The organism is Streptomyces sp. R-74717 (genome assembly GCF_047305335.1).
Lineage (GTDB): Bacteria > Actinomycetota > Actinomycetes > Streptomycetales > Streptomycetaceae > Streptomyces > Streptomyces atratus.
The window spans coordinates 1-57,671 of the sequence record NZ_CP102361.1 but is presented as its reverse complement, the minus strand read 5'-3'; the positions used below and the strand labels follow the sequence as shown (position 1 = coordinate 57,671).

26 protein-coding genes and 1 pseudogene are annotated in these 57,671 nt (G+C 70.2%); 17 read left to right on the top strand and 10 right to left on the bottom strand.

All coding sequences use genetic code 11. From position 1 onward, the window contains the following. Window positions 1-64: 64 nt before the first annotated feature. Both NRF20_RS00245 and NRF20_RS00240 read right to left on the bottom strand, forming a co-directional pair. Window positions 65-865 carry an ABC transporter permease gene (locus tag NRF20_RS00245; RefSeq protein WP_398633997.1) on the bottom strand — a complete coding sequence of 267 codons (801 nt, stop codon included), beginning with the start codon at window positions 863-865 and terminating at the stop codon, window positions 65-67. Beyond that, window positions 862-1,788 (bottom strand): ATP-binding cassette domain-containing protein, encoded by a 927-nt coding sequence (locus tag NRF20_RS00240; protein WP_413751739.1) that lies wholly within the window; start codon window positions 1,786-1,788, stop codon window positions 862-864. Before NRF20_RS00240 ends, NRF20_RS00245 begins: the two co-directional genes overlap by 4 nt. A gap of 328 nt (window positions 1,789-2,116) precedes the next feature. Here NRF20_RS00240 and NRF20_RS00235 point away from each other — a divergent pair, with 328 nt between their 5' ends. The 10 genes from NRF20_RS00235 (at window position 2,117) to NRF20_RS00190 (ending at window position 33,652) form a co-directional block, all read left to right on the top strand. After that, a complete protein-coding gene (locus NRF20_RS00235; protein ID WP_413754500.1) occupies window positions 2,117-3,829 on the top strand; it encodes a fatty acyl-AMP ligase in 1,713 nt (570 codons plus the stop codon). Then, window positions 3,826-5,466, top strand: a complete 1,641-nt coding sequence (locus NRF20_RS00230) for an acyl-CoA dehydrogenase family protein (protein ID WP_398633999.1) — start codon at window positions 3,826-3,828, stop codon at window positions 5,464-5,466. Before NRF20_RS00235 ends, NRF20_RS00230 begins: the two co-directional genes overlap by 4 nt. Then, window positions 5,463-7,163, top strand: coding sequence for an acyl-CoA dehydrogenase family protein (locus NRF20_RS00225; protein WP_398634000.1), 1,701 nt, complete (start codon window positions 5,463-5,465; stop codon window positions 7,161-7,163). The genes NRF20_RS00230 and NRF20_RS00225 overlap by 4 nt, the downstream gene beginning before the upstream one ends. Beyond that, complete coding sequence (locus tag NRF20_RS00220) at window positions 7,160-7,414, top strand: acyl carrier protein (protein WP_398634001.1); 255 nt, start codon at window positions 7,160-7,162, stop codon at window positions 7,412-7,414. Before NRF20_RS00225 ends, NRF20_RS00220 begins: the two co-directional genes overlap by 4 nt. Window positions 7,415-7,422: 8 nt before the next feature. After that, window positions 7,423-28,449, top strand: coding sequence for a non-ribosomal peptide synthase/polyketide synthase (locus tag NRF20_RS00215; protein ID WP_413754499.1), 21,027 nt, complete (start codon window positions 7,423-7,425; stop codon window positions 28,447-28,449). Beyond that, window positions 28,446-29,684: a cytochrome P450 gene (locus NRF20_RS00210; protein ID WP_413751738.1), complete on the top strand. Its 1,239-nt coding sequence runs from the start codon at window positions 28,446-28,448 to the stop codon at window positions 29,682-29,684. The genes NRF20_RS00215 and NRF20_RS00210 overlap by 4 nt, the downstream gene beginning before the upstream one ends. Before the next feature lie 82 nt (window positions 29,685-29,766). Beyond that, window positions 29,767-29,976, top strand: coding sequence for an MbtH family protein (locus NRF20_RS00205; protein WP_398634003.1), 210 nt, complete (start codon window positions 29,767-29,769; stop codon window positions 29,974-29,976). 31 nt (window positions 29,977-30,007) lie between these two features. Next, the gene (locus NRF20_RS00200) at window positions 30,008-30,976 is read left to right on the top strand and encodes a TauD/TfdA family dioxygenase (protein ID WP_398634004.1); all 969 of its coding nucleotides are present in this window, start codon (window positions 30,008-30,010) and stop codon (window positions 30,974-30,976) included. A 24-nt stretch (window positions 30,977-31,000) separates the two neighbouring features. Then, window positions 31,001-32,284, top strand: a complete 1,284-nt coding sequence (locus NRF20_RS00195) for a diaminobutyrate--2-oxoglutarate transaminase (RefSeq protein ID WP_398634005.1) — start codon at window positions 31,001-31,003, stop codon at window positions 32,282-32,284. 45 nt (window positions 32,285-32,329) lie between these two features. After that, the gene (locus NRF20_RS00190; protein ID WP_398634006.1) at window positions 32,330-33,652 is read left to right on the top strand and encodes a SidA/IucD/PvdA family monooxygenase; all 1,323 of its coding nucleotides are present in this window, start codon (window positions 32,330-32,332) and stop codon (window positions 33,650-33,652) included. 282 nt (window positions 33,653-33,934) lie between these two features. Here NRF20_RS00190 and NRF20_RS00185 read toward each other — a convergent pair whose 3' ends face one another. The 4 genes and pseudogenes from NRF20_RS00185 to NRF20_RS00170 form a co-directional block, all read right to left on the bottom strand. Next, entirely contained in the window at window positions 33,935-34,624 is a 690-nt protein-coding gene (locus tag NRF20_RS00185) for a LuxR C-terminal-related transcriptional regulator (RefSeq protein ID WP_398635084.1), read from the bottom strand. Window positions 34,625-34,855: 231 nt separating this feature from the next. Beyond that, window positions 34,856-35,059: pseudogene (locus NRF20_RS00180) on the bottom strand (transposase); the annotation flags it as partial. 42 nt (window positions 35,060-35,101) lie between these two features. Next, window positions 35,102-35,758 (bottom strand): helix-turn-helix domain-containing protein, encoded by a 657-nt coding sequence (locus NRF20_RS00175; protein WP_398635083.1) that lies wholly within the window; start codon window positions 35,756-35,758, stop codon window positions 35,102-35,104. 297 nt (window positions 35,759-36,055) lie between these two features. Next, window positions 36,056-36,610, bottom strand: coding sequence for a hypothetical protein (locus NRF20_RS00170; protein ID WP_398635081.1), 555 nt, complete (start codon window positions 36,608-36,610; stop codon window positions 36,056-36,058). A 339-nt stretch (window positions 36,611-36,949) separates the two neighbouring features. On the opposite strand from NRF20_RS00170, the gene NRF20_RS00165 reads away from it, so the two are divergent. The 3 genes from NRF20_RS00165 to NRF20_RS00155 all read left to right on the top strand — a co-directional run bounded on the left by NRF20_RS00165 (window position 36,950) and on the right by NRF20_RS00155 (window position 40,499). Continuing rightward, on the top strand, window positions 36,950-38,485 hold the full coding sequence (locus NRF20_RS00165; RefSeq protein ID WP_413754498.1) for a transposase: 1,536 nt from the start codon (window positions 36,950-36,952) through the stop codon (window positions 38,483-38,485). Next, entirely contained in the window at window positions 38,482-39,294 is an 813-nt protein-coding gene (locus tag NRF20_RS00160) for an AAA family ATPase (RefSeq protein WP_413751737.1), read from the top strand. The genes NRF20_RS00165 and NRF20_RS00160 overlap by 4 nt, the downstream gene beginning before the upstream one ends. Window positions 39,295-39,359: 65 nt before the next feature. Further along, window positions 39,360-40,499, top strand: coding sequence for a hypothetical protein (locus tag NRF20_RS00155; protein ID WP_413751736.1), 1,140 nt, complete (start codon window positions 39,360-39,362; stop codon window positions 40,497-40,499). A 127-nt stretch (window positions 40,500-40,626) separates the two neighbouring features. Here NRF20_RS00155 and NRF20_RS00150 read toward each other — a convergent pair whose 3' ends face one another. After that, the gene (locus tag NRF20_RS00150) at window positions 40,627-42,975 is read right to left on the bottom strand and encodes a Helicase associated domain protein (protein ID WP_413751735.1); all 2,349 of its coding nucleotides are present in this window, start codon (window positions 42,973-42,975) and stop codon (window positions 40,627-40,629) included. 68 nt (window positions 42,976-43,043) lie between these two features. Continuing rightward, window positions 43,044-44,942 (bottom strand): DNA methyltransferase, encoded by a 1,899-nt coding sequence (locus tag NRF20_RS00145; RefSeq protein WP_413751734.1) that lies wholly within the window; start codon window positions 44,940-44,942, stop codon window positions 43,044-43,046. 392 nt (window positions 44,943-45,334) lie between these two features. On the opposite strand from NRF20_RS00145, the gene NRF20_RS00140 reads away from it, so the two are divergent. Genes NRF20_RS00140 through NRF20_RS00125 form a run of 4 tightly spaced genes read left to right on the top strand, consistent with a single transcriptional unit; the run spans window position 45,335 to window position 54,165 of the window. After that, window positions 45,335-47,743 (top strand): hypothetical protein, encoded by a 2,409-nt coding sequence (locus NRF20_RS00140; protein WP_413751733.1) that lies wholly within the window; start codon window positions 45,335-45,337, stop codon window positions 47,741-47,743. After that, the gene (locus NRF20_RS00135) at window positions 47,740-51,303 is read left to right on the top strand and encodes a helicase-related protein (RefSeq protein ID WP_413751732.1); all 3,564 of its coding nucleotides are present in this window, start codon (window positions 47,740-47,742) and stop codon (window positions 51,301-51,303) included. Before NRF20_RS00140 ends, NRF20_RS00135 begins: the two co-directional genes overlap by 4 nt. After that, window positions 51,287-53,101: a hypothetical protein gene (locus NRF20_RS00130; RefSeq protein WP_413751731.1), complete on the top strand. Its 1,815-nt coding sequence runs from the start codon at window positions 51,287-51,289 to the stop codon at window positions 53,099-53,101. Before NRF20_RS00135 ends, NRF20_RS00130 begins: the two co-directional genes overlap by 17 nt. After that, the gene (locus NRF20_RS00125) at window positions 53,098-54,165 is read left to right on the top strand and encodes a phospholipase D-like domain-containing protein (RefSeq protein WP_413751730.1); all 1,068 of its coding nucleotides are present in this window, start codon (window positions 53,098-53,100) and stop codon (window positions 54,163-54,165) included. The genes NRF20_RS00130 and NRF20_RS00125 overlap by 4 nt, the downstream gene beginning before the upstream one ends. A gap of 177 nt (window positions 54,166-54,342) precedes the next feature. Here the strand turns inward: NRF20_RS00125 and NRF20_RS00120 are convergent, their stop codons facing one another. Both NRF20_RS00120 and NRF20_RS00115 read right to left on the bottom strand, forming a co-directional pair. Next, the gene (locus NRF20_RS00120; RefSeq protein ID WP_413751729.1) at window positions 54,343-54,504 is read right to left on the bottom strand and encodes a hypothetical protein; all 162 of its coding nucleotides are present in this window, start codon (window positions 54,502-54,504) and stop codon (window positions 54,343-54,345) included. Between the two features lie 160 nt (window positions 54,505-54,664). Then, a complete protein-coding gene (locus tag NRF20_RS00115; RefSeq protein WP_398634335.1) occupies window positions 54,665-57,115 on the bottom strand; it encodes a Helicase associated domain protein in 2,451 nt (816 codons plus the stop codon). Window positions 57,116-57,671: the final 556 nt, after the last annotated feature.

Genomic DNA, 57,671 nt, shown 5'->3' with positions numbered 1-57,671 from the left:
GGGAATCCTGGCGTTCGGCGGAATTTCTCGCGGATTTCATAGTCAAGCTGTCCGCACATCGCCGTTACGTTCTGGCCTTGCTGCGATAACGCGACGTCGCCAGGGTCATGAAGGCCGCGATCAGCCCCGCGGACCACAGCAGCAGATAGGGGACGGAGTGATCGACGGGCCAGCCGTGCGGCCGCGCGAAGCCCGGTGGAACGGGGGTGCCGAACTGTTCCCGCAGCGCGTTTGACAGCGCCGTGATGGGACTCCACGCGGCCACCGCGGCGAGCGGTCCCGGCAGGCTGGCGGTCGAGACATAGCCGGAGGAGACGAAGCTCGCGGGGAACATCCAGATGAGTCCGAGGCTCGCGGCCACCTGCACGTTGGGCGCGACGACTCCGATGAACGCGCCCACCCAGGACATGGCGAAGGCGAAGACGGTGACCAGTGTGTAGCCCGCCAGGATGTGCAGAACCCCGCTGTGCGGTCGCCAGCCCAGCGCCAGTCCGCACAGGGAGGTCACCAGCACGCTCGCGATACAGGTGGTGAGGTCGGAGGTGGTTCGGCCGAGCAGCAGAGCCACCCGGGAGATGGGCAGTGCTCGAAACCGGTCGACCGTGCCCTCCTGTAGGTCCTTGGCCAGGCCGAGGGCCGTCACGGCGGTACTGAAGGTGACGGTCTGGGCGAGCAGTCCGGCCACCATGTACTCGCGGTACACCGCTCCGCCCAGGCTGTTGCCGAAGACGTATCCGATGAGCAGCGCGAACATGACCGGTTCGACGAGGCTGCCCATCAGGGCGGTCGGGGTGCGGCGCAGATGGAGCAGATTGCGCCAGGCGAGGTCGGTGGCCTCCCGCCCCACGCGGAGCAGCGCGATCACCGTGTGACCGCCGGGCGAGGCCTGGCGGTGGTCAGGCCCAGGAACACATCGTCGAGCGTGGCTCGGCGCAGTCCCACCTCCAGCGCCTCCACACCCTCGTCTTCCAGTACGGAAAGCGCCCTCGTCAAGGCGGATCGACCGTCCGTCACGACCATCTCGACCCTGCGGTCCCGGTGGTCGACCACAGGGGAGTTCCCGCTGGCGCTGACCGCGGCACGTATGGCCGTCGGCATCTGGTGGTCCTCGGCGACCATGATGATCAGACGGCTCCCGGCGGCTGCCTTCAACTCGTCGCTGGTGCCGGCCGCCACGACCTTGCCGTGGTCGATCACCGTGATTCGGTCGGCGAGCCGGTCGGCCTCCTCCAGATACTGGGTGGTGAGCAGAATCGTGGTGCCGCCCGCCGCCAGTTCGCTCACCGCGTCCCAGGCGTCGAGCCTGCTCTTGGGATCCAGTCCGGTCGTCGGCTCGTCGAGGATGACCAGTGGGGGTGAGCCCACCAGTGAACCTGCGAGGTCCAGCCGTCGGCGCATTCCGCCCGAGTACGTGTTCGTCACCCGCCCACCGGCATCCGTGAGCCGGAATCTCTCGAGCAGTTCGCTGGCCGTCCGCCGGGCAGTGCGCCGGTCCATGCCGCGCAGCTTGGCGATGAGATAGAGGTTTTCGAACCCCGTCAGCATTCCGTCGACGGTCGAGTACTGCCCGGCCAGCCCGGTTGCGGCACGGACCCGCGCGGGGTTCGTCACGACGTCCCATCCGGCCACCCTCGCGTGCCCGGAATCAGGGCGCAGCAAGGTGGTGAGAATGCGGACCAGCGTCGTCTTCCCGGCGCCGTTGGGACCGAGAAGCGCAAAGATCTCACCGGCCGATATATGAAGGCTGACGTCCCGTAACGCCCGGATGTTTTTATGCTTTCTTTGCATTTTCTCGACGATGACTGTCGGTTCGGTTTTGTTGGGGTTCACCGGAGACCCACTCGTTTCATGGTCCTTGCATGTAGGAACGTGACGCGGCGAGAACATAGCAGATGACTTTCGTAAGGTGCAACATACATGTGATCTGGGGACTAGTGTTTTCACTAGTTGCTTTCTGCTTACTCTCCGGCCGCTGGTTCCGGCGTGTTGCGGAGTGCCGGCACAGTGGGTGAAATCTCCTAAAAATTCGGGTGGTGCTTTTCGCGTGAGTGGCGGTCTGGCGTCCAGTGCCGACCTTGTGTCGGTTCTCAGGGAACGCGTCGAGAACACCCCGGATATGGGTGCGGTCGCTTTTGTGCGGGATCCGCTTCAGGCTCGGGACAATGCGTCCCTGTCCTATGCGGATCTGGATGGACGGGCTCGCAGTACCGCGGTGTGGCTTGCCGAGCACACCGAGCCGGGCGACCGGGTCCTCCTGCTGTACCCGCCGGGCATCGAGTTCACCGTCGCGTTCTTCGCGTGCCTGTTCGCTGGGCTGATCGCGGTCCCTGGCCCCCTGCCCGGCCGCTTCCGGCACGAGCGCCGACGGCTCGCCGGGATGGCCCGGGACGCCCAGGCGACCGTCCTGCTGAGTGACCGGCGTGGCCTGCCGGAGGTCGAGAAGTGGGTCGCCGACGAGGGTCTCACTCAGGTGGTCTGCCACTCGACCGACGATGAGGACACCGCCCCCGACGCGTGGCGCCCCCGGACGAAGGCCGGCCCCGACCGCATCGCCCTACTCCAGTACACCTCCGGCTCGACAGGCAGCCCCAAGGGCGTCATGGTCCGGCACGGCAACCTGCTGACCAACGTCGACAGCGTGGTGCGCTCCCTCCGACTGGAAGCCACCCACCACACCGGCGGCTGGATCCCCCTCTACCACGACATGGGCCTGATCGGCCTGATGCTCCCCGGCGTCCTGCGGTGCGGCGGCTACGTCCAGATGGACCCGATGACCTTCCTGCGCCGCCCGCACCAGTGGCTGCGGATGATGGACGCCTTCGACGTCAACGCCACCGCCTCGCCCGACTTCGGCTACGAACTGTGCCTGCGCCGGGTCACCGACGAACAGCTCGCCGACCTCGACCTGAGCCGGGTGTACAGGGCGGTCAGCGGCTCCGAGCCGGTCCGCGCCCATACCGTCACCGGCTTCGCGGAACGCTTTGCCGCCGCCGGGTTCAGGCCCGACGCGCTCGTCCCCATGTACGGGCTGGCCGAGTCGACCCTGCTCGTCACCGGCCGCAGCGGCCGCACGCCGCACGTGGTCGGCGTGGACGTACCCGCGCTGGAGGAGAGTGCGCTGCGCCGCGCCGCGCCCGGCGTGCCCTCCCGGGACCTGGTCGGCTGCGGCTCCAGCGTCGATTTGCGGGTCCGCGTCGTGGATCCGGACAGCGGTGAGACACTGCCCGAAGGGCGGATCGGGGAGATCTGGCTCAGCGGGCCGAGCGTCACCGCGGGCTACTGGGCGAACCCCGAGGCCACGACGGCCACTTTCGGGGCCCTCACCTCGGACGGGCAGGGCCCTTTCCTGCGCACTGGCGACGTCGGCGGACTGCTCGACGGCGACCTGTTCGTCACTGGCCGCCGCAAGGATGTCCTGGTCCTGCACGGCCGCAACATCCATCCGCAGGACATCGAGGGTGAACTCCGCGCCCAGCACGAGGAACTGGCCGGTCTGCACGGTGCCGCCTTCGCCGTCAGCGGGGACGACGGCACCGCTCTCCAGGAGTCGGTCGTCGTCCTGCACGAGATCAGGGGCCACTGGGGCGCCGAGCGGATGGCCGAGATCGCCTCCGCCATGAAGCTGACCGTGGCCAGGGAGTTCGGCGTACCCGTGGGCGCGGTTCTGCTGCTCCGGCCCGGTGGCATCCGCCGGACGACCAGCGGCAAGGTGGAGCGTTCGGCGATGCGCTCGCTCTATCTGACCCGCGCGCTCGAACCCCTGCTGACCAGCGAAGACCCCCAACTGACCGTCGCTTTGGGCGGCTCCGGACGTCAGGAGGCGATGTGATCCGGTCCGAGGCACTGGAACGAGTCCTCGCCGGGCACGTGCCGGGCGTCTGGGCCCCGGAGGAACTGCACGCGCTCGACGCCCGCGAGGAGTTCCCCGCCGACGCGGTGGAGGTCCTCGACAACGCCGGGCTGGCCGCCTCGTACGTCCTCACCCCCGACAGCGACTTCCCGGCTCTGGTCGAACTGATCCGTACCGTCGCCCGGCGCGACCTGACCGTGGCCATCGCGCACGGCAAGACCTTCCTCGGCTCCATGCCCGTATGGGTCGCCGGCGCCCCCGAACAGGCCGATCGGCTCGCGAAGCGGGTCCGCGCGGGACATCCCGTCTGCTGGGGACTGACCGAGCGGGACCACGGCAGCGACCTCTTGGCGGGCGAACTCACCGCCGCCGAGGAGGACGGCGGTTGGCGGCTCGACGGTGAGAAGTGGCTGATCAACAATGCCGGCCGGGCCCGGTTCGGCTGCGTGCTCGCCCGCACCGACCCCGTCGGCGGCGGTCGCGGGTTCAGCCTCTTCCTCGTCGACCGCGAGCAACTGCCGCCATCCGCCTGGCAGGTGCTTCCCAAGGTCCGTACGCACGGCATCCAGGGCGCGGACATCAGCGGCTTTGTCCTGCACAGAGCCCTGGTGCCCGCCGACGCGCAGATCGGCGGAACCGGTGACGGCATCGGCATCGTCCTCAAGTCCCTCCAGCTCACCAGGACCGCCTGCGTCGGCCTCTCGCTGGGCGCGGTCGACCACGCTCTGCGGCTCGCCCGGGACTTCACCAAGGAACGCGAACTTTACGGGCGCCGCCTCAGCGCCCTCCCGCACGTCCGCCGTATCCTCGGCCGGGCCGCCGCCGCCGCGCTCACCGCGGAGGCCGTCAGTACCCTGGCCGCCCGCTCGGTGCACGCCCTGCCCGGTGAACTCTCCGTCACCTCGGCGATCGCCAAGGCGTATGTGCCCACCACCGTGCAGGACACACTCGGCCGACTCGCGGAACTCCTTGGCGTCCGCGGCTTCCTCACCTCCCCACCCGGCGGCGGCTTCGCCAAGCTGGAGCGCGACCACCGCATCTGTGCCATCTTCGACGGCAGCACGGTCGTCAACCGCACGGCGCTGCTGACCCAGATGAGCCGGCTGGGCCGACTGATGCGCCGAGGCACCGCCGATATCGACGCGGTGCGCGCCGTGGCCGACCTCACCACCCCGCCGGCCACGATCGACACGGCGCGGCTCACCCTCACCTCGGCCACCGGGTGCAGCCTCGTGCAGAGCCTGCCCGAAGCCTTCGAGGGCACCCGCGCGCACGGACACCCGGAACTGACCGCGCTCGCCGCGACCGTGCTGGAGCAGAGTCGCCAACTGGCCGCCGAACTGGCGGACTTCGTACCGGTCAGTGGCGGACTTCCGAGCGCTGCGTTCACCCTCGCCGAACGGTACGAGCGCCTGTACGCGGCGTCGGCCTGCCTCCGCCTCTTTTCACACAACCCCGACCGCCCGGCCGGAGCCCTGGCCAAGGACGCCCTCTGGCCGCGCGCCTGCCTCGCACACCTCCTCGACCTGCCTGACAATCCGGCCTACGACGAGCTGGCCCTGGCCGTACTCGACTGGACCGAACCCGGGTTCACTCTCCTGGATGGTGCCGTGTGACCACCCTTGTTCCTGAGCGCACCGGCGCCCTCGACCGCCTGCTCGGCGATCCCGCCGACCCCGCCAACCCCGTCGGGACCCGCGCTGTCGTCGACGCGGACGAGCGAGGGGAGATGCTGGAGGCCGGCGAGCGCGCCCTGCACACTTACGGCCTCAACGCGGAGTTCGTGCCGCCCGAGTACGGAGGCCGCCTCAGCCGCGCCGATCATCTCGTCGAGGTGATGCGTACCGTCTACCGCCGGGACCCGGTCCTTGGACTCGGCTACGGCGCCAGCTCCTTCATCGCCGGTGTCAACGTCTGGACCGCGGGCAGCCCCGAACAGGCCGCGCGGGTCGCGGACCTGCTGCTCGCTGGCCGCCGGGTCGCCGTGGCGTTCCACGAGCTGGCCCACGGAAACGACATGACAGGCACCGAGTTCACCGCGGCTGCCGATGGCGAGGACCTGCTGCTCAGCGGGCGCAAGGAGGTCGTCACCAACATCAGCCGGGCGCAGGCCCTGGTCGTGTTCGCCAGGACCGATCCCCGGCCCGGCCCCCGCAGCCACTCCCTGCTCCTGATCGACCGCGCGGCGGTCCCCGGCGACGGAATCCGCGACCTGCCCCGGTTCACCACCGTCGGCATGCGCGGAGTCCAGCTCGGCGGGCTGGAGTTCGACGCCGTCCCCGTACCCGGATCAGCAGTCCTCGGACCGGTGGGCACCGGACTGGAGTCCGCCCTGAAGGCTCTCCAGATCACCCGGACCACCCTGCCCGCCATGGCCTCCGGCGTGCTGGACACCGCTCTGCGCACGGCGATCGACCACCTGTCGTCCCGCACCCTGTACGGCGGCGCCGCCATCGACATCCCGCACGTCCGTTCCGTGCTGGTGGGCGTCTTCGCCGATCTGCTGCGGGCCGAGGCGGTCGGTGTGGTCGGCGCCCGCGCCCTGCACCTGGTGCCGGAGTCCGTGAGCGTCTACTCGGCGGCCGTCAAATACGCCGTGTCCAAGCTGCTGCTGGACGCCATGGACCGGCTCGCCGAACTGCTTGGCGCCCACTTCTACCTGCGCGAGGGTCCAAGTGCGATCTTCCAGAAACTGCTGCGTGACCTCGCGCCGGTCGGCTTCGGACACATTGCCCGGGCGGCCTGCCAGATGAGCCTGCTGCCCCAGCTCCCTCTGCTCGCACGGCGTTCGTGGACCGCCGGTGCCCCGGCACCGGCCGAACTGTTTGCCCTGGACACGGACCTGCCACCGCTGCGCTACGACCGGCTGACCCTGCACGCCGCGGGCCGCGACCCCATCGCCGCCTCGCTGGTGGCGGCGCTGGACGAACCCTGGGACAGTTCCTCCCGGGAGCTGAAGGCCGTTGCCGCGGCGGACCTGACCGAACTCATCGAGCTCGCCGGGTCCTGCACCGCGCTTCCCGTGACGGAATGGGGCGTCGACGCCTCCCCCGGCACCTACGACCTGGCCGACCGGTACATCACATTGCTCACCCGGATCTGCTGTCTCCAGGTCCAGCGGCACGCCACCGATCCGTTCCTGGCCGACCCCGCCTGGATGCTGGCGGTCCTGCACCGCTCCGACCGACGTTCCCCGCTTCCCGACCCGGTCGAGCACGCACTCCACGGTGAACTCCTCGACCGCCACCGAAGTCACCGCTCATTCGGGCTCGCCGCCCGCCCGCTGCACCACCGAGAAGAGAACACACGATGAGTTCTGGCACCCAAGACGTACGCGCCTGGCTGACCGAGCGGGTGGCGACCTACCTTCGCCGCACGCCCGAGGAGATCGACACCACCCTCCCGATGGCCGAGTACGGGCTGGACTCGCTCACCGCACTGGCCGTCTCCGCCGACATCGAGGACGAGTTCGAGCTCGTACTGCCGCCCGAGATGACCTGGGACCACCCCACCATCGACGAACTCAGCGTGGCGCTCACCGCCCTCATCGAGGAGAAGGCCTGACCGTGGAGATGGCAGCGACAGATACGGGCCGCGGCATCGCACTGACGGCGGCTCAGCACGGTGTCTGGGTGGCCCAGCAGCTCGAACCCGACAACCCCATGTTCGTCTGCGGTGTCTACGTCGACACCGCGGCCCCTCTCGACTTCGGCCTGCTGGAGCGGGCGGTCCGGCAGGCGGTGGCGGAGACCGAGGCCCTGCGGGTCCGCTTCACCGACGACGGACAGACGGTCCGCCAGCGTGTCGACCCGGCGGTCGAGGGCACGCTCACCGTGGTCGACCTGCGTGGCCAGCGGGACCCGGAAGCCATCGCACGCGTGTGGATCGAAGCCGGTCAAACGGAAACGCCACCCGCGCTCACCGACGGCCCGCTCTTCTCCCACACGCTCCTGCGGCTCGGCACGGACCGGGACCGATTGTACTTCCGCTACCACCACATCCTGCTCGACGCCTACGGCCAGGTGCTCTACGTCGGCCGGCTGCTGGACATCTACAACGCACTCGTCGCGGGCGAAAGCCCGAAGGCCGCCCCCTTCGCGCCGCTCGCCGACGTCGCCACCGAGGAGAGCGCGTACACCGGTTCCCCGCGGTACGAGCGGGACCGCGAGTACTGGCTCACCCGGTTCGCGGACCTGCCCGCCTCCACCGAGTGGGGCAGCGGTCCCTCGGCCCTGGCCCGCAGCCTGCCTCCGGTGACCGGGATGGTGCCCGCCGGCACCACAGGGCGGCTGCGCGCCTTCCCCGGCGCCCGCTGGTCCCTGCCGGTGGTCGCCGCCATGGCCGCGTACACGCACCGTCTGACCGGCGCCGACGACATCGTCATCCGGGTCTTCCTGGCGGCGCGTATGAGCCCGCAGGCCCTCGCCACCCCGGCGATGCTCGTCAACGACCTGCCGCTGCGGCTGACCGTCCGGCCGTCGACCACCTTCGCCGACCTTCTCGCCCAGGTGCGGGAACGGCTGGCCGAGGCGACTCGCCACCAGCGGTACCCCGGCGAACGGATCCGCCGAGAACTCGGCGCGCAGGGCCAGGGCAGCGCCTTGTCCGGGCCCACCGTCAACCTGCTCTCCTTCGCACCGGGCCGTCTCGTGGTCGGCGGCGCCGAGGCCACGGCGCACCAGGTGGCCTCCGGCCCGGTCCGCGACCTCGTGCTCAACGCCGTCGCCGACGACACCGCCGCCGACGGCGTCCAGCTCACTTTCAACGCCCACCCCGACCGGTTCGCCCCGGCCGACGTCGAGGCCCACCGGGACCGGTACACCCGGCTCCTGACGGCCGCCGCCGAAACGCCCGAGCTGCCCCTCGGCGCCCTCGACCTTCTCGACCCGGACGAGCACCGCCTCTTCGCCGACTGGAACGACACCGCCGTGCCCCTCGACACCCGCTCGCTGGTGGAGCGGATCGAGGCCCAGGACGCGGCCGCCGAGGCCGTGGTCTTCGAGGGCGAGAGCGTCAGCTACGGCGAACTCAACGCGCGGGCCAACCGCCTCGCGCACGCCCTGCGCCGGCGCGGCGTCGGCGTCGAGTCGCGGATCGCCGTCATGCTGCCGCGTTCCGTCGACCTCGTCGTCGCGGTGCTGGCCGTCCTCAAGGCTGGCGCCGCCTTCGTCCCCGTCGAGACGGGCTACCCCGCCGAGCGGGTCGCCTACGTACTCGCCGACTCCGGCGCCGACCTGGTGATCGCCGAACGAGATGTCCCCGGTTTCGAGCGGATCGCCGCCGACGCGGGGGCGGACGAGTCGGCCGAGAACCCCGGCATCCGGGTCCGTGGCGACAACGCTGCTTACGTGATGTACACCTCCGGCTCCACCGGCCGTCCCAAGGGCGTCGTCGTCCCGCACGAGGGCCTGCTCAACCGTCTGTGGTGGCTGCAGCGCGACCACCGGATGACTCCCGACGACCGCATCATGCAGAAGACGCCGATCGGCTTCGACATCTCGGTGTGGGAGTTCTTCTGGCCCCTCGTCCAGGGGGCCACCCTCGTCGTGGCACGCCCTGAGGGGCATCGCGATCCGGGCTACCTTGCCTCGCTGACACGCGAGCAGCGGGTCACGATCATCCACTTCGTGCCGTCGATGCTCGGCGCCTTCCTCACCGAGGCCGAGTTCGGCCCCTCCGTACGGCTCGTCGCCTGCACAGGCGAGGCGCTGCCGCCCGAGGTGGTCCGCCGCTTCCACCGGTCCGTCGACGCCGAGTTGTGGAACCTCTACGGTCCCACCGAGGCCGCTATCGAGGTGACCTCGTACGCCACCGGCCCGGACGACGACGTGGTGCCGATCGGACTGCCGGGCGCCAACACCCGCGCCTACGTCCTGGACTCGGGGCTCAACCCGGTGCCGCCCGGCGTGACCGGTGAGCTGTACCTCGCGGGCCTCCAGCTCGCCCGCGGCTACCTCGGCCGCCCCGCGCTGACCGCGGAACGCTTCACCGCCGACCCCCACGGTCCCGCGGGCTCCCGCATGTACCGCACCGGTGACCTCGCCCGGCGACGCCAGGACGGCAACCTGGAGTACGTCGGCCGGGTCGACGACCAGGTGAAGATCGCCGGCCAGCGCGCCGAGCCCGGTGAGGTCGAGGGCCTGCTCGACAGCGCGCCGGGGGTCCGGCAGAGCCTCGTCGTGGCCCGGCGGACCCGGAGCGGCGCCCAACAGCTCGTCGCGTACGTCACCGGCGAACCCGAGACCGATCTGCGCGAGTGGCTGGCCGCCCGGCTGCCCGCCTTCCTCGTACCTGCCGCGGTGCTGACCCTTCCGGAGATCCCGCTCACCCCCAACGGCAAGCTCGACCGGAGAGCGCTGCCCGAACCCGCGGCACCCGCGCCAGGCCGGGCGCCTCGCACCGAGACCGAGCGGACCCTGCGTGCCCTGGGCGCCGAACTGATCGAACGCCCCGAACTCGGCGTCGACGACAACCTGTTCTTCATGGGCATGGACAGCATCCACGCCCTGCGGCTGGCCAGCCGGGCCGGTGCGGCCGGTATCCGGTTCACACCGCAGGACGTGTTCGCCCACCCCACGGTCGAGGCCCTGGCGGCCCTCGCCGAGATCGTCCCGGCCACCGGCCCGGTCGAGGCGTCCGCCGCGTCGGCGGAGCCCGCCCCGGGCAGCGGCGCCAGGCTGACTCCGGCGGACGTCCCGCTCGTCACCATCGACCAGCGGGAACTCGACCGCTATCCCGGCGCCCAGGACGTGCTGCCCCTCTCCCCCCTCCAGGAAGGGCTGCTCTTCCTTTCCCTGTACGAGGACGACGACCCCTACGTCGGCCAGCTCGTCCTGGACATCGAGGGGGGATTCGACCCCGCGCGGATGCGCGCGGCCGCTACCGCCCTGCTGCGCCGCCACCCCCAGTTGCGCGCCGGATTCCGCAGTCGGTCCACCGGCGCACCCGTGCAGATCGTGCCCGCCGAGACCACCGTGCCGTGGGAGGAGCGGGACGACGACCTCACAGCCTTTCTCGCCCGTGACCGGGCCCGCGGCTTCAGCGTGCTGCGCCCACCGCTGCTGCGCTTCACCATGCTCGGCACCCGGCTCGTGGTGACCCACCACCACTTGCTGCTGGACGGCTGGTCGCTGCCCCTGCTGGTCCGGGAGCTGTTCGAGCTGTACGGCAGGGCCGAACTGCCGCTGTCCGCGCCCTACCGCACGTATCTCGCCTGGCTCGCCGGACGCGACCGCGCTGCGTCCACCGCCGCGTGGAAGGAGGAGCTGGCGGGGCTGTCCGGCCCGACCCTGCTCGCGCCGCGGCGGCGGCCCGGGGACGGCCACGCCGAACACGAACTGGTCCTCGACAAGTCCGTCACCGAGGCCCTGACCTTGGCGGCGCGCGGCCGCGGGCTCACCCTCAACACCGTCATGCAGGGGTTGTGGGCGCTGCTGCTGCGGGAGTTCACCGGCCGCGACGACGTGGTCTTCGGCGCGACGGTCTCCACCCGCCCGGCCGGGCTGCGCGGCGTCGAGTCGATGATCGGCCTGTTCATCAACACCCTGCCGGTCCGGGTACGGATAGACCCGGAGATTCCGCTCGCCGAGCTGCTGACCGCGGTGCAGACCCGGCAGATCGCCCTGGCCGAGCACGCGGACGCCGGCCTCGCCGATCTCACCCGTTCCGTGGGCGTTGACGAGTTGTTCGACACCGTGCTCGCTTTCGAGAACTACCCGATGGACAGCGGGACGGAGGCGGGCGGGCTGCGGCTCGTCGACGCCGACCTCGCCCTGCACTCCCACTACCCGCTGTCCATCTCCCTCTTCCCAGGCACCGCCCTGCGGCTGCGCTTGTCCTATCGCACCGGGGCGTTCTCCGCCGACGCCCTGGCGATCCTGACCGACCGGCTGTCACGGCTCGCCGCCCTCGCCGCCGAGGACCTCGACCGGCCGATCGGCGACCTCGCCGTGGTCACACCGCAGGACCGACTCGCGGTGACCGGCGGCGAGCGTGCCGCGGAGTTGCCCGTTCAGTGCCGCACCGCCCCCGCTCCCGCCCCGGGGACGGCCCCGGGCACCCTTGCGGAGGAGCGGCTGCGCACCGTCGTCGCCGAGGTCCTCGGCCTCGACGAACTCACCGTGGAGGACGAGTTCTTCGCCTTGGGCGGCACCTCGATCCTCATGATCCGACTGGTGCACCGGATCCGCGACGAGTTCGGCGTCGACCTGTCCCTGCGCGACGTCTTCGCCACCCCGACCGTGGCGGGCCTCGCCGCCTTGCTGACAGGCGGCACGTCGGTCTCCTTGCCCGTTGTGGCGCGGGAGCGGCCCGAGCGGGTACCGCTGTCCTTCGCGCAGGAGCGCATGTGGTTCCTCCAGCGTCTCCAGGGCGGCAGCGGCACGTACAACATCCCGCTCGACATCAGGCTGAGCGGAGCCCTCGACACCACGGCCCTGGGTGCCGCGGTCACCGACCTGATCGACCGTCACGAGGCCCTGCACACCATCTATCCCGAGGACGCCCAGGGCCCGCACCAGGTCGTCCTGGCGCCCGGCACTACGGGCTTCGCGCTCGAGGTGATCCGCGACCCCGACCCCGATCTCACCTCCAGGGCCGCTCGCCCGTTCGACCTCACCCGTGAGATCCCGTTGCGGGCCACCCTCTTCGACCTCGGTGGGGACGAGTACATCCTGCTGCTGGTGGTGCACCACATCGCCACCGACGGTTCCTCGATGCGGCCGCTGGCCGAGTACCTGTCTGCTGCGTACAGCGCTCGCCTCGACGGCATGGCCCCCTTGTACACGCCGCCGGCCATGGAGTACTCCGACTTCGCCCTCTGGCAGCGCGAAACGCTCGCCGCCGATCTGCCGGGTCAGATCGCCTACTGGGCCGAGGCACTCGCCGGACTTCCCAAGGAGGTCACCTTCCCGGCCGACCGGCCGCGTCCTGCCGTCGCCAGCCACCAGGGCGACCACGTCGAGTTCCACGTCGACCAGCAGTTGTACGGCCGGATGCTGGAACTTGCCCGCCGCACCCGAACCACGCCGTTCATGGTGCTGCAGGCCGCCGTCGCGCTGCTGCTGACCGCCCACGGGGCCGGCGAGGACATCCCCATCGGCGGAGCGATCGCCGGCCGCCAGGACTCGGCACTGGACGGCATCGTCGGCGTCTTCATCAACACGCTCGTCTACCGGTTCGACACCTCCGGTGATCCCGCCTTCACCGATCTGCTCGCCCGGGTGCGTGACACCGGCCTCGCCGCCTACGCCCACCAGGACGTGCCCTTCGAGCGGCTGGTCGAGGACCTGGCCCCGGAGCGGTCCCGCTCCCGGCACCCCTTCTTCCAGGTCATGGTCGCCTGGCTGGACTTCTCCGAGGCCCACCTCGACCTGCCCGGGGTGAGTGTCCGCACGGCCCCGGTGCTGAGCGGCACCTCCAAGTTCGACGTGCACTTCGACTGCGTCGTCGACCCGGGCACCGGCGGTCTCGACTGCCGACTGGAGTACGCCACCGACCTGTACCACCGTGAGAGCGCAGAGGCCTTCGCCACCCGCTTCCTGCGCGTGCTCGACGCCGTCACGGCCGACCCCGCGCGCCGGATCTCCGAAGTCGACCTGCTGGGTGACGAAGAGCGCACGCTCATCCTGGAGAGCTGGAACGACACCGCGAGCACGATGGACTCGACTTCCGTCGTGGAGCTGATGGAGGCACAGGACCCCGAGCTGGAGGCCGTCGTCTTCGAGGGGGAGCGGGTCACCTACGGCGCCTTCAACGCGCGGGTGAACCGCCTCGCCCGGGTGCTGCGCAAGCGCGGCGTCGGCCCGGAGACCCGGGTCGCGGTCATGCTGCCCTACTCGGTGGACCTCATCGTGGCGCTGTGGGCCGTCATCAAGGCCGGCGCCTCCTACGTCCCGGTCGACACCGGCTATCCGGCCGACCGGATCGCCTACATCCTCAGGGACTCCGGCGCCTTGCTGATCCTGGCCGAACACGACGTGGAGGGCTTCGAGCGGATCCCGGTCGAAGCCGAGCACGAGAGTGACGAGAACCTCGGTGTCATCGGGCACGGCGGCAACGCCTCGTACATCATCTACACCTCCGGCTCCACCGGCCGCCCCAAGGGCACCGTCAACACCTACGAGGGCATGACCAACCGGTTCTGGTGGATGCAGCAGGACCTGGATCTCGGGCCCGGGGACCAGGTGCTCCAGGCGACCCCGACCGGATTCGACGTCTCGGTGTGGGAGGTGTTCTGGACGCTGTCCCGCGGGGCCACGCTCGTGGTGCCCCGGCCCGGCGGCCACCGCGACCCGGTCTACCTCTCCAAGCTCATGCACGACGAGTCCGTCACCGTGCTGCACCTGGGCGCGTCACGGCTCGCCGCGTTCCTCGCCGAGGCCGGCCTGCCCGCTTCCGTACGGGCGATCGAGTCCGGTGACGAGATCATGCCGGCCGAGCTGATCCGCCGCTTCCACGAGGAGTCCCCCCACCCGGACCCGATCCTCACCAACGCCTACGGCCCGACCGAGGCCGCGGTGGACGTCACCCGGTGGCCCACCCCGAAGGACCCCGAGGTCGTGCTCATCGGCGGCCCGGTGCTCAACACGCAGGCATACGTGCTCGACCGGACCCTTCGCCCCGTTCCCCCGGGGGTGACAGGAGAGCTCTACATCGGCGGCATCCAGCTCGCCCGCGGCTATCTGGACCGGCCGGCGCTGACCGCCGAACGGTTCGTGGCGAACCCCTACGGCGTGCCAGGCAGCCGGATGTACCGGACGGGCGACCTGGTGCGCTGGAACCGAAGCGGCGCACTTCAGTACTTCGGCCGCGCCGACGACCAGGTGAAGCTGCGTGGCCAGCGGATCGAACTGGGCGAGATCGAGTCCGCGATGCGGGCGCACCCCGGGGTCGCCCAGGCCGCTGCCGCCGTCCACGACCAGCGGCTGGTCGGTTACATCATCGCCTCGGCCCCGGTCGACCACGAGGAACTGCACGCCCGGCTCGCGGCCGAACTGCCCGAGTACATGGTTCCGCCCGTGGTCCTCGAAATGGACCGGTTCCCGCAGATGACCAGCGGCAAGCTCGACCGGCAGGCGCTGCCCGTACCCGACTTCGCACCGGTCACGGGCCGCGCGCCGCGCAACGCGCGTGAAGAGATCATCTGCGGGCTGTTCGCCGAGGTGACCGGTGTTCCCGAGGTCTTCCTCGACGACGACTTCTTCGCGCTCGGCGGCCACTCGCTGTCCGTGGCCCGGCTGGCCAACCGGATCCGTACCGTGCTCGACGCCGACGTGGAACTGGTCACCCTGTTCGAGGCCACCACGCCCGCGCGGATCGCCGCCCGCCTCGACAGCGCCGCCCCGCGCCGGGCCCCGCTGTCGGCCCAGCCGCGCGGCGAGCGCCTGCCGCTGTCCTACGCCCAGGAACGCCTGTGGTTCCTGCACCGCTTCGAAGGCCCGTCAGCCACGTACAACCTGCCCGTGGCCCTGCGGCTGAGCGGTGACCTCGACGTCGCCGCTCTCGACGCCGCCCTCGGCGATGTCGCCGCCCGGCACGAGGCGCTGCGCACCGTGTTCGCCGAGGACGAGCAGGGCCCGTACCAGGTCGTGCGGGACTCCGTCCCGCCACTGGTCACCGTCGCGACCGGCACCGCCGAACTCGACCGCCGACTCGCCGAAGTCGTCCAGGTCCCGTTCGGCCTGGCCGTCGAGCCGCCTCTGCGCTCCACCCTGTTCGACCTCGGCTCCGGCGAGTACGTTCTGCTCGTCCTGCTGCACCACATAGCCGGTGACGCCTTCTCGATGCCCCCGCTCGCGGAGGACCTCATCACCGCCTACACCGCGCGGTCCGAGGGCCACGCGCCGCGGTGGAAGCCGTTGGAGGTCCAGTACGCCGACTACGCCGCGTGGCAGCGCACGGCGCTGGGCTCGGCGGACGCCCCGGACAGCGAGATCTCCCGCCAGCTCGGCTTCTGGACGCGGGCCCTGGCGGAACTCCCGGAGCAGATGGAGCTGCCCACCGACCGGCCCCGGCCCGCCGTTTCCAGCCACCGTGGCGACACCGTCGGGTTCACCGTGCCCGCCGCGGTCCACTCGGGCCTGACCAGGCTCGCCCGCGAGCACCATGTGACGCCGTTCATGGTGGTCCAGGCCGCTCTGATCACCCTGCTTCACCGGCTCGGCGCCGGCGACGACATCGTGGTCGGCTCGCCGGTCGCCGGGCGCCCGGACGAGGCGCTGGGCGGCCTCGTCGGATTCTTCGTCAACAACCTCGTCCTGCGCACCGACCTGTCGGGCAACCCCGCCTTCACCGAGGTCCTCGCCCGGGTCCGGGCGGCCGACCTGGCTGCCTATGCCCACCAGGACGTCCCCTTCGAGCGGGTCGTCGAGGCGGTGAACCCGGCACGCTCCTCGGCGCGGCACCCGCTGTTCCAGATCAGCCTGAACTGGGTCGACGCCGAGCTCGAAGAGGTCCAGGACCTCGCCGGACACCTCCCCGGCCTCGACGGGGAGGTGCTCCCGCTCACCGCGCCGACCGCCAAGTTCGACCTCGCGTTCTTCCTGAACGAGCAGCGCGAGGGCGGGCTGTCGTGCTTCCTCGAGTTCGCCGCCGACCTGTTCGACCGCCCGACCGCCGAGCGGATCGCCGAGCGGTTCGTCGATCTGCTCGCAGCCGCCGTCGCCGAGCCCGAGGCGGCGATCGGTGAATTCGACGTCGTCGGCCCGGCCGAGCGCCGGCAGCTGCTCACCGACTGGAACACCACCGCCCACCAGGTGCCCGAGTCCACGCTCACCGCGCTCGTCGAGGCCCAGGCGGCCCGTACCCCGGACGCCCCCGCGGTCGCCTTCGGCGCCACCGAGCTGACGTACGCCGAACTCGACGCGCGCGCCAACCGGCTGGCCCGCCACCTCATCGCCCTCGGGGCCGGCCCCGAGCGGTTCGTCGGTGTCCTGCTGCCCACCTCCGAACACGTCCCGGTCACCCTGCTGGCCGTACTCAAGTCGGGGGCGGCCTATCTGCCGCTCGACCCGGGGCTGCCCGCGGAGCGGATCGAGTTCATGCTCGGCGACATCGCCCCCGTCGCCGTGGTCACCACGCCCGACCGGATCGACGGGCTCGACGGGATCCCCGCCGTGCTGCCGGACGACCCGGCCGTGGCCGCACAGCCGGCCACCGCGCCCACCGGGGTACCGGCGCTGCCCGGGCACGCCGCGTTCGTCATCTTCACCTCCGGCTCCACCGGTACGCCCAAGGCCGTCGTCGTCGAGCACCGCTCGCTGACCGCCTACCTGGCCTGGGCCACCGACACCTACCGAAGCCTCGGGCAGCGGGCCCTGGTGCACTCGCCGATCGCCTTCGACCTCACCGCCACCGGGCTCTGGGGTCCGCTCACCTCGGGTGGTTGCGTGGAACTCGTGCGCTGGACCGCGACCGGGCCCGAGACCGACCACGGCGTCACCCGGCCCGACTTCGTCAAGGCCACGCCGAGCCACCTCACCTTGCTCGACGCGGTCGCGGACAGCTACTCCCCGAGCGGACAGCTCGTCCTCGGCGGAGAAGCACTGCTCGGCGACGCCCTCGACACCTGGCGGACCGGCCACCCGGAAGTGACCGTGCTCAACGAGTACGGCCCCACCGAGACCACGGTCGGCTGCACGGTGTTCCGCATCGAACCGGGCGATCCCCTGCCCGCGGGTGTGATCACCATCGGCACTCCCGTGTGGAACACCCAGGTGTACGTGCTCGACAGCCGGCTGCGCCCCACGCCGGTCGGCACCGCCGGAGAGCTGTATGTCGCCGGCGACCTGGTCACCCGCGGCTACCACAACCGTCCCGGGCTCACCGCGGGCCGCTTCGTCGCGAATCCGTACGGACCCGCGGGTTCCCGGATGTACCGCACCGGCGACCTGGCCCGCTGGACCAGGGCGGGGCTGCTGGAATTCGTGAGCCGGGTCGACGACCAGGTCAAGATCCGCGGCTTCCGCATCGAACTCGGGGAGGTCGAGGCCACGCTCGCGGCCGCGCCGGAGATCGCCCAGGCAGCCGTGGTGGTCCGCGAGGAGCAGCCCGGTGACAAACGGCTCGTCGCCTACCTCGTGCCCGAGCCGGGCGCGCACGCCGACACGGAGGCGCTGCGTTCGAGCGTGGCCCGCGTCCTGCCCGACTACATGGTCCCCGCGGCGCTCATCGTCCTCGACGAGCTGCCGCTGACCGTCAACGGCAAACTCGACCGCAAGGCGCTGCCGGCTCCGGACTGGAGCGAACCGGATTCCGGCCGGGCCACGGTGGACGTGGTCGAGGGCCGGGTCGCGGAGATATTCGCGGAGGTACTCGGGGTTCCCGGGATCGGCGCGGACGACGACTTCTTCCGGCTCGGCGGTCACTCGCTGCTCATCGCCCGGCTCGTGAACCGGATCCGTACGGACTTCGGCGTCGAGCTGCCGCTCCGGGAGGTGTTCGAGAACGCCACCGCCGCGGGGATCGCCCGGCTGATCGGTGCGGCCCGGGCCGCGCGGCCGCCGCTCGTCGCCCAGGAACGTCCCGGGCGCGTGCCGCTGTCGATGGCTCAGCAGCGGATGTGGTTCCTCGACCGGCTGGAAGGCTCGTCCGCCACCTACACCATCCCGATCGTGCTGCGGCTCAGCGGCGACCTCGACGTCGACGCGCTGCGGGCGGCCTTCGCCGACGTGGTGGACCGGCACGAGTCGTTGCGTACCCTGATCGCCGAGGACGCCGAGGGCGCGCACCAGGTCGTCGTCGACGGCCCGGCCCCCTTCGACGTCGTCGCCTGTGCTGCGGCGCGGCTGGACGAGGAGATCGCCCGCGCGGCTGCGACCACCTTCGCTCTGGACAGCGAACTCCCGGTGCGTGCCACCCTGTTCGACACCGGCGGACAGGAGTACGTCCTGCTGGTCGTGCTCCACCACATCGCGGGCGACGGCAGCTCGATGGGGCCGCTGGCGGCCGACCTCGCGACGGCCTACGCCGGGCGGGCCGCCGGCACCGGCTCCGGACTGGCGCCGCTGCCCGTGCAGTACGCGGACTACGCCCTGTGGCAGCGCGCACTGCCGGACGACCGGATCCCGTTCTGGACCGCGGCGATCGCGGGCATCCCCGAGCAACTGGAACTGCCCACCGACCGGCCGCGGCCGACGGTGATGTCCTCCCGCGGTGACGCCGTCGTCTTCACCGTGCCCGCCGCACTGCGCGCCCGCGTGGAGGAGCTGGGACGCGAGCGCGACGCCAGTGCCTTCATGGTGCTCCAGGCCGTCCTCGCGCTCCTGCTCAGCCGCCTCGGGGCAGGCGAGGACATCGTCATCGGCAGCCCGGTGGAGGGCCGCCCGGAGGCCGCGCTGGAAGAACTCGTCGGCCTGTTCGCCAACACCCTGGTTCTGCGCGCCGATGTCTCCGGGAACCCGTCCTTCGAGGAACTCCTCGGCAGGGTGAGGCGGTTCGACATCGACGCCTACGCCCACGCCGACGTGCCGTTCGAGCAGTTGGTGGAGGTGCTCAACCCCGTACGGTCACGGTCACGGCACCCGCTGTTCCAGGTGATGCTGACCATGAACGCGCACACCGCGCCGCCGACGCTGCCCGGCCTCACCGTTCGGCTGGGGGACGTCCCGTCGAGCACGGCCAAGTTCGACCTGTCCCTGACCGTGTCGGAGCGCGAGGGGGAGTGGGCCGCTGTCCTCGAGTACGCCACCGACCTCTGGAACCGGGACACCGTCCAGTCCTTCGCCGACCGCTATCTGCGGCTGCTCGCCGCAGTGGTGGCCGACCCCGCCCGGCCCGTCCACGGTCTGCCGCTGCTCACCGACGCCGAGCGGACCGAACTGCTCGTCACCCGCAACGCCACCGCCCGACGGGGGCCCGGAACGCCGCTGCCGCAGCGGTTCGAGGCCCAGGCGGCCCGCACCCCCGACGCCGTCGCGGTGGTCTCGGCCGACGGGACGCTGACCTACGGCCGGCTTGACGCGCGGGCCAACCGGCTCGCCCGTCATCTGGCGGGCCAGGGCATCGGCGCCGGATCGGTCGTCGCCCTTGTTCTGCCGCGCACGGCCGACCTGGTCGTCGCCCTGCTGGCGGTCCTCAAGTCCGGGGCGGCCTACCTGCCCATCGACGACGCGTATCCGGCCGACCGCGTCGACCGCCTCGTCCAGGACGCCGGCGCGCACATGACCATCACCCCGGCCACCTTCGAGGCGGACCTCGACCGCTACCCGGACACCGGCCTCGGTATCCGGCCGCACCCGCGCGACGCCGCCTATCTGATCTACACCTCCGGATCGACAGGGCGGCCCAAGGGGGTGGTCGTCGAGCACGCCGCGCTGGCCGCGTATCTGGACGAGGCGACCGCGATGTACCCGGCCGCCGCCCACGAGGCGCTCCTGCACTCCTCGGTCGCCTTCGACATGCCGGTGACCGTGCTGTTCACCCCGCTCGTCACCGGCGGCCGGGTCCGGCTCGCCGCGCTGGACGAGAACACCCCGCGACCCGATCTGCTCAAGATCACCCCCAGCCATCTGCGGCTGCTGGAGTCCCTGCCCGACCGGGCCTTTGCCGCGACGAACCTCGTCGTCGGCGGTGAGGCGCTCGACGCCGAGCAGTTGGAACGCTGGCGCGTCCGCCACCCGGACGCCGCGGTGATCAACGAGTACGGTCCCACCGAGACGACCGTGGGCGTCGTCGCGCACCGGATCGAACCCGGTGACAGCCTCGCCGACGGGCCCGTCCCCATCGGACGCCCGATCGGCGGCGCGCGGGTGTACGTCCTCGACGCGTTCCTCCAGCCCGTGCCCGACGGTGTGTGGGGAGAGCTCTATCTCGCGGGCGCCGGGGTGGCCCGCGGCTACACCGGCCGCCCCGGCCAGACCGCCGAACGGTTCGTCACCGACCCCTTCGGACCCGCGGGGACGCGGATGTACCGGGTGGGCGACCGGGCCCGCTGGAACGCCTCGGGGCAACTCGAGTACGGCGGCCGGGTCGACGACCAGGTGAAGATCCGCGGCTTCCGGATCGAGCCCGGAGAGGTCGAGGCGGCGCTGGCGGCCCTGGACACCGTCGCCCAGGCAGCGGTCGTGATGCGGGAGGACCGCCCCGGCGACCGCCGCCTGGTGGCCTATCTGGTCGCCGCCGATGCCGGCGTGCCGATCGGAGATCCCCGTCAGGCGCTGACCGCCTCACTGCCGGCGCATATGATCCCGTCGGCCTTCGTCACCCTGGACCACATCCCGCTGAACGCCAACGGGAAGCTGGACCGGCGGGCTCTGCCCGCCCCGGACACCCCCTCTGCCACCCCGGGCGGCCGGGCTCCGCGTACCCCCGCCGAAGAGGTCCTGTGCGCGCTCTTCGCCGAGGTCCTCGGCGTCGAGAAGGTCTCGATCGACGACGACTTCTTCCGGCTCGGCGGACATTCGCTGCTCGCCACCCAACTGGTGAACCGCGCCCGGAACGCGCTCGGCACACCGGTCCGGCTCGGCGACCTGTTCGAAACCCCGACGGTGGCCGGGCTCGCCGCCGGGCTCACCCCGGGCGGCCCGGTGCAGCGCTTCGCACCCACCCCGCGCCCCGACCGGCTCCCGCTCTCCTACGGCCAGGAGCGGCTCTGGTTCCTGCACACCCTCGACGGCCCGTCCGACACCTACAACATTCCCATCGCGCTGCGGCTGTCGGGCGCCCTCGACGTGGCGGCTCTGCGGGCCGCCCTGGGGGACCTCGCGCAACGCCACGAGATTCTGCGCACGGTCTTCGCGACCGATGCGCACGGGAGCCACCAGATCATCCTCCCGCCCGACCGCGGCCTGCCCGACCTGACCGTCACCGACGTCGACGAGCAGTCCCTGCCGGCGGCCCTGAGCGAGGTGGTGCGGCATCGCTTCGATCTGGGCACCGACCTCCCGGTCCGCGGCTGGCTGCTGCGTACCGCCGCCGACGAGGCGGTCTTCGTCCTGGTGGTACACCACATCGCCGCCGACGCCGTGTCCATGACGCCACTCGCCCGCGACCTCACCGAGGCCTATCGGGCCCGGCACGCCGGTCGCGCGCCCGACTGGGAGCCTGTGACGGTCCAGTACGCCGACTTCTGCCTGTGGCAGCGCCGGGTGCTCGGGTCGGACCAGGAGGCGGACAGCGAGATCTCCCGTCAGCTCGACCACTGGACCAGCACGCTCGCAGGCGCCCCGGAACTGATCGCGCTGCCCACCGACCGGCCGAGGCCCGCGGTGGCCTCCCACCGCGGCGGAACCGTACGGTTCGAGGTTTCCCGGACACTGCACGAAGCGCTGACGGAATGCGCCCGCGCCGGCGGCGCCACGCTGTTCATGGTGCTCCACGCCGCTTTCGCCGCGCTGCTCGCCCGGCACGGCGCCGGGGACGACGTCGTGCTGGGCACCCCGGTGGCCGGACGGACCGATGAGGCCGCCCACGATCTCGTCGGTTCCTTCGTCAACACCCTGGTGCTCCGCACCCCGTTGGACGGCGATCCCACCTTCCGCGAGGTGCTCGACCGGGTCCGCTCCGTCGACCTGGACGCCTACGCCCATCAGGACGTGCCGTTCGAGCGGCTGGTGGAGGCGCTGAACCCGGTGCGCTCCACCGCCCACCAGCCGTTGGTACAGGCGACGATCATGTTGAACAACACCGCCCGGCCCACCACGCTCGACCTGCCCGGAGTCGACGTGCGGGCCGAGGAACTGGTCGCGCCCGCCGCCAAGTTCGACCTCTCGCTCTCGTTCGCGGAGGCAGCCCACGGCGGCCTGGACGGCGGCCTGGAGTACGCGACCGACCTGTTCGACGAAGTCACCGTCACCGAGCTGGCCGCCCGGCTGGTCCGTCTGCTGACCGCCGTCGCCCAGGGCGCGGCGGACACCCGGCTCAGCCGCATCGACGTGCTCTCGCCCACCGACCGCCGCCATGTGCTGGAGACCTGGAACGGCACACCGCGTCAGGCCCCGGCCGACACGATCACCACCCGCTTCGCCGAGCAGGTCCGTCGCGCTCCGCAGGCCGTGGCCGTCGTGGCGGACGGCATCGCGACGACGTACGCCGAGCTCGACGCGCGCGCCGAGCGGCTGGCCCACAGGCTGCGGGCCCTCGGAGTGGGACCCGAGACGCCCGTCGCCCTGCACGTGGAGCGCTCCCTGTCGCTCGTGGTGGCCACGCTGGCCGTGCTCAAGGCGGGCGGCGTCTACGTACCGCTCGACACCCGGTACCCCGCGTCCCGGCTGGAGCGGATCCTGTCCGCCACCGGCGCCGCCGCCGTGCTGACGCACTCCCGGGCGGCACGGCTCGACATCGCCCACGGCCTGCCCCTGATCGATATCGACGATCCGGGAAGCGACGAGGCGCAGGACGCCGCCGTACCCCTCGGCGCGGACCACCCGGACCAGCTCGCGTATGTGATGTACACCTCCGGGTCCACCGGCACCCCCAAGGGGATCGCCGTCACCCATCGCGACGTGGTCTCCCTGGCGCTCGACGCGAGCTGGGAAGGCGACGCTCACCAGCGGGTGCTGATGCGTTCGCCGCACGCCTTCGACGCCTCGACCTACGAGCTGTGGGTCCCGCTGCTCGGCGGGGGACGGGTCGTCGTCGCTCCGCCCGGGGACCTCACCCTGGACGCGCTGCGCACCCTCCTCGTGGACGAGGGCGTGACCTCGGTCTTCCTCACCACCGCGCTGTTCAACGTCATCGCGGAGGAGGCCCCGGACTGCCTCGCCACGCTGCGCGAGGTGTGGACCGGCGGGGAGCTGGTCTCGCCGGCCGCGTTCCGCCGTGCCGTCGAGGTCTGCCCGCAGACCGCCTTCGTGCACGTCTACGGGCCGACCGAGACCACCACCTTCGCCATCTGCCACCGGGTGCCCCGCCCGTACGCGCTGCCCGGTACCGTCCCCATCGGCCGCGCCATGAGCGGTGTGCGCGCCTATGTCCTCGACGCCGCGCTGACCCCGGTGCCGCCGGGGGCTCCCGGCGAGCTGTATCTCGGCGGCCTCGGCCTGGCCCGCGGCTATGTCGGCGCCCCGGCCGCCACCGCCGAGCGCTTCGTCGCCGACCCCTTCGGCGCCCCCGGCAGCCGGATGTACCGCACCGGTGACCTCGTCCGCTACACCCCCGACGGGCAGCTCGAGTTCACCGCCCGTGCCGACGGCCAAGTCAAGATCCGCGGTTTCCGTATCGAGCCGGGCGAGATCGAGGCCGTGCTCACGGGACACCCGGCGGTCGGACGGGCGGTGGTCGTCGCCCGCGAGGACGCCCAGGGCGAGCGAGCCCTGTACGCCTACGTCGTACCGGCACCCGACCGGCAGCGACCGGAGCGGGGGGCGCTGCGGGCGTTGCTGGAGTCCTCTGTGCCCGGCTACATGGTCCCCGCGGGCATCGTCGTCCTCGACGAGCTGCCGCTGACGCCCAACGGCAAGGTCGACCAGCGCGCTCTGCCCGCCCCCGAGCGGACCGCGCACCCCCGCGGCCGGCAGCCGCGCTCACCCCGGGAGGAGATCCTGTGCCGGCTGTTCGCCGAGATCCTCGGCGTGCCGTCGGTGTCCATCGACGACAACTTCTTCGCGCTGGGCGGCCACTCCCTGCGGGTGACCCGTCTGGTGAGCCGCGTCCGCTCGGTGCTCGGCGTGGAACTGCCGGTGCGGGACGTGTTCGAAGCACCGACGCCCGCGGGCCTGGCCGCCCGGCTGGCCCGGGCGGCCGACGCGCGCGCCGCACTGCAGGTGCTGCCGAGGCCGGACCGCATCCCGTTGTCCTTCGCCCAGCAGCGACTGTGGTTCCTGCACCGCTTCGAGGGCCCCTCGGCGACATACAACATCCCGCTCGCCCTCCGGCTCCGCGGACAGCTGGACACCGACGCCCTCCGTGCGGCGCTGCGGGACCTGGTCGGCCGGCACGAGTCGCTGCGCACGGTGTTCGCCGAGGACGGCGACGGCGCGTACCAGGTGGTGCTGCCCACCGACGCCGCCGTGCCCGAGCTGACGGTGACGGACGTGACCGAGGCCGAGATCCCGGCGAGGCTGACGGAGGCGATCGGGTACGCCTTCGACCTCACCACCGAGATCCCGCTGCGCGCCCAGGTGTTCCGGCAGGGCCCGCAGGAAGCGGTGCTGCTGCTGCTCATGCACCACATCGCCGGGGACGCCGAGTCGATGGGCCCGCTCGCGTACGACCTGTCCTCCGCCTATCAGGCCCGGATGTTCGGGGAGCCCCCCAACTGGACGCCGCCGACCGTGCAGTACGCGGACTACGCCGTCTGGCAGCGGCACGTCCTCGGCGACCTCCAGGACCCGGCCGGGCTGGGCGGCGAGCAGCTCGCCCACTGGCTGAGCGTCCTCTCGGGCGCTCCCGAGGAACTGGAACTCCCCACCGACCGGCCCAGGCCCGCCCGGCCCTCGGGCACGGGCGCCGCGGTTCCCCTCGACATCCCCGCCGGACTCCATCGCCGTCTGGCCGAAGTGGGCGAGGCCCAGGGCGCCACCGTCTTCATGGTGCTCCATGCGGCGCTGGCCGCGTTGTTGACCCGGCTCGGGGCCGGAACCGACCTGCCCATCGGTGCCCCGGTCGCCGGCCGGGACGACGAGGCACTCGACGGCCTGGTCGGGTTCTTCCTGAACACCCTGGTGCTGCGCACCGACACGTCCGGCGATCCGACCTTCCGTGAGCTGCTCGGCCGGGTCCGCCGCGCCGACCTGGAGGCGTACGAGCACCAGGCGGTGCCCTTCGAGCGGCTCGTGGAGGTGCTGAATCCGGCCCGGTCGCCCGCCAGACACCCGCTTTTCCAGGTGATGCTGTCGTTCCGCAACAACGACCGGCAGGAACTCTCGCTGCGCGGACTCACCGTCGAACCCGTCCAGGTCCAGCTGCCCACCGCGAAGTTCGACCTGTCGTTCAGCCTCACCGAGCGGTTCGGAGCGGCCGGCGAACCGGACGGGGTGAGCGGTGAGGTGCAGTATGCCTCCGCGCTCTTCGACGAGGAGACGGTGCAGGGGCTGGCCGCCCGCCTTCTCCAGGTGCTCGACCAGGCCTGCGGCGACCCCGACCAGCCGCTCAGCGGACTGGACGTTCTGCTGCCGGGCGAGCAGAGGCGGCTGCTTAAGGAGTGGAACGCGACCCGGACCGAACGCCGGGAAGCCACCCTGGCCGACCTGTTCGAGCGCGCCGTCCGGGCCACCCCGGACGCCGTGGCCGTCAGGGCGGACGGCGTGGACCTGACCTACCGCGAACTGAACGCCCGGGCCAACCGGCTGGCACACCTGCTCATCGGCGCGGGACTCGGCCCGGAGTCGGTGGTGGCCCTGGCACTGCCTCGCTCGCCCGACCTCATCGTCGCCGCACACGCCGTGGTCAAGGCGGGCGCCGCCTACACGCCCGTCGACCCCGAGGACCCGGCCGAGCGGATCGCCCGGATCTGTGAGGACGCCGCCGTGGCGCTCGCGATCACCACGAGCGGGCACCGGCACGTGCTGCCCGCGGGGCTGCCCGCGGTGCTCCTGGACGACCCCGGCACCGCGACCGCGCTCGCGCGCCGACCGGACACCGATCCGACCGACCGGGACCGCACCGAACCCCTGCTCCCGGACCACCCCGCGTACGTCATGTTCACCTCGGGCTCGACCGGCCGCCCCAAGGGCGTGGTGGTCTCCCAGCGCTCCGTCGTCAACCATCTGCGCTGGCTCCAGGACACCTACCGGCTGACCCCCGAGGACCGCGTCCTGCAGAAGACACCCATCGGGTTCACGGTGTCGGTCTGGGAGCTGTTCTGGCCCCTGCAGACCGGTGCCTGCACGGTGGTCGCCGAGCCCGACGGCCACCGCGACCCCCGCTATCTCACCGGCATGTTCACCACCCACGGCATCACCACCGTCCACTTCGTGCCCTCCATGCTCGAGGTGCTCCTGGCCGAGGCGGACCGGTCCCGGCTCGCCGGCCTACGCCGGATCTTCGTCGGCGGTGAGGGGCTCACGCGCGATCTGTACGAGCGCTTCACCGCCGCGTTCAAGGTGCCGCTGCACTACAAGTACGGCTCCACCGAGGTCACCTGCGACGCCACGGTCTGGGACCCGGACACCGATCCGGGCACCCGGCCCCCCGTGTCGATCGGCGTGCCCATCGACAACACCCGGGTCTACGTGCTGGACGAGATGCTGCGGCCCGTCCCGCCCGGTGTCCCGGGCGAGCTGTACGTCGCCGGTGACCAGGTCGCGCGCGGTTACGCCGGCCGGCCCGGCCTCACCGCGGAGCGGTTCCTGGCGGACCCCTTCACCCCCGGCGAGCGGATGTACCGGACGGGCGACCTGGTGCGCTGGGACAGGGCCGGGCGGCTGGACTTCGTCGGCCGCTCCGACCACCAGCTCAAGGTCCGCGGCGTCCGGGTCGAACCCACCGAGATCGAGGCCGTGCTGACCGAACTTCCCTCGGTGACCCGGGCCGCCGTCGTCCTGCGTGACCAGGCGCTGGTCGCCTACGTCACCGGCGACGCCACCCCGGACGAACTCCACCGCCTGCTGTCGGCCCGCCTCCCCGGGCATCTCGTACCGCGCTCGGTGGTGGTGCTGCCCGACTTCCCGCTGACCTCCAGCGGCAAGCTCGACCGTGCGGCGCTCCCCGCGCCCCGGGACACCGCCCGGCCGGCGCGCCGGGCCCCGCGCACCGAGGACGAGCGGGCCCTGTGCGCCTTCTTCGGCGATCTGCTCGGCCTCGCCGAGGTGGGCATCGACGACGACTTCTTCGCGCTCGGCGGGCACTCCCTCATGGCGGCGAGACTCGTCGGCCGGATCCGCGCCGAACTGGGCCACACGGTCTCCGTCCGCACGCTGTTCGAGGCCCCGACCCCGGCCGCGCTCGCCGCGGCGCTGCGCATCGGCGACGCCTCCGGATCCACCGGTGTGCTGCTGCCGCTGCGCGCCGGCGGTCCGGGTACCCCGCTGTTCTGCGTCCACCCCCTGGGCGGCCTCGGCTGGGCCTACCGGGCCCTCACCCGGTACCTGGACGGCCGCCACCCGATGTACGCACTCCAGGCGGCCGGCTTCGACGAGCCCGCGCGGCTGCCGTCCACCATCGCCGAGATGGCCGCCGACTATCTCACCCATCTGCGCGGGGTGCAGCCGTCCGGGCCGTACCGGCTGCTCGGCTGGTCCTTCGGCGGGCTGGTGGCCCAGGAGGTGGCCGTCCGACTCCAGGACGGGGGCGAGGAGGTCGAACTGCTGATGCTGCTCGACGCCTTTCCCCGCGATCTGACCGTCGCCCAGCCGACGGAGGAACAGGTTCTCGACGGGGTTCGGGTCCCGGACGAGATGGTGGCCACCTTCACCGGGGAGCAACTCGCCCACCTGAAGGCCGTGTTCCTCAACAACAGCAAGATCGCTGGGCTCCACACGCCCCGCAGCTTCCAGGGCGATGTCGTGTTCTGTGCCGCGACCGAGCTGGACAACGGCGAGCTGCGCCGACTGCCCACGCTCTGGGCCCCGTATGTGACCGGCCGGATCGAGGTGCACGACGTCGAGGCCACGCACAACACCCTGCTAGCCGAGCGACCCGCCGCGTCCGTCGGACGCCTGCTGGCCGACGCCGTCGGCGCCCTCGATACCGCGCGCGCGGAGAAGAGGAACCCGTCATGACCCACCCGACGACCCCCGTTCGCACCCTGCTGCCGCCGTCGGCGCTGGCCGGCCTCGACCTCGCCGACCCCGCGACACACGCCAGGTACGATCTCTCCGAGGTCTGGTCCACGCTCCGCGCCCAGGACCCGGTCCACCGGCACGGACCGGTCCGGAGCGCGCCCGCGTTCTGGGTGGTCACGCGTTTCGCGGACGCGGCCGAGGTCTATCTCGCGCCCGACCGCTTCACCTCGGAACGGGGCAACGTCCTGGCCTCGCTTCTCCAGGGCGGCGACTCGGCCTCCGGGGTGATGGCCGCCGTCACCGACGGACCGCGCCACCGCGAACTGCGACGCGTACTGCTCAAGGCGTTCTCGCCACGCGCCCTGGCCGGCGTGGTCGAGAAGCTGGAGAAGGCCAGCAACGACCTGGTTGCGGCCGCCGTCAGCCGCCCGGAGTGCGACTTCGCCAAAGATGTCGCCGGGCAACTGCCCCTCCAGGCCATCTGCGACCTGCTCGACGCCCCGGAGGAGGACCGCGTTTTCCTCCTCGGCCTCACCAAGACGGCGCTCAGTTCGGACGAGCCCGACCAGTCGCCCTTCGACGTCTGGCAGGCCCGCAATGACATCCTCGCCTACTTCGGCGAGCTGGCGAAGAGCCGCCGGGAACGCCCGGGGACTGACGCCGTCAGTGTCCTGGCCACGGCGGAGGTCGGGGGTCGGCCGCTGACCATGGACGAGGTCGTCGCCAACTGCTACAGCCTCATCCTCGGCGGCGACGAGACCAGCCGACTGTCCATGATCGGCGCAGTCCTCGCATTCGTCGAACACCGCGACCAGTGGCAGGCGCTCAAGAGCGGCGAGGTGTCCATCGACACGGCGGTCGACGAGGTGCTCCGATGGACGACCCCGGCCATCCACTTCGGCCGTACCGCGACCGCCGACACCCGGCTGAACGGCGTCCCCATCGCCGTCGGCGACATCGTCACCGTCTGGAACGCGTCGGCCAACCGGGACGAGGCGGCTTTCACAGACCCCGACCGTTTCGACCTCACCCGCACCCCCAACAAGCACCTGTCGTTCGGCCACGGACCGCACTACTGCGTCGGCGCCTACCTCGGCCGGGCGGAGATCGCCAGCATGCTCAAGGCGCTACGCAACCAGGTCGACAGGATCGAACTGACCGGTGAGCCCAGGCCCATCTACTCGTCCATGCTCAGCGGCTTCAGCTCGCTGCCCGTGCGGTTCGTCTCCTGACCGCAACTGGCGGGGCACCGCACTCGCGGCGAGTGCGCACACCTGCTCATCACCCCCTACTCACGAATTGGGAAACACCACCATGACCAACCCCTTCGAGGACCCCGACGCGACCTACCTGGTCCTGGCCAACGAAGAGGGCCAGCACTCGCTGTGGCCCGAGTTCGCGGCCGTACCCGATGGCTGGTCGCGGCAGTTCGGACCCGACAGCCGGGCGGAGTGCCTGACGTACATCGAGCGTGCGTGGACCGACATGCGGCCCAAGAGCCTGATCGAGGCGATGGGTGAATGACGGCGCGTCAACACCGGGCGGGAGGACCGCGATGACCTCCACCGAACAGAGCGTGAAACGGCTCGCCGACCCCGGGCTCGAGGACGTCGCGCGGATCGCCCGGGGCCTGCTGCGGCGGGCGCCGGGCCGGGTCGACGACCCGACGTGGGTTGCCGACGCACGCCGTAGCTGGGAGGCCACTCCCGGCTGGCTGCGCGGGCTGGTACGAGAGTTCCGCCGGGACTCAGGCCCCGACGGCCGACTGCTGCTCACCGGGCTGCCGATCGGCCCGGAGGAGCTCCCCGACACACCGATGGTCATGGGCTCGGTGCAGCGCACCCCCGCCCTGCCCGCGGCGCTGCTTATGCTGATCGCCCACGGGCTCGGCGACCCCGCCTCGTTCGCAGCGGAGAAAGGCGGGGCGCTGGTGCAAGACGTCGTCCCCGTGCCCGGTCAGGAAGAGTTCCAGGGCAACGCGGGGTCGGTGGAACTCACCTTCCACACCGAGAACGCCTTCCATCCGCACCGGCCGGACTACGTACTGCTGCTGTGCCTGCGCACCGACCACGAGGGACAGGCGGAGCTGCGCACCTGCTGCTCCCGGCGGGTGCTGCCCCAGCTGACGGCCGGTACCCGCGAGGCACTGCGTCGGCCCGAGTTCGTCACCGAGCCCCCGCCCTCCTTCGGTGGGGCCGGGGCGGGAAGCGCCCACGCGATCCTCAATGGCGACCCGGAAGATCCCGACCTCCGCTACGACGAGGCGGCCACCCGGGCCCTGACCGAGCCCGGCTGGGCCGCGCTGGACGAGCTCAGCGCGGTGATCCGGCGCAGCTACGACGGCGTACGGCTGTGCGCCGGGGATCTGGCCGTCGTCGACAACCGGGTCACCCTGCACGGCCGGTCCTCCTTCGTACCGCGCTTCGACGGGAGGGACCGCTGGCTCCAGCGGATGTTCTCCTTCACCGATCTGCGCCGGTCCAGGGACCACCGGCCGACCGACGGAAACGTATTGGTGAAGTGATCGAAGAACGTGGAGTACCCAAGCATGGCCGAGCATGACCTGACCAGCGTGTTCACCCGTCACGAGTCCAACGTCCGGAGCTACTGCCGCGGCTTTCCGGCCGTGTTCGAGCGCGCCGCGGGGCATCATCTGTGGGACGTCGAAGGACGGCGGTACACCGACCTGCTGTGCGGTGCAGGCGCTCTGAACTACGGGCACAACCCGCCGCAGATCGTCGCCCGTGTCGTGGACTACCTCGCGGGCGGCGGACCCGTGCACTCCCTGGACCTCTACACCACCGCGAAAGCTGAATTCCTCAGCCGGTTCGCTGAGTCGGTGCTGGAACAGCGCGGCCTGGGCGACTACGTCGTGCAGTTTCCCGGCCCGGCGGGCACCCTCGCCGTCGAGGCGGCCCTGAAGCTGGCCCGCAAGGTGACCAGACGCTCGCAGGTCATCGCCTTCCGCGGTGGTTTCCACGGCGTCTCCTTGGGCTCCCTCGCCGCCACGTCCTCGCCGCTGCTGCGGTCCGCGGCCGGCACGCCGCTGCGCGATGTGACGATCCTGCCCCGCGACGACGGCCAGGGCGGACAGGCATCCCTTGACGCGCTGGAGCGGGCGCTGCGGCCCGGTTCCGGCGCCAAGGCATCGGCGGCCGTTCTGCTGGAGACCGTGCAGGGCGAGGGGGGACTGAATGTGGCGAGCCGCCCGTGGCTGGCCCAGGTGCGGCAACTCGCGGACAGCGCCGGTGCGCTCCTGATCGTCGATGACATCCAGGCGGGGTCCGGCCGCACCGGCACCTTCTTCAGCTTCGAGCACGTTCCCGAGCTCCGGCCCGACATGGTGTGCCTGTCGAAGTCGCTGAGCGGCATGGGCCTGCCCATGGCGGCCCTGCTGATCAACCGTTCCAGGGACCGGTGGGAGCCGGGGGAGCACAACGGCACGTTCCGCGGCCACAACCTAGCCTTCGTGGCGGCGACCGCGGCGCTGGAGTACTGGGCCGACCCCCGGTTCACCGGCCAGGCCGCCGCGCTCGCGGCCGCGATCCGCACCTCGCTGGAGGACATCGTCGCGCGGCTTCCCGAGGGCGTCGCCGAGGTCGCCGGGCGCGGTGCGATGAGCGGACTGCGCTTCACCAGGCCCGAGCCGGTCGAGAGCGTCCGCCGCGCGCTGTTCCACGCCGGGATCATCGCCGAGACCGCGGGGGAGGGCCGGGTGCTGAAGTTGCTGCCCCCGCTGACGATGCCGGTCGCCGAGTGGGAAGCGGTGGCAGAGACGGTCGGCGATGTGGTGTTCAAGACGGTCGACACTGCTGTGCACCATGCCGCCTGACAGGCGGTCAGCCCTGCACGTCCATCATGAGGATGAGGTTCTACTGTGACCATCGGAAACGGCCGTACGGCGGAGGAGACGCTCCACGACGTGATCGGCATCGGGTTCGGCCCGGGCGGTATCGCGCTGGCCGCCGCCCTGGAGGAGGAGGCGCCCGAGCTGGACTGTCTCTTTCTGGAGGGCCGCAGCGAGGCCGCCTGGCAGCCGGGCATGCTCCTGCGCGGCTCCGACACCCAGCACCATCCCAGCCGTGACCTCGCGACCCTGCGCAACCCGCGCAGCCGCTACACCTTCCTCAACTATCTGCACGAGACGGGGCGGCTGCTGGCCTTCCTCAACGTCCCGACACATTTCCCACTGCGCCGCGACTATGCCCGCTACATCCGCTGGGTCGCAGCGGAGCTGTCCTCGTTCGTCGCGTACGACCGCAGGGCGACCGCGGTCTTCGTCGCTGCCGATCCGGAACTGCACTACGTCGTGGAGACCGCATGCGGTCGGAGCTACCGAGGGCGTGCCCTCGTCCTCGGCACCGGCAGGACCCCCTACGTCCCCAGGAACTTCGAACCGCACCTCGGTGACCGTGTCTGCCACAGCAGTGAGTACCGCTGGCAGCTGGAGAAGCGGCGGGCGGCCAAGGGCGGCCCGCTCGACGTCGCGGTCATCGGGGCCAGTCAGAGCGCGGCGGAGATCGCGCTCGACCTGCACGCCGCTGGCTCGGGCGACCGGGTCCTCGCGATCATGCGCGGCTTCGGCTACCGGCTGAAGGACACCAGCCCGTTCTCGGAAGAGGCGTACTTCCCCGAGTTCACCGACTACTACTTCAACGCATCCCGGGAGGCCAAGGCCGATCTCGACGCCCAGTTGCGGCCCAGCAACTACTCCTCGGTCGACCAGGACGTGTTGGAGAGCCTCTATGTTCGGCGCTACGAGGACAGCATCGACGGTGAGGAGCGGTTTCTGCTCTATCGTAACCACGAGGTCGCGGGCATCGAGTCAGGTGACGGCCCGGTCCGGCTGACCCTGCGGGAACGCAACATCGGAGAGTCGACGCAGGTGACGGTCGATCTGGTGGTACTCGCCACCGGTTACCGCGACCTCGGCCCCGCCGAGCACAACGAGCCCTACCCCGAGATCCTCGCCCCGGTGGCCGACGGGCTGGCCCTGGACGACACGGGCGTGGTGCGCGTGGAGCGGGACTACTCCGTCCCGTCCCGGGCCGGCGTCGGCGCACGGCCGCCGTTGTTCCTCAACGGCCTGTGCGAGAACACCCACGGACTCGGCGACGCCGGCTCCTTCAGCCTCCTCTCGTTGCGTGCGCGCACCCTGCTCGAGGGGATCCGGCACCGCCTGGGAGCAACCACGAAGTGACCGAGAACGTCACGCATCGCTGAGCGTGTTCCCCTCTCCCGGCCCCGAGACCGGGAGAGGGGGCGGACTTCTGATCTCCTGCATTGCGTGCCTGTCGCGTGAGCCGGCCCGGAACCGAGCGCGGCCGATGGAGGTCGAAGCCCAGCTGTCAAGAACCCTTCGGAGAAGTGCTGACCGAGTCTGAGCGAGACCCCGGGGCGCCGAGCCGGTGCCGCGGCCGGAGCGAACCGCCCTGCGGATTCACGCGCTGGAAGGTGGCCGAGCCACCGCCGGGGGAGGCGGTCAGGACGAGATGAATTCCGGCCGTACGCGAGGTGGCCACTCGCCGACCGCGAATACTCCCAGAGAGTATCCCTTGGAGATCAAGGCGGGCCGGTTGGCGGCTTTCATCTTCCGCAGGAGTGACGCAACGTGGTACTCGACTCCTCCGCGGCTGAGGAAGAGTTTGGACGCCATCTGCACGGTCGATTCGCCGACGGCGACGCCCTCGAGGATGGAGGCATGTACCGGGCTGAACAGCTTGCGTCGTGTGGAGACGACCCTGGGGCTCTCGGCCCCGCTGGGCTGGAGCAGCACGATTATGGTGTCGACCTGGCCGGCGCTTCCGTCTACGGCAATGCCGGTCAACTCGCCCTGGAAGGGCATTCCCTGAGCGCCCACAGCGATCACGTAGTCCGCGAAACGCGCGCTCTGCCCGTCCGCGAGCCGGGTGAACTCATGACGAAATTTGCCCTGCACGCTCGGGTGCAGAGAGTCTAGGAATTTCTTTTTGTGGATATCGGCGGGTAACAACCCGAACTGCATGGTGAACGAGCCGTTCGCCTCCAACAACCTGAATTCCAGATCCAGGATGGCCATGCAGATGCCGGATCGCATGAAGATGGACCGGTAGATGTTCCGGTACTGCTCCGCAGCGTGGCGGCCAACCGTCGCGGGGATTATCTCCCGAGAACCGAGATCAGATCTTGACATAATTCGAGAGGTGCCCCTCTTGTTCTCAGCGGGCCAGCGATATGCGGCCTGCGGAAAATTCGGGCGCGATCACACCCAAATCTCCTCAGCATTTTAGCCGCCAGGACGGTTGGCGCCAGGTCTGACTGATCCCTCAGCGCACGGCCTCTTAGCCGATAGCGCACTGACCGTAGAAGACTCATGAAGATCTTGTTGAGGGGCTGTCTGGTCGTAGGCCGGGCGGCCCCTTGGCTATGCGGTGGCCGGACTGATCGTCCAAGTGTTGCCTGTGCGGGTGAGTCCGAGGTTGATCAGTCGGCGGAGGTTGAGGGCGGCTGCTCGGGTATGGAGCCAGGCGTTGTTGGCGATGGTGCCGCGGTAGCGGAGTTTGCGGTTGCCGTGGTGGACGAGCCAGGCGACGGCGCGTTCGACCGGTGGTCTCCAGCGGCGGTAGTCGGGGGGCTTCACCCAAGGCCAGGTAGTTAGCGTTCTCGCAGGTCACGCAAGGGGTGTTGACGTCCATGCAGTCGCTGCGTAGAGGCCAGGGCCGATCTTGTGGATGAGTCCGTCGTCGGCCCATCGGGAGAGCTGTCTGTACATGGTGTGCAGTGTGATGTCCCCGAAGTGTGCGGCGATCTCGCGGGGGCGCCAGAGGCGGGTGGGGTTCTCCTGGAGCAGGGCCAGGATCCGGTGCCTGCGGCGCCGGGTGGGGAGGACATACCGGTCGTCACGGGAGCGGGTGGGCAGGGCCGGCTGCGTTTCCGGGGGTTCGTGGATGGAGATGTCGAGGCTGGTGACGGCAAGGGTGACGTCAGGCCGTCCGTCGTCATGACGCTCGCTGTAGCGGGACATCGGTGATTTGACCTTGCGGGTACTCACCCGCTGCCGGCGGGCCGGGAGCAGGCCGGCGAGAAGCTTCTGTCCGATGCGGCCGTCTGCGGCGTAGTTTGCTGTGCCGACGCCGGCGGCCTGGACGACCTGGTCGCGAGCTGCCTGGAAGGCGATGGTGAAGCCGCAGCGGTCCGGGTCGGTGCCCGGAACGGACTCGGCGGCATCGACCATGACCGTCCGCAGGGCCTGGTAGAGCGTCAGCAGCGCCCACATCTCCTGTTCGACGCCGACGGGGTCGCCGGAACGCAGGACGCGTCCGGCCATGATCGTGTGTCGGAGCGCGTAATACGCCGATTCGTGTTCCCACCGCTGGTGGTAGAGGCGCGTCAGCGAGTCGGCGGGGTAGCGTCGGGGTCGGTCAGGCTGGCGGCCAGGGGGTAGGAACCGGTGAAGCACGTGCCGTCGGCGCACGTCACGGTGATCTGCGCGTCGATGACCCGCACCCTCACGGTGCCGATCACCGACAGGTACGAGCCGTCGGCCCCTGCAGGAGTCGTGCCGCTCCTGCGCCACTGTCGGATCAGCGGCTGAGTAATCGGGCCAACGTTCCACAATCATCCGTCAATCGCAGGACCGCCGGTGGTCCAGGTGCGGGATCAGGGCTTTCCACAGGTCCTTGTCGACGTTGAGAGGGTGGGTGGTGCACAGCCGCTCGTAGATCCGGTCGGTGTCGAGGTCGATCAGATAGGTGAGTCCCGACGCGACTCGTCCTTCCCGAAAATTGTCCGGGACCACGGCTGCGAACGGGTTGTTCCCAGGCAGCAGCCTCACGTCCTGCATGTCTGCCAGGGTGGCGATGGCGGGGGTGTGCCAAGGGCCGCCTGCCCGGGAATCCCAGACGCGGTAGGGGGAACTGGTGAGAACCCGCTTCCTGTCGGGCGACATTGTGATGTCCTCAAGGCGGGTGTCGAAGCGCATCACCCCAGTCTTACGGGCCTGGTAGGGGCTTCTCACGTCCCAGAACTGCACGGTTCCGTCGGTGAGGATGGTCGCCAGGACGTCTTTTCCGACCGGTAGGTAGCCGCCGGATGCGGCGGGCAGCAGGTCGGCTTTCCGGGGCTTGCGGATGTCGCGCATGTCCCATAGTTGGGTCCGCTCGGCAAGCACGTCGTGCATCAGCAGACGCGACGAGGGTACGTAGACCGCTTGTGGGAGTTCTCGTGTTTTTGTCTGGTGTGGTTCTCGTTTCAGTGTCCAGGTGGGTGGATGCGGTTGGGTGGGCTGATTGGTGTTGTCTTGCAGGGTGTTCGGGGTGATGGGTGAGGGTGTTGGAGCTGGACAGTGAGGTGAGGGCAGTTGGTCAGTGGTTGAGAATTGACTGGTCAGCAAGCTGAAGGTTCCAATGGAGTAGGGTCCCTTCTTGATCATTTTTTGGTGGGCTGCGGGTGCCCGTTGTGGTGGGGGAGCGTGTTGGTGGGGGCTGCGGCGGATGCTGAGGCGTTCCGGCCGGTCGCGGTGCGCAGGTTGCTGGCGCTTGAGTCTCGGGGGGAGTTGACGGCCGGTCATCGGCGGATGGTGGCTGACACGCTAGCGGTGTCCGAGCGCACGGTGCGCCGGTGGCTGGTGGCGGCGCGTGAAGACGGCCGCCTGGAACGGGCTGAGCGCTGCCGGTTCACGGTCACGCCGGATGTGGCCCGCAAGCTGGCGTTTCATCGGGGGAGCGTGGCGGCGTTGCACCGGGAGTTGGTGGCCGAGGGGGCCGCGAGGGGTGATGCGGTGCCGTCGCTGGCGACGTTGTACCGGGCAGTGGAGCGGGATGTGTCGCCGGGGTTGCGGGCGGGGATGCGCGGTGGTGAGGCCGCACGCCGGGATCATGACGTGTTTCTTGAGCGGCCTGCCGGTCACCGTAATGACGTATGGGAGACCGACCACGTCCAGGTGAAGGTTGAGGTGGACATCGACGGGGCGCCGGGTCGGCCGTGGGTGACCTGGTTCATCGACTGCGCGACGCGGGTGATCTGCGGGTTCGCGGTGACCGCTCAGGTTCCATCCCGGGAGTCGGTGCTGGTGGCGTTGCGGGACGCGGTCTCGCGTGAGGGGGAGCACGGCCCGTTCGGCGGTCTGCCGGGGGCGGTGCGGGTGGACCGTGGGCGGGACTTCCTGTCGCGCACGGTGGGGGAGGCGCTCGGGGCGTTCGCAGTGCCGGTGGTGGACCTGCCTGGCTACAGCCCGCATCTGAAGGGCACCGTGGAGGCGTTGAACAAGGCCGCGAAGCAGATGTTCTTCGCTCAGTTGCCTGGTTACACCGCCGCTCCGCGTCTGAAGGGCGGCAGGAAGCCGGCCGCCGGGCAGCAGCTGCTGCCGCTGGAGGCGTTCGTTGAGCTGCTGGGTCAGTGGGTTGTCTGGTGGAACACCGAGCACCGGCCCCGCTCGCTTGCCGGCCGTACACCCGCGGCCGCGTGGGAGGAGGATCTGACTCCGGTCGAGGACGCTGAGCCGGGAGCTTTGCACATGTTCACCCTCGAGGACGACGGCCGGGTGCGCACCCTTGCCAACAAGGGGGTGCGCTGGCGGAACCGGCACTACGTCGATGCGTGGATGACCGGGCAGGCCGGGCGGAAGGTGCGGCTGCGCTACATGCCGCACCACGAGCACGAGATCGAGGTCTACGACGCAGCTACCGGGCGGCATTTGGGGTCGGCGTACCTGTCGAACCGGGCGAGCCCGGAGCAGATCCGGGAGATGAAGCGGGCCCGCGCCAGGGAGGCTGACCGGCTCAAGCGGCTGCTGCAGGCGGCGGAGAAGGACCGCGCCACCCGCTACGCCGCCGCTACCCGCGGTACCCCGGCCGAGGTGCTCGGCACAGTCACCGAACTTCAGGCCGAGGCGTATCTGCGCGCGGTTGCCGCCGCGGACCTCACCGAGGTGGCGCTGCCCGGCTATCTGCCGCTGCCCGCCCAACTGCCCGCGTCCTGGACCGCACCGGACACCAACAAGCCCGCTGCTCCCTGCCCCGAAGATGACGACGAAAGCACGCTTACGCCGCGATGAACGCCATACCCGCCGCCCGCCCCTCCCCGGCCCGTCCGCGACGCGGCCCGCTCCCGCCGCCGCGCGCCGACCACTACCTGTCGCTGCCCGACGCGCACGTGATGGGCACGGCGGCGATGAAGGAGACGCTGGCCAATCTCGGGGAAGTGATCGCCGCCCGAGGGATGATGTGCATCTACGGGGCGGCCGGTCTGGGCAAGACGATGTCGGTCAACGCCTCGCTGCGGGAGCTGGCCCCGGGGGCGACGCGCCGGATCGAATTCCGCGGCCGGCCCACCGTGCTGGATATCCGCCACAACCTGTTCAACGTGCTCGGACTGCCGGGCAGGCCGCCCAGGCAGCCGACCGCGTTCGACACCCTGCTGAAAGACGTGCTGGCCGATCAGTTCCGGGTCATGGTCTGCGACGAGGCACAGTGGCTGCGGGAGGAGTCCTTCGAGTACTTCCGGCACCTGTTCGACGACCTGTACACCGACATCGCGGTGGTCTTCGTCGGCGGCGGCAACACCTACGAGGTCCTGGCCGGCAAGGACATGCTGGCCTCCCGGGTGCACATCTGGCAGGAGTTTCGGCCGCTGACCCGCGAGGAGGTCCTGACCACGATCCCGGCCTACCACCCGGTGTGGCACGGTGTGGATCCCGATGACCATCTGTACTGCGACGACGTGGCCGCCCACGGCGTCTTCCGCACCTGGGCCAAGATCACCTACCACCTGGGGCGGGCCCTTCAGGCCACCCCCGGTCTTGAGGTCAACCGGGACCTGCTGCGCTGGGTCTTCAGCAAGCTCGGCCGCCGCACCCGGCCGTGAGTACTCCCGGACCCGCCCGCATCTGCCCGCCGCGCCCTGGCGCTGACTGAAGACGCCCACTACCCATGAACGACACATCCCCTGACGTCACCGTCCTGGTCGACCCCGGTGACGACGCCGCTGTCACCCGTGCGGCGCTCGCCGGGCACGACCCGGCGGCCGGCTGCGTCACCGTCCACCCCGCCCCGGGTACGACCAGCGACCGCTACTTCGCCCACGACCTCCTGGCAGCGCTGGGCAAACCCGCGCACCTCCCGGGCTTCCCAGATGCGCGCGCCCCGGTGTGGGAGGCCGCCACCGCCTGGCTGGCGGCGCTCCCCGTAGAACACCTGACGATCCTGCGTGCTCACCTGCTCACCCGTACCCGCCTGCAACGCCTCCTCGACCTGCGGGCGTTCACCGGAGCACACCTGGTCCTGGTGTGCCACCGCTCCCGTCCGACCGCTGCCCTGCACGACGCTCTCACCGACGTGCCCCACACGCTCGTCCATGCCTCGGCCGCCGGCGACCTCCTCACCGGGGCGGCCGTGCCTGGCCCGGGCCGGCCTGCCGCGCCGCCCCGGGCTGCCGGCCGCTGGATCACCGTGCCGGCGCTGGAGCGGCTGGCGGACTGGGACGGGGAGGACCACTGCATCGGATGCGTTCCACCGCCGATCAGGTGGCGGTACCGGACCCGGCCGCGACCACGCTCGTCTCAGACCGGCGCGGAGATCGCCCGCCGCATCCACGGCGTCACTGCGCATCCCCGTCTGGCTGCCGCGCTGGCCGCAGCCGTCTTCACCGGCGCCGCCGGGCAGCAACTGGGCACCGCGCGCCTGGCGGACTGGCGCGAGGACGCCTCCACCCTGGCCCTGCACGACCCCCTCGGGCAGATCGACGGCTGCGCCACCCACCCCGTTCCCGCCTGGGCGATCGTCTTCCTGCGCGCCGCAGCCCGCTTCACCCGCCTCACCCCCGCACCCGGCACACCTGTGCTCATTCGTCCCGAGGAGCACCCTGGCCTGCTTCGGCTCGCAGAACAGGCCCGGCTACGCCCACCCCAGCCGAGCATTGACCAGGAGCGCGGCGCCGTTCCTGCTCGTGGGATCGAGTGGTTCTACCGCGAGCTGGCGGAGTCAGGCATGGACGCAGAGGTGTCCCAGCACACACGGCGTCCGCGACTGCGTGTACGGCCTGTCAACAAGCCCCAGGCCGGCGCATCATGACCAGGCCACGCGGAACCCGCGTGAGCTGCTCGCCCGAGGCCGAGGTAGCAGGCGTCGCCGAAGGCCGCGTGGACGGAAGGTCATGCGTCCGGGGCGGATTCCGCTGCGGTGGGCCCCGCCGCCGGCTTCAGTTCCAGCGCATACCGAGCTGGTCGAGGGCCTCGATGCGCTGTGGGTGCAGTCTCGCTCGGCGGGAGCGCTGGTTGGAGATCCATATCCCGAGCTTGATCTCGGTACCGTCGGTGATCTCCACATGCTGGCGGGGGACGTTCAGGTGTCCTTCGCGCTGGGCGTAGGCGGCCGCGGCGGCGAGGTTCCGCGCGAACTTGTGGTCTTGAGTGAGTCGCGGCGCGCTCTGGATGCCGCCACCGCTGGGCGTCACGCCGAGCTCGGCCAGTAGCCGCCGCTGTTCCTCGTGGAGGGTGTCCCATTGGCTGAGCTGGTGGGCCAGCCAGGCGCCGACGTCTTCCCCGGCGATCATGTGACCCGGCTCGATTTCCGCCGTCTTCACCGGTCCTCCCGCGGCGAGGTACCGCTTGAGGAGGGTGTAGCGGCGCTGCCACACCAGCGGCCACACGGGGCACCAGCACGGGTCCACGTCGGCCAGCGCCGCCTTGCGCGTGTTGGACAACGCGCCCTGGCTGCCGACGGCAAGGCGTGCCTCCCGGCGCCGGTTGGCCAGCCACGTCCCGACTGGATAGCCGTCCATGACGGCGTCGTGCCCGGCCGCGAGGTGGCCGTGGACGGCGTGGTAGGCGCGAGCCATCGACAGCCCAGCGCTGAACACGTGGTCGGGGTGGCTCCACACCATGCCCAGGCGTTCCAGCGCGTCGATGCGCACGGCGGGCAGGCGGCCGGTCTTGTTGGCTTTGCGCTGCTCGGCAATCCACCGCCCCAGCGGAAATGCCCCGTCCATACAGTGGTAAGGGACGTTCAGGTGGCCGTGGGCCGCGTGGAAGCGGCGGGCGGCTGTCCAGCCGCGCAGCCATCCGCGGCGCTCGATGTTGATCACCCGCAGCCTGACGAACTCCGCGATGTCGGCGGGATGGCGGGCGGTGGCGAACAACAGCGGCACCTTGGCCAGTGGGGCCGCGCCCGTGTCGCCCCCGCCGGGCCAGGCGGCGAGCCGGTCGATCACGTCAGTGTCGTGGGCAGCGAGCGCGGCCAGGACCTTGACCAGCGGCAGATACGAGCCAGATGCCAGCCAGTCCTCGCTGCGCTCGTCGGGGGACAGAAAGACCGGCACCACCAGGGAGGCGACCTTGTCACCGCGTGGGCCCTGCCGCAGCGCGCGTCCGACCGTCTGGACGGTGTCGACGATCGACTCCCTGGGGTCGGCGAAGACCACCGCGTCCACCTCGGGGATGTCCACCCCCTCGGCCAGCACCCGGGCACTGGAGAGCACACAGCGCTCCACCACCACCCCGTCTGCGCCCCAGCCGCGGGCAAACTGGGCCAACGCCTCGCGCCGGTGGGCCATGCCATGGCCGCCGTGCAGCCAGCCGGACCACACCCGCCGCGGATAGACCACCGGATCCGCAGTCCACAGCCGACGGGAGATGCCCGGCGAAGCCTGGGCGAGAGCACGGGCGTCCGCTACACGGTGATGGAACGTCATCACACGGTCGAGTTGGTGGGTGGCCGCGGCCTTGAATACGGCCGTGGTCAACGCTTCCAGCTGTGCGGCGGCCACTTCCGCCTCCGAGCGCTCCTTGCCTGGGATCCCGCCCGACAGGGCCTGGTCGCGGATCTCCAGCACGATGATCTGGTAGCGGGCCAGCAGCCCGCGGGCGATGGCCTCGGCCAGCGACAGTCGGTAGACCACTGGGCCGAAGACCTGCTCGTCATCCATCGAGGCCACAAGCGTCGGCTCGCTCTCTGCCTCGTCGTTTCCGTCACCCGCGGCCGCCCAGGGATCGGCGACCCGCGGCGTCGCGGTCAGATACAGCCGACGGCCCGCCGGTAGCACTGCATCGTCATGGACCGCGGCCCACGGCTTGCCCCACGGGCCCGATGTGCGGTGCGCCTCGTCCACCACCACCAGGTCCCACCGCCGAAGCCCCGCTTTGTGAGCCTCGGCGAGCACCGGCAGCGACGCGTACGTGGCGAACACCGTTACTCGCGCCGCCCCACCAGCCCACTCCAGCAACCGCCGGGCATCGGTAGTGCAGCGCACCCCGGCCGCGGCCAGCTCCGCATCCGTGTGCAGCGAGCAGACCGCCACCATCGCCCCGGCCCGACCCGCCTCCCGCCAGGCGGCAAACGTCTGCACCAGCAGATCCAGCGTCGGCACCAGGACGAGCACCCGGCCCGTGCGTGCCACCCGCAACGCGGTGTGCGCCCCCATGAAGGTCTTGCCCGTCCCGCACGCCGAAACGATCGTGGCCCGCAACCCCGCGCCGGCTGACGGGACGCTTCCCAGGGCGTGCACCGCCGCGTCGACCGCCTCCCTCTGATGCGCTCGCAGCCCCGCCATTCCATCCTCCGTGTCGGCTTCCGCGCTGGTTCGGGGCAGGTCGGATGTTGCTGGCACCGGTGGGGGAGTCAGGTGGTGTTGAATTCCGCTACCGCCGCCGTGGCTCGTTGGTCTGCTTCTGTTTGCAGGGTCTCCCAGTCGGCGGTTGCCTGTTGTGTTCCTGTGGCGAGGACTGCGGCGCGTACGGCGGTGCGGACATCGCCGGGACCCACCCGCAGCCCGGCGCCCCGGAGGCCCTGGATCTCCGAAAGCGCCTCCGCGGCGGCCTGGTCAAGGTCGAGGGCTGGCCCGGGAGGCATGTCCGCGGCGTCCCGGCACACCACGATGACGTCGATGCGGTTGGGCTCCGCCGCTGCGGTCTTGGAGAGACTGGTCGCCACTTCGGCGATCACGGCGCGGGTGGTGGTGACGGTGAAGCCCGCGTCCGACAGCGACCGCATCAGAGCGCACCAGCCCGTGGTCTGCGACTGGTGGAAGCTGAACAGGAGGCAGCCGCCGGGTTTGAGGACGCGCCGGCACTCACGCCAGACGAGGGCTGCGGTGGCTTGGAATCCATCAGGGGCGGCGTTCTGTACTTCCTGGACGGCACGGGTGCTGGGCACGTCCGGGTAGCCCTGGTAGGGGCGCATGGCGCTGAGCCACGCGTGGAAGAAGTCAGCCAGTTCCGAGTAGTGGACGTTGTCGACGTAGGGGGGGTCGGTGACGATGAGGTCCACGCTGTTGTCGGGCAGATCTGTCTGCGAGGCATCGCCGGTGGTGGTGTAGGCCGTTGCGGGATCCTCTACGAACTGCTGCCACGTCGTGCTCAGGGGGCGGGCGATGGGCAGCGAGGACTGGTCGACGGAGAGGATCCGGTCGGCCTCGGCCCTGAAGTCCAGCGGACTGTTCTTGTACTGGGCCGCTTTGTGCAGCCGGGTGAGCACCCCGGAGAACCCGGCCGATCCCCCCTGGGCGCCCCAGGGGTCTCCTTCGACGCTGCACCGCTCCGGTCGCAGTACGTGGTTGTGGAAGATCGAGCGGACCGGGCCGGTGCCTTCCCCCTTGAAGGAGCAGAACAGGTTGTGGTGTTCGACGGTTCTGCCGAACGATGCGATGAGCGCCTCGCGTTCCGCGGACGCCCCGGGGAGATCGCGCAGCGCCGCGCCGATCAACCCGAGGCTGTATCGCTGGCGCTCGTTGAAGAACTGCTCCCAGGAGTTGTACCCCCAGCGCAGCGCCTGGACCGTGCTGACGCCTTCCTCCAGCGTGCCGAGCGGGCGTACGAGCTCATCGGGAGATGTGTTGGCGAGGGACTTCGCCGCTTTGTCGTAGAGGTAGAGGTCGAAGTCGTCGATTGCCCGGTACTCACGCTTGCCGTCGGCGCGCAGCACCAGTTTCGCGTACATGCGTCGTTCCGGGACGGCGCCGTTCAGCGCGGCAATGACAGGGGTGCGGTGTCCGAGACGGCATGTCATGAACCGTCCGCGGGCGGCCCCATGGAACGAGAAGGTCAGGCCGCAGGCTGGGCAGTGCCCCCTCTCGTCCTTGCTCAGGTCGGTGACGCAGATGCCCCGGCAGCCCGGGCATACGGCCTGTGCGCGGGGGAATCTGCGCGGGTACGCATGGCGGGCGAAGACCCGGGTGGTGAAGAGCTCCACGTCCTCGCCGCACTCTGGGCAGTGCGCGAGGGCCACCCAGAAGTAGTGCAGGACCGGTTCCTCGGAGACGGTGCGGTGCAGTTCCTGGACGGGGCGGGCGCACTTCCTGACGACCTGACCGAAGAGGTCCGCGAGCACCTCGAGGTCCCATGGCTGCAGCGCCTGCCGCTGGGTGAGCGTCGCGACGGGGTTGATGTCGCGGCCGACGGCGGCGGCCCCGAGTTTGGCCGCCTCGACAAGGGTGGTGCCCGATCCGGCGAAGGGGTCGTAGACGACGAGCCCCCGCAGCCTGTCCGAGGCGTCCGCGATGGAGTCGTCCGGCCCGGACACGGCAGCCAACAGTAAGTGGCGTGCGACGCTGCCCAGGCGCCTCGCCCACCACTTGTGAACGTAGGTCGCGGGCCGGTGCAACTCCTTGCGCCATGACTCGTGCTCGGCGATCCGGCTCCACTCCACTGGCGCTGGCCCGGCCTCGAGAAGCGAGACCAAAGGGAGGCCCGCTCCTGACTTTTCGTTCATGTGTACGCCCCCGGTGGTCCGAACCCGGATCCACCACCCTCGGGTTGGGCTGGAGCAGGTGACGGCCTGTCAATGTGCGTTACTGTAACGGCAGGTAGCGGGGGGATACCAGGTGGGTGATGGCGCGCGTGACATATTTGGACTGCCTCGTCCCTCCTGACCCAGGTCCCGCTGACTTCTTCGAGCGCGTGCAGGCCCTTCGCATGACCGACCGCGGCCGTACCGTTGATCTCGGCCCGCTGGATCGTGCCACCCTGACCCTGTTGTTGCGCGCGTTGTCGAGTGATCAACGCAGCGTCTACCTGGCTCTCCCGCGCGGGCGGCACGACCTGGCCGTGCTGATCGGGATCTACCTCCAGCTCATACGGCGCGGGGCAGAGCTGACCGGCGGATCACCCTGCCCGGTCCCTGTCGGGCCGGTGGTCGTTGTCGGACTGCGCACCAACGTCACCGTACGGCTGGCACAGCTCGCGATCGGTCGGCAGAACCTCTCGCGAGCCCTGCGCATGCAGAGAATTCGTGGTGACGGCCGGGTCGTCGACCTCCAGGGAAAGATCACGAGGGCCATCGACTCACCCTCGGGACTGTTCTACCTCAACACCGCACTCGGCAGGCCCTCGCTGGGCACTAGCGTCGGCACCGTCGTCATTGACCGCACCAGCATGGCCAACGACCATTCCTGGGAGCGCGCGCTGGCCTGGGCAAGCGAGCACGACGCCGCCCGTGTCGTAGCCGTGGCCGACCTTGGCACCCAGCCGGGCGGTAGCCGGGCCTGGACGCAATGGCCGTGGAGTCCCGCGCTGCGCGCCGACGTGCGGCACACCCTCGGGCACCGCCCCGCATGCGGCCCGCTGACTAGTAACGCCCTCCTCGCCCACCGCCCGGCAGTCGCGCCGAGCGTGGCCGTATACCGCCACAAGCAGCTCGCCGAGCTTCTCCGGAAGGTTGTGGTGGGTGTGGTCGCAGCACGGCGTGTGCGCGCGTCGGAGTCCTGGCCACAGCCGGTCGCCGACGCCGTGCGTCTGCTCAACCTGCTGTGGTGCAGCTGGGGTTCGATCGGAAGGCAAGACACCTGGCAGGTACTGATGGGGCGCGGCAGTGGCGCACGGGCGCTGGCCCGGTCGGTGTCCCGAGGGACATTGGAGGGGCGGGGTGGGCCGTGGGGGCTGTTCCGCGAGACTCAATGGCCCGACCTTCGGCGTGGCGTGCTGGACCTGTATGAACTCCTGTACGACGACAACCCGCGCTGGGACCTGCTGCTTGCGCTGATCGATTGGGCACGGGCCAGCCGGACAGGCGCCCCCATTCTTGTCCGTACCCGCTCCCGCTCCGCCGCCGCCGCTGTCGCCGGGGAGCTGGCCGACGCACTCGGCGGTGATGCCGACTCCCTGCTGCTCGCCCCGCAGCCCGGGGCCGCCGCCGGCAGGGGAGCCGGTGCTTTGCACGTGATGCCCTATACGGAACGCCTGGCCTGGGACGCCTCGCCAAGGCTCGAGCTTCACCTCGGTGCCCCCTCGCCTTTACGCACCGGCGTGTTGTTCTCCGGTGCTGCCGATGAACACGTCGCCGTTGTAGAGCAGAGTGAGTACACCTGGCTGGAGCGTTCGGCCGACCGCGCGTTGAGCGGCTGGCACGAGCAGATACGCCAGACGGCCGCAGTGCTGAGGCTGGGCGAGGTACCGGAGCCGACGACCCCCTCGCTGCCCGTTGCGTACGGCCCTGTCGACCTCTCCGGACCGTCCTCCGCACCAGAGGATTCACCCCAGCACGACAGCTGGCTCGCCCTCGATCTCTCAGCGCTTTTTGAGGACTACGACGTTCCGGCCCGAGCCATCGGCACCCCGGAGGACCCCGGCCGCAGCGCCACGACAGCAGCGGACGACCCGGTGCCGGCCACGGCCGTGCTCACCGAACCCGAAGGGGCGGTGCTCTGGCTGCGCAGCGACGAGCCGGTCGACGTCCTCATAGGCCAGCGCTACGCCAGGGTGCCCGTGGCCGCGCTCACCCCCGGCAGTCGGCTGCTGCGCGCACGCGGCGACGGTCAGTCCAGACTCCACGACCGGCTCGTCATGGTGATGCATGACAGCGCCGAGGTGACCGCCATGGACACGATGATCGGCTTCTTCCGCCAGGCCATCACCGCCGTGTACGAGCAGCGAGGGTCGTGGCCGGACGTGCTCACAGCCCTGAACAACCTCGGGAGCGAGGTCTCATCATGGCAGGCGGTGAGCAAATGGGCCGATGGCAGCGTCATCGCCCCGGAGGATCCGCAAGACATCCACCGGGTTGCCCTGCTGGCCCGGGATACCCGCCTGACCGCAGGAGGCACGTGGCAGCGCCTGGCCCGCATGGCGGAGGAACTGCGCCGTCTGCATCGGACGTTGGGCCACACCGCGGCGGCGGCAATGACCGAGGCCGCACGCGGCATGGAAGGCCCCGCGCTGCGCCAGCTGAAGACACTGTGCTCCGGGATCGACGTCTCGGAGATCCTCGAGGAATTCGACCTGGTCGTCGTCCGCCGCGTCGGCGGCCAGAAGAGCATGGCGGCGGCCGCCCTGGGCCGCGTACCAGGCCCCCGCGGCACAAGCAGCTCACCACAGGAGGCGCCGTGAACGATGCCCGCAACAACCCGTTAGCGCCGCACCCCGACAGCGCTGCCGACAACCAGCGGGAGACGGTGCTGATCGAACACCTGACGCAGGTCCTCGCCGACAGGCTCGCCGACCGCAGCGGTGCCCCGCACACACCCCCGTGGACACCACGCGACCACGTCGTCGTCGGAGTGCTGCCCGCCGTCGCGGCCACGCCGCGGCACCTGCCGGCACCAGACGAGGCGACGGCCGACCCGAGCCGTCGGCCCGTCGAGTCCCTGCGCGGCACACAGGCGCCGCCGGTCCTGGCGCTCGACTTCCGGGTGAGCACCGCCCCCGGCCGCAGGACCGCGCAACTCGCCGTCCACTGCCGATTCGCCCTGTACCTGGAGGACATCGCCAGCTACGCCGAACACATGGAGTACCTGCGCGGCGACGAAGGCCCCTCCGGTGCACAGGCCCGGCCGGGAGAGTTGCTGGGCGTCTGGCGCCGCCAGGACGTTCACGCGCCCGACCTGGTGATCGAAGTGCCGCTCGGGGAAGGCGAACGCGATCCGCACGCGCTCGGCGAGGCTCAGCAGGTGCTGGACCGGGCGGTCCGCCGCGCGGTGGATGCGCACTTCACCCGCCCCGAGGCCCGTCGCCCGCTCACCGCTGGTCCGCAGAGCCGCCAGGGACGGCGCAGGCGCAACGTGCTCCCTGCGGAGGCCATGGCCAACGAGGAGGCATTCCACAGCCATGTCGCGGCACTGATGGACCGCGACGCAGCCCCTTGCGCACCCCAACTGGTGCTGTCCGCGCACGCCCAAGCCTTGGACGGCGGCGATCACCTCGTACGCGTGTCCCTGCACAACGAAAGCGACACGGCACAGAGCGACTGGCAGGACCTCTCCGTGTACGACTGCCGCTTCGCGGTCCTTCCCGGAGACGGCATCAGCATCGTGCCCCAGCGCTTCCACCTCGCCCCCCGCGACTACCGGCTGGAGGCGCTGGCGGAGGTGATCGGTCGCGGTACCGGCTGCGCAGCAGTTCCCCACGGCAGCGGTCTGCGGACCGAGACCCTGCCCGTCCATGTCCAACGCACCGTCGTGCCCCGCCAAGCCGGGGTGCGGCACCCGCGGTGGAGTGAGCTCGCCGACGAGCCGGCCCCGATCCTGGACTCCGTCGAGGTCGCGATGGCCCGCTACTCCCGTGAGTTCGCCGCCGCCTGCCGTGCCGCCCAGCAGCTGCCGCACCACAAGGCCATCGAAGCCGACCGCGCCCAGTTCGACGACGAGGCCAGGAGGTTCGGCCTCGGCCGCGAGTGCCTGGACCTGGACCCGGACCTCAAACTCGCCTTCCAGCTCGCCAACGAGGTCTTCGCCCGCGTCAACAAAAACCGTAAATACGACAGTTGGCGGCTCTTCCAGCTGGTCTACATCGTCTCGCACCTGCCGGCCCTCGCCGTGCGCGAGCACCCGCAGCGGGCGGACCTGCGCGCTGAACTCGACCACACCGACGTGCTGTGGTTCCCCGCCGGCGGAGGGAAGACCGAGGCATACCTGGGGCTGATCCTCACGGCCCTGTTCTACGACCGGCTGCGAGGCAAGCACGCAGGGGTCACCGCCTGGCTGCGCTTCCCGCTGCGCATGCTCAGCGTGCAGCAACTCGACCGCACCCTGCGCATGCTGATCGCGGCCGAGACGCTCCGCGCCGAACGCCAGATCGGATCCCCCCACGACGACCCGTTCGCGCTCGGCTACCTGGCCGGCGGGACGGGCAGCCCCAACGACCTCCACTGGGAGCGGGGCTGGTGGCGCGGCTGGGAGACCGAGGCCGCTGCCACCCGGGCGGGGACCTTCGCCGAAGACCATCTGCGCGACCGGCTCGTGATCACCTGCCCCTACTGCGAGCGCGACAGCGTACGGCTGCGCCTGGACACCGACGCGGTCCGCCTGCATCACGAGTGCGCCGCCTGCCAGCGGATCCTGCCCCTGCACGTGAGCGACGTCGAGGTCTACCGCACACTGCCCGCGATCGTCATCTCCACCGTCGACAAGCTCACGGGACACAGCTGGTTCCCCGAATTCACCGCTTTCCAGCACGGGCCGAGGCACCGCTGCGCCGAGCATGGCTACTTCTCCTTCCCGCGTTTCGGAGTCTGCTCGGCCGGGCCGGACCATTGCACTGCGCCGAAGGGCGGCTACCCGGCGGCCCGGCCGATCAAGGACCCAGTACCGGCACTGACGGTGCAGGACGAGATGCACCTCCTCAAGGAGGAGCTCGGCGCGTTCAACGCGCACTACGAAGGCATGATCGCCGAACTCCAGTCAGGAGCAGGCAGTGGCCTGCCCAGCAAGGTACTGGGCGCCTCCGCCACCATCGAGCAGTATCAGGACCAGCTCCGCCAGCTCTACGGCCGCCGTCCCCGTGCCTTCCCCGCGCCGGGATGGACACTCGGCGAAAGCTTTTACACCACGACCCGGCCCGACTTCCGGCGCGTTCACATTGGAGTGCTTCCGCACAAGCGCCGAAAAGCCGACGTCGCCGCGATCGTGCAGGGCGAGCTCCTCACCGAGATCGCCCGGCTCCAGGAGGAGCCCAAGGCCCTGCGCGAGCGCCTAGCCCTGCAGGGTCTGCCCGACTCGGACCTCCCCCGGCTCCTCTTCCCCTACGAGGTCTCCCTGGCCTATGTGAACAGCAAGCAGCACGGCACCCAGCTCGACGAGGAGCTCGGCCAACTTTCCGACGACCTGCAGCACGCCGGACTCGACCGCGTCGAGCACGCGGTGCTCACCGGCGAAGTCCCTGTCCCCGAGCTCGCCGCGGCCATCGCCCGGGTCCAACGCGAGCACCTGGACATCCCGCGAGGAGAGCGACTGCGCGCCCTGGTCGGCACCAGCGTGCTCAGCCACGGGGTGGACCTCGAGCGCCTCAACCTCCTGGTCCTGGCCGGCATGCCGCCGACCGCCGCCGACTACATCCAGGTCACCGCCCGGGCCGGGCGAACCCACGCAGGCCTAGTCGTCACCGTCTACGACCCCGTTTCGCGCCGCGAACGCTCCATGTTCTCCAACTTCCTGAGCTACCACCGCCTACTCGACCGCATGGTCACCCCCGTGCCCGTCAACAAATACGCCTACTTCGCAGCCCGACGCACCCTGCCCGGCATCGTGCTGGCGCTGCTCCACGACGCCGCCCGTGACCCCGCGCTGAAGCCACCACCGGAAGGAGCCGACTACTCCAAAGACTTCAAGCGCTGGTGGAGCGCCCAACGACCACTCCTCGACCCCTGGCTGGAACGACGCATCCCAGCTTGCTACCGCGAGCGCGTGGCGGGCGTCAATGGGCGCGGACTGGAGAACGACCTCGTTGAGCGCATTATCGAAACCTGGCGGCAGGAGGAACGGCCCAACCTCAACAAGGGGGCAGAGGAAAAGCGCACCGCATACCTCTTCCTCCAACAGCCGCTCACCAGCTTCCGCGACATCGACAAAAGCACATCGTTCCAGTCGCTGACCAGCAGCCAGGACGCCTTCAAAGCACTCGCCACCAACACCGCCGACACCAATAAGGGAGGCAAGGATGAACCGCAGCCGTAGCCAGGCCATGACCGCCTTCCTGCCCGGCGCCGCCTTCCGCCACGAACAGCGACTACGCGGCAGGGTCCAGGCAGTCGACGGAGACGTGGTCAAGAAGCTCAACGAAGACGTCATCTACGACGAGATCTCCCGCTACCTGGAGCGCTGGAGCGAAGACGCCAGAGCCGCCCTGCCCCTGCCGCAGGGCCGACTCCGGCAGAACTTCGTCCTGGTCAGCCCCGACCTCGTTCGCTTCGAGGTATTCCCCCTCGTCCTCGAATGCGTCCGCCGCTCCTGCCGCCGCGTGCGCACGTACGTGAAGCCCCAGCAACTGGCGGCCGACCCCCGGTGCCGCACCTGCGGCGCACAGCTGCGGCAACTTCCGTACTTCAACGCGCACAACTGCGGACGCGTCCGTCCCATGTACGTGCCCAAGTGCCGTGTTCCCGCGCACGGCTACGACCACATAGTGTTCGAGAACACAGGAAGCTTCGTCACCGCCCTCTGGCGCTGCGTCGGCCCAGGCTGCGGCGGCGCGAAGCTCCAGGGCACCTCGCAGTCCCCCTGCGGCTGCGAATGGAAGGACGCAGCCGGCCGCGCCATGATGCGGGCAAGGACGTTCAACGACACCCGCGCCTACCAGGTCCACGCCCTCCAACTCGTCAACATCGACAACTCCGAGTTCCGGCAGTACCAGCGCCACCCCCAGCGCGGCCGGATCGCGGCCGCCCACTACCTGAACCTGATCGACTCCCTGGCCCAAGGCCTCGGCGACGCCTCCCAGAACGTCACAGTAACGCGCCTGTCCCCGCAGGAATGGCAGCAGAAAGAACAGCAACTGCGCCAGATCCACATGGGGGAGGAGGCGATCGAGCAGCTCCGAAGAGTGATGGGCCCCGAGGAGAGTGGCCTGGCTGCTCTGCCCAGTACGGACGCCGCCAACGCGCGGTGGGAACTGCTCGGTGCAGACCGCCCCTTCGTGGAACGCGCAGCCGTTTTCGACCCCGCCCAGATTCAGCGCATCACCCTCGACGACCAGTGTGCACGCTTCGCCGAGCTCCAGGACCGGCTGGCCCAGCAGACCACCGAACGCGCCCGCGAGCAGGCCCGCACCCTGGGGATCGCAGAGATCGCAGTCACCTGGGAGTTCCCTGTAGCCCGAGTCGCCTTCGGCTACACCAGAGAAGAGCACGAGCCCGAGCGGGGAGTCCTGACCGGCTTCCACAACAAGTACCACCACGACGGAAAGTATCCGGCCTACGTCGCAGCATCGGACACCGAAGCCCTCCTGGTCACCTTCTCTGCACGTTCCGTCCTGTCGTTCCTGAATGCCAAAGGACTCTCAGTCGGTGCGGCCGAAGACGAATCGGCGGCCCGCCAGCGGCTACTGGAACTGTTCACGGACCAGGACGACCCGGAAGCCGCCCGCGCGGCAGCAACCGTACACACGATCATCCACACCCTCGGCCACCTCCTGCTTCGGTCCCTGGACGACGGCCAAGTAGGACTGGCCGAAAACACGCTCGCCGAATGGGTCGTCACGAAGGCGCTCACCGTCGCCATCTACGCCGACAACGTCCGTGAATTCACCCTCGGATCACTGTGGACCCTTCTCAGCAACCGCGTGCTCAGCTGGCTGGAAAGTACCGCAGACTCGGTGCTCAGCTGCGAGAACGACCCGCTGTGCCATCAGTCCTCACCACGCTGCTGCGAACGCTGCGTCTACCTCACCTTCGGCTGCCAGCTGTTCAACGACGACCTCGACCGGGGCCTCGCCGCAGAGTTCCTCCGCCACACCGCCGCCTCGAGCCACACATGACCGACGAACTGCGACCGCTGGTCCCGCTCGCCCAGCTACTAGAGCGCCTCGCGGGCAGCTACGCGGCAGCCGCCGAATGGACACGGCAGATCGCCAGAGCAGACACCCTCGACGCCCTCCGCGAGCACGGGGTCGCAGACGATCACGCTACCGCCGTACGCCAGCTCGCCGCCGAGTGCGGCCTACTGGACCCAGGCCGGCACACAGAGCTCGTCCCTGCCCGCCTCTCCCAACTCCAGGTGCTCCTGGACGTCCTGGACGGCCTTGACCCACCGCCCGCAGCACCACCATCCGAGCGCCCCCTGGTGTTCACCACCCCGCGAGCCGCCGCCCACCTGGTAGCACCCCCCGTCCGACGCCTGGACCTGCTAGTCCAGGACGTCATCGCCGGAGCCAACAGCGAACTCCACATCGGCGGCCCCTTCTGGAACCGTCACGGCTGCGACCTACTGCGCGAGGTTCTGCTGCCCGCCGTCGCCGAGCGCCAGGTCGCCGTCCACTTCTACGCCCACGACCCAAGCAGCCGGGCCCAACCCCTCAACGATCTCGTCAAAGACTGCGCTGACTACGGAAGAACGTCCTTGTACTGGTGGACCGGCGCCAACCCCGGCATGATGCACGCCAAGTTCGTGGTCGCCGACCGTGCCACCGGCTACTTCGGCAGCGCGAACCTGTCCTCCCTCGGTCTTCAAGAGCACTTCGAGATCGGCATGGAACTGGGAAGCACACAAGCATCGTCACTGGTGGACTTGTGCACCCGGCTGCGCCAGGAAGGCTTCTTCGCCCAGGTCACCAAGGGGCCGGGACGTGCACCGGACCCGCTCGTCCTCTTGGAGACCGCCGACGGGAAACGGCGCTTCGGCCAGTTGCGATCCTGGCACACCACCAGGGACGGCCGCCGTGAAGCGGACGTCCTGTGCCGCCTCTCGGACGACGCTCCGCGGCCAGCCAGAGTCCGCGTCGATGAGAGCCGCATCCGGCTCTTTCCCGGCGTCGACTACGCAAACGTGCCGACAGCAGGCGGTGCCCGGGCAGACGACGGCGAAACCGAAGGCACCGGGTAGTTGGCCACACGAGGCCCTACGCTCCCTCCATGCCCGTGCGCGAGGGCAGGGTCGGTCCCCGGAGTACGGCCGGGCCGCACGGCCTGATGCTGGCGGCTCCGCCCCTGGCATCAGGCCGGTTCAGTCATCGTCCGGTGCGCTGCCGATCCAGGTGATAGGCATCTCCGGCATGGTGCCTCAGGGCGGCGCCCGGTCCTCGTGCCCCGCGTCCAGCACGCAGATCCGCCCCCACCGCCCGTGCTTCCCCGCGCACACCCCGGCGAGCAGGCCCACATCGCCCGTACGAACCGCGTACGCGCACTGATGATCTGCGGGGTTTTGGCGGTGGTGGTTCGGCATCGTGATGTCAGTGCGTCAGGTATGGGGTTTCTTCTGTTCAGCCTGTTGTGGTTGGTGATTCGAGTGGTGACACGAATGCCGATCTGGGGCTGATGCTTTTGGCGATGATGCAGGTCAGTTGGTTGCCGGTCGGTATGACGTGTCCGGCTTCACCGCCCCGTCACTGCGCCCAGGCCAGCCCGAGTTCGGCGAGCTGCGCGAGTTGGTGGTCGGTGAGGCGGTCTCGTCGGCTTTTCTGGTTGCTGAGGAAGACGCCCAGCTTCACGGTCGTGCCGTCGGGGAGTTCTTCGACGTGGCCCCTTCCGACCACGTGTTTCCCTTCCCGCGCGATGTACTGCCGAAGGGCTGTGATGCCGCGCGTGAAGGCGTCGGAGCTCTTTGCTGCCCGAGTTTCCGTACCGCTCCGCGCTGGGGCCTTCTGGGGCCGTGCAGCCGGTTTCACGTCGAGTTCGTTCAGGCGGTGTTGCTGTTCGGGGTTGAGGCGTGTCCAGTCGCGGGCTTGTCGGGTGGTCCAGCGTCCGATGTCGTCGCCCCGGTAGGTGACGCCGGGCGTGATTTCTTCCAGCTTTCCGCCGGCCGTGAGGAGGGCGGTGAGTCCGGCCCAGTGGCGTTGCCAGTCGACGGTCCATCCCAACTGGCCGGGGTTCCAGTCCGGGTCGATCGCTGCCAGCTGCTCGGCACGCCGCTGCGCGCGTTCGGGGTCCTTCCCCAGTCCGCCGGGCCGTCGGAGGTTGGTGAGCCATTGCCCGACGGGTTTGTCGAGGGCGGTGGCGTGGCGGGGCGCGGCCAGCGTGCCTGCTTCGGCGTAGTAGGCGCGGGCGGCGGCGAGGTTCTCGGCGAACTGTGCGTCGGCGGTGTCCCAGATCATGCCGAGCTCTTCCAGCTCATCCGCCCGGGTGCTGGACATGGTCCCGGCCCGGTAGGCCCTTCTTTGGTCGGACAGCCACCTGCCCAACGGGTAGGCGCTCTCAGCGTGTTCGTAGGGCACGTCCAGCGAGCCCTCCCGCTCGAAGTACCGCCGGGCGGCGTCGTAGCCGCGGGCCCAGTCCTGACGCTCGGTGTCGAGGACCTGGAACTTGACCCACTTCGCGACCATCACCGGGTCCCTGGGGGCCGCGAACCGTAGCAGCAGCCGTGTCTCCTCCTGGCCGTCTTCCGGCTCCGAACCGATACTCTGCGACGGATCAATGACCTGCTTCTGGGGCTCCTGCGGAGTAGCAAGCATTTCCACCGCACGCTCATCATGCGCCCGAAGCCCCTCAAGAACTTTCACCAAGGGCCGGTAAGAGGAGGAAGTGAACATGTCTTCCGGCTGTTCATCCCGTGCCAAAAACACGGGCACGATCAGCGTCGCAATCTTGCCCTGACCGGGTTTCTGACGCAGCGCCCGGCCAATGGCCTGCACGATGTCCACTGCCGAACCCTTGGGGTCCAACAGTGCCACGGAATCCACCGCCCTGATATCAACTCCCTCGCCCAGCACACGACAGTTCGAGAGGACCGCACGCCCCGCCCTGCGCTCGAAGTCCCCCAGCACCTGACGCCTGTGGTCCGCCTCATGCTCCCCGCACAGCCAGTCCGCCCACACACGTTCCGGGTACCGCTCCGGATCCGACGCGTGCAGCCGCTGCGCGACCCTGGGCAGCCCCTTCGCGAACGCGGACGCCTCTATCGTCCGGTGATGAAACGTGATCGTGGTCTGCAGCTGATGCACCGCCATCGTCTCCAGCAACGCAGCCTGCAACGCCCCCATCCGCTCACCCCGCAGCCGCTCCTCACGTTTCTCTTCGCCGGCCAGGCGGGCGGGGGTGACGACGGGGTCGGTCAGCTCGACCACCACGATCTGATACCTGGCGAGCAACCCGCGCGACACCGCGGACGCCAGCGACAGCTCGTACACGACAGGCCCGTAGATTTTGGGATCGTCCATGGAACAGGCCAGTTCCTGCGGCAGCGGGTCCCGCGCGTTTTCGAAGCCGGCCTGGCGTTCCGCCCACCGGGGCCGGGGCGGTCGCTCCTTCCAGATCCTGGGGGTGGCGGTCATGTAGAGCCGGCGCATCGCGGGGATGACGTCCTGGTCGTGGATGGCCGCCCACGCCTTCCCTATCGCCCCGCTGGTTCGGTGCGCTTCGTCCACGACCACGAGGTCGAAGACGTCCATGGGAAGTCCGTACGCGCCCTCATGGGCCTCTGCGAGCACTGGCAGGGAGGCGTAGGTGGCGTAGACCGTCACGGGTCCTCGGCCGTGCCACAGTGCCAGCTGCGGCGGACTGGTCGTGGACCGCACATCGAGATTCCACAAGTGCGGGTCGTCATCCAGTGAACACACCGCCACAGCCGGGCCCGTATGCCCGGCCAAGCGCCACTCTCGCACCGTCTGGGTCAGCAGATCCAAAGTCGGCAGCAGCACGAGAACCCGCCCGTTGCGCGCGAGCCGCAACGCGGAATGCGCGGCAATGAACGTCTTTCCCGTACCGCACGCCGCCACCACCGTGGCCCGCAGCCCATTACGCGGAATTCGCTTTCCTGGCGGAATATCAAGACCACGCACCACGGCATCCACCGCTTCAATCTGATGAGGATGCAGAGGGATTTTCTTCGTACTCGGCATATCCGTACTCCAGAATTCACGAGAGCGGCCAGTCATACCTGACAGAGGGGATAGCAGTTCCCTCGGGATGCTACACACTGCATCCTGTGATGCATCATCGTGGTGATGCGCGGACTCACTCTAGCGCAACAAGGTCTGTCGAGAGGCTTTTTCGGGTAGATTCGTCTGTATACTGATCGTTTTTCAGGAAGTGATGGGCTGTTACGGGCAGGATCGGGCCAAATGGTGTCTGGTTTCGTTCTGTCAGGTGAGGCCGGCCTCTCGTCCGAGGGTGATGTGGTGTCACCAGGCTGGGGGTGTGCTGCTCTTCGGGATGCTACACAGGCCAGCAGTGATGCACCCCATCCTGTAGCCAGCCGTTCCGGCGCAGCCGGAACCAAGGGCGTGGGAGCGAAGCGGACACGCTTGCCTTTCGAATTGGAGTGCAGCGGAAATTCGGAATTCCCGCGCAGCGGGAATTGACGGCCCGCAACGCGGGCCGTTTCACTGGCTGTTGAAGCGAAGCGGAAACAGCCCGATCCGCAACGCGGATCGTTTCGCTTTCACATCGCGCAGC

Bases quoted from the DNA above. Each gene is read 5' to 3' on its own strand.
- NRF20_RS00205 (WP_398634003.1), top strand. From the start codon at position 29,767: ATGACCAACCCCTTCGAGGACCCCGACGCGACCTACCTGGTCCTGGCC.
- NRF20_RS00170 (WP_398635081.1), bottom strand. From the start codon at position 36,610: ATGCACGACGTGCTTGCCGAGCGGACCCAACTATGGGACATGCGCGAC.
- NRF20_RS00200 (WP_398634004.1), top strand. From the start codon at position 30,008: ATGACCTCCACCGAACAGAGCGTGAAACGGCTCGCCGACCCCGGGCTC.
- NRF20_RS00220 (WP_398634001.1), top strand. From the start codon at position 7,160: ATGAGTTCTGGCACCCAAGACGTACGCGCCTGGCTGACCGAGCGGGTG.
- NRF20_RS00140 (WP_413751733.1), top strand. From the start codon at position 45,335: ATGACCGACCGCGGCCGTACCGTTGATCTCGGCCCGCTGGATCGTGCC.
- NRF20_RS00150 (WP_413751735.1), bottom strand. From the start codon at position 42,975: ATGGCGGGGCTGCGAGCGCATCAGAGGGAGGCGGTCGACGCGGCGGTG.
- NRF20_RS00195 (WP_398634005.1), top strand. From the start codon at position 31,001: ATGGCCGAGCATGACCTGACCAGCGTGTTCACCCGTCACGAGTCCAAC.
- NRF20_RS00210 (WP_413751738.1), top strand. From the start codon at position 28,446: ATGACCCACCCGACGACCCCCGTTCGCACCCTGCTGCCGCCGTCGGCG.
- NRF20_RS00120 (WP_413751729.1), bottom strand. From the start codon at position 54,504: ATGCCGAACCACCACCGCCAAAACCCCGCAGATCATCAGTGCGCGTAC.
- NRF20_RS00235 (WP_413754500.1), top strand. From the start codon at position 2,117: ATGGGTGCGGTCGCTTTTGTGCGGGATCCGCTTCAGGCTCGGGACAAT.
- NRF20_RS00215 (WP_413754499.1), top strand. From the start codon at position 7,423: ATGGCAGCGACAGATACGGGCCGCGGCATCGCACTGACGGCGGCTCAG.
- NRF20_RS00130 (WP_413751731.1), top strand. From the start codon at position 51,287: ATGAACCGCAGCCGTAGCCAGGCCATGACCGCCTTCCTGCCCGGCGCC.
- NRF20_RS00155 (WP_413751736.1), top strand. From the start codon at position 39,360: ATGAACGACACATCCCCTGACGTCACCGTCCTGGTCGACCCCGGTGAC.
- NRF20_RS00160 (WP_413751737.1), top strand. From the start codon at position 38,482: ATGAACGCCATACCCGCCGCCCGCCCCTCCCCGGCCCGTCCGCGACGC.
- NRF20_RS00125 (WP_413751730.1), top strand. From the start codon at position 53,098: ATGACCGACGAACTGCGACCGCTGGTCCCGCTCGCCCAGCTACTAGAG.
- NRF20_RS00240 (WP_413751739.1), bottom strand. From the start codon at position 1,788: ATGCAAAGAAAGCATAAAAACATCCGGGCGTTACGGGACGTCAGCCTT.
- NRF20_RS00175 (WP_398635083.1), bottom strand. From the start codon at position 35,758: ATGGCCGGACGCGTCCTGCGTTCCGGCGACCCCGTCGGCGTCGAACAG.
- NRF20_RS00185 (WP_398635084.1), bottom strand. From the start codon at position 34,624: ATGTCAAGATCTGATCTCGGTTCTCGGGAGATAATCCCCGCGACGGTT.
- NRF20_RS00115 (WP_398634335.1), bottom strand. From the start codon at position 57,115: ATGCCGAGTACGAAGAAAATCCCTCTGCATCCTCATCAGATTGAAGCG.